The sequence below is a fragment of the Streptomyces sp. NEAU-W12 genome (assembly GCF_026242095.1).
Classification (GTDB): Bacteria; Actinomycetota; Actinomycetes; order Streptomycetales; family Streptomycetaceae; genus Streptomyces.
Map to the genome: position 1 here is coordinate 113179 of NZ_JAPJDM010000011.1, position 57030 is coordinate 170208.

The following is a 57030-nucleotide window of genomic DNA, read 5'->3' on the forward strand; positions in this document are numbered from 1 at the left end:
CTCGTCGGACGCCGGCACACCCGCGTCCTTCCGGTCGCGGTGCTGCTCGGTGCCGTACTGGTCTGCACCGCCGACCTGTTGGGCCGCACCGTGATCGCACCGGCCCAACTGGGCGCCGGCCTCATGACGGCCGTCATCGGCACGCCGTACTTCCTGTACGTGCTCGTGCGCAGCCGGCGGTAGCGGAAGAGGAAGCGGGGGTGTCGCCGGGCCCATGGGCGACCGGCGGCACCCGGCCGGCAGACCGGCAGAACGGGTCAGCCGAAGGCCCTGACCGCCTGGTAGTAGGTCCAAGCGGTGCTGTTGCAGGCGGTCTTCGTGCCGCCGGTGTAGCGGGCGCAGACGCGCTTGAGGTCCTCGTGGAAGGCGCTGTCGAGGCGTGCCTTGTTGGCGTCGAAGGAGCCGGCCGCCTTGTAGTTGCGGTAACCGAAGTCGTGGCGTGCGCAGGACGTCGAGAAGGGGAAGCCGAACGGGTTGTCGGGGGAGGTGGAGCAGTAGTCGGTGCTCCAGTCGAACCCGTAGGCGGTCCAAGCGGCCTGGTTGGACCGGGCGGCGGCCCACTGGTTGTAGCTCGACGCGCTGGTCTGCGTCCAGCCGGAGAGGACCTGCGGCTTGTCGGAGGGAGCGGCCTCGGCGGCGGTGGCGGTGCCCAGGACCCCGACGGCGGCGAGAGCCGAGGTGGCCAGAGCGGTGGCGAGCTTACGGTGCATCCCACACCTCCAGGGACTGTGACCCGACCACCGGGTCACAGGTGCATGACAAGAAGATGCCCGTAGTGTCCGCGCCTTCACACCACGGCCGTCTTAACAGTCCGTCAACGTTCGGGCCGGCCGGGCGTCGTGACCGCACCGTACGGATGAACTCCACGCTTGCCGAACGGGAGTTCGGTGTGCGGGGTTCCTGCTTCGGGGTCGCCGAGGCCGGCAGGTGGGAGCGGGGAACAACCACTGGGCCGCGTAGGGGCAGGGCCGTTGTGCTCCTGGCGAGGGTGACTCACTTCGTTCGGAGAACGGGGGTTCCGTCCGCGCAGGGTGAGCGCTGATGCTCACACCGACCGCGAACGGGGACACCGGCCTTTCCCTCTGGCTGCGCGTGCGGAAGTTCGCCGTGCCGCCCTCCATGACCGAGACCGCGACCGCCCGCCGACGTGTCGGCGACCGGGCGGGGGCCTGTGCCGCCGCGGGCATCGACGTCGACCTCGAGCTGCGCTCCCTGGCCCGCACCCACGACCGGCATCTCACGGCAGAAGTCCGTTCCGATCTGCGCCACTTGACACCAGAGCTGTTGCGCTGGCAGTTGCCGCGGACCGCCCCCGACGGACTGTTGCGTCCGGGGCTGACCATCGCCCCGGCCCGGTACGGCGGTGACGGCAGCGACCGCCCCGGGCCCGGCTCCGGGGCCGGGACGGTGTACCTCGTGGTCCGGACTCCGCCTGCCTGGGCGGACGGTGGCCGGCGGTTCGACCCGGACCTGCGGGACGGCCGGCAGCTCCGGCGCGCCGCCCGTCATCATCCGCACCCGCGTCCGGGCCCGCGGCGCACACCGCCCCGCGTCGCGGTGGTCGTCGACACCTCCGGCTCGGTCAGCGACGCCGAACTGGGCAGCGCGCCCCGGGTGGTCGCGGCGATCTCCCAGGGGCGGGCGGCCGCCGCGACACGGTGTCGGTGGTGTCGTGCGACGCGGCGGCCGCAGCCGTGCGGTCCCTGTGCCGTGCCGAGGAGATACCGCTGGTGGGCGGCGGCGGTACGGATCCGCGCACGGGCTTCGCCACGGCCCTCCGGTCGCGTCCCCGGCCGGACGCCCTCGCGGTGCTGACCGACGGTCGGACCCCCGGGCCGGACAGGCGGCCCTCGTGCAGGACGGTGGTATGCCTGTTCCCGCGCCGCCCCGCGGATGCCTCCTCGTACGACGAGGACAACCCCGAGCACCGGCCGGACGCGCCACCCGGCTGGGCCCGGGTGGTGACCGTCGCCGGGGCTCCCGGCCGCCGGTGAACCGAGGCCGGACGTCGGCGGATCGAGGTGGAGCCCCACGGGGCCGGCCCGGTCGGTCGCGGCTCAGACGAACTGCCGCAGCACCAGCACCGAGGCGCCGGCCACGGCGAGCACCATGGCGACCGCCCGGGTCCGGCGCACCTCCAACCGGCGGGCCAGCGGGCGGGCGAGCAGTACACCTGCCGCGGCGGCGGGCGCGAGCAGCACGGTGCTGCGCAGGGCGCCGGCCCCGACCGCCCCGGCCGAGCCCAGCGCGGCGAGGCTCATCAGGGAGCCGACGAGGAAGAACGCGCTCATCGTGGCCCGCAGCTCCGGCCCGGACAGCCGCTGCCACACCATGGCCATGGGCGGTCCGCCGATGGACGTCGCCGTGCCCATCAGACCGGACGCCATCCCGGCCACCAGCACCGTGCCGCGCCGTTGCCGCGGCACGAAGCCGGCCAGACTCACCGCGACACCGGCGAGGACCATCCCGGCGACGAGGAGGGCGAGGTGACGGGCGGGGAGCACGGCCACGAGCAGCGCGCCCGCCAGCACTCCCGGCACCCGCCCGGCGAGCGCCCAGCCGCAGCCGCGCAGGTCCGCCCGGCCGCGCTCGCGCACCAGCACCGCCGCCGTCACCCCGGCGGCCAGTACCAGGACCACCGACGGGGTGAGCGACGGGTCTACGAGAGAGAAGACCGGTGCGGCGATCATGCCCAGGCCGAAACCCACGGAGACCTGGAGCAAGGCGCCGACGACCACCGTCGCCGAGAGCAGCGCGAACTCCGGGCCGGTCATGCCCACGAGGACTCTGCCTCCAGGGGGAAGTGGCACAGGGCCGTGTGGCGGTCGGCACCACCGTCCGCCGTGCTGTCGGTCTCCCGGCGTACGAGCGGGGGCACCTGCGTCGCGCACACGTCCTCGGCGTGCCGGCAGCGGGTGCGGAAACGGCACCCGGAAGGAATGTCGAAGGGCGAGGGGACCTCTCCCCGGAGCTGGATCTCGGGACGGCCAGGGGCACGGGACGTGTCCAGGACCGGTGCCGCCGACATCAGAGCGGCGGTGTACGGGTGCTGGGGCCGGTCGAAGACGTCGTCGGTGTCCCCGTGCTCGACCACCTTGCCCAGGTACATCACCGTCACCTGGTCGGAGACGTGGCGCACCACGGACAGGTCGTGGGAGATGAACACGTATGTGACCCCGAGACGGGCCCGCAGTTCCGAGAGCACGTTCAGCACCTGTGCCTGCACCGACAGGTCGAGGGCGGAGACCGGCTCGTCGCACACGATGAGGTCGGGATCCAGGGCCAGCGCGCGGGCGATGCCGATGCGCTGACGCTGGCCGCCCGAGAACTCGCCGGGGAAGCGGTGGGCGTCACTGTCCCGCAGCCCGACCATCGCCAGCAGCTCACGGATCCGCTTCTCGCGAGCCTTCGCCCCCGGCACCACGTCGCGGTGGGTGCGCCAGGGCTCGCCGATCAGATCGGCGGCCGACATGCGTGCGTTGAGCGAGGCGAACGGGTCCTGGAAGACCATCTGCACCCGGCGGCGCCAGGCCAACAGCTCCTTGCCGCGCAGCGCGAAGGGATCGGTGCCGTCGAACCGCACCGTGCCCGAGTCCGGCCGTTCCAGCCCGAGCAGGATCCGGGCCAGAGTGGACTTCCCGCAGCCCGACTCGCCGACGAGCCCGAGCGTCCGCCCCCGGCCGACCCGTAGGTCCACCCCGTCCACGGCGGTCAGCCGGCGACGGCCGTGGCCGAAGGACTTGGCGACACCGCGGACTTCGAGCAGCGGCACGTCCTCCTGCGGGTCTCCTGCCCGGGCCCCGGGAGCGGCGGTGGTGGAAGGGGACTCAGTCACGGTCGAGCTCCTCGGAGAAGTGACAGGCGGCGAAGCGGCCGTCGCCCGCCACGCGCAGGGAGGGCCGCTCCTGGACGCAGCGTTCCCGGACCAGCGGGCAGCGGGCCTGGAACACGCAGCCGGAGGGAACCGCGCTCAGCTCGGGCGGGCTGCCGGGAACCGCGGGCAGCGGACGCCCTCGCTCGGCGCCCTCCGGAACCGAGTCGAGCAGCCCTCGGGTATAGGGGTGGCGGGGAGCGGAGAAGACGTCGCGCACCGGGCCGTTCTCCACGACCGTGCCCGCGTACATCACGGTCACGTCGTCCGCGCGCTGGGCGACCACGGCCAGGTCGTGGGTGATCAGGACGACGGCCATGTCCCCCTCGTCCTGGAGGTCCCGCAGCAGCCGCATGATCTGTGCCTGCACGGTCACGTCCAGGGCGGTGGTGGGCTCGTCGGCGATGAGCACGTCAGGGGCGAGCGCGACGGCCATGGCGATCAGCAGGCGCTGCCGCATACCGCCGGAGAACTGGTGCGGATAGGAACGGGCCCGCTGCCGCGGCTCCGGGATGCCCACGCGGGTCATCAGCTCGATCGCCTTCTCCTCCGCCCGGCGCCTGGACAGGCCGCGGTGGATGCGGAACGGCTCGCCGATCTGCCGGCCCACCGGCTGCACCGGATTGAGGGCGGTCAGGGCGTCCTGGAAGACGATCGACAGGACGGGGCCGGCCAGCTTGCGGCGCTCGGCCGGGCTCAAGCGCAGGATGTCGTCGCCCCTGACCCGGACGGCACCGCCGGTCACATCGGCCGCGGGGTCCAGCAGGCCGACCGTCGCCAGCGCGGTCATCGACTTGCCGCAGCCGGACTCGCCCAGAAGCGCGAGGGTGCGGCCGTGGCGGACGCTGAAGCTGACGCCGTCGACGGCGCGTACCGTTCCCGAGGGGGTCTCCAGGTCCACGCACAGCCCTTCGACCTCGAGGGCGGGCGTGGCGTCCGCGGCCGGCGGGGAAGGAGTGGTGGCGGTCGTCACGAGATCATCTCCGGGGGGACGGCGGCCGGGGCGTTCCGGCGCTTCGTGCGCAGCGTCAGGCGCCAGCGCTGGGCGGGGTCGGTGGCGATGCGGGCCCAGGCGGCGAGCACGGTGGCGGACACGGTGGTGAGCACGATCGCGAGCCCCGGCAGCACCGTGATCCACCAGGCGGTCTGGAGATACTGGCGTCCCTGCGCGACCATCAGGCCCCAGCTCACGTCCGGCGGCTGGATCCCGATGCCGAGGAAGCTGAGCGAGGACTCGGTGAGCATCACGAAGCAGAAGTCGAGCGTGGCGACGGTCAGCAGTGTCGGCAGGGCGATCGGCAGGACGTGCCGGTGGACGATCATGTGGCTGGGCGTGCCGAACGTCCGTGCCGCGTCGACGAACAGCCGGCTCCGCAGCTCGGCCGCCTCCGCCCGCGCGGTCCGCAGGTACACCGGGATCCGGGCCACGGCCAGGATCAGCACGATGTTCAGCGCGCTGGGGGAGAACACGTACAGCACGACCACCGCGATCAGCAGCGAGGGGAAGCTGAGGATGACGTCGGCGATCCGCATGGCCACGCTCTCGCGGCGTCCGCCGTGGTAGCCGGCCCACAGCCCGACGGCGGAACCGATCAGCAGGGAGCACAGCACCGCCGGGACGGCCACCGACAGGGTCGTCGCCGCCGCCTCGATCATCCGGGCCAGCATGCTGCGCCCCAGTACGTCGGTGCCGAGTACCCCGAACCATCCGTGGTCCAGGGAGGGCGGGCGCAGGGACGCGTCCAGGTCCTGGCGCCGCGCGTGGTCGCCGATGAACAGCCGGCCGAAGACCGCCACGAGGGCGACCAGGGCGAGGACGACGGCCCCGACGGCGGCGGCCCGGTCCCGGCCCAGCAGCTGCCACCAGCGCGGCGTCCGCTCGTGGGCCGGGGCGGCACCGTCGGGGACGGAGGACTTCTCCGGTGTCATGGTGCTTCCTTCGCTCATGCCGGCACCGCCTGACGTACACGGGGGTCGGTCAGCGCGTGGCAGACGTCGACGAGGATGTTCAGCGCGAAGATCGTCACGGCGGTCAGCAGTACCGCTGCCTGGAGAACCGCGAAGTCCCGCTGGAGGATGGAATCGATCATGAGCTTGCCGATGCCGGGCCAGCCGAAGATCGTCTCGACGATCACCGCGCCGTTGACCAGGCCCACCGCCAGGTCTCCCGCCACGGTCAGGACCGGCGTCACCGCGTTGCGCAGGGCGTGCCCGAAGATCACCCGCCGGGGCGTGGCCCCCTTGCTCCGGGCGACCTTGACGTACGGCGCGGACAGCGCGGAGACCATGCTGCCGCGGACCACCTGTACCAGCACACCGAACGGGCGGATCAGCAGGGTCGCGATGGGCAGGATCCAGATCTCGGGCCCACCCAGCGTGCCCGAGGTCGGCAGCAGGTCGAGACTCACGCCGAAGACCAGTACGCCCATCACCGCGAACCAGAAGTCGGGGATGCTCGCGGCGGTCATAGACGTCAGGCTGGCGATCCGGTCCATCAGGGAGTTGGGACGGTAGGCGGCCAGACTGCCCACCAGCACCGCTCCGGTGATCGCGAGGAGCATGGTCACGCCGGCGAGCTGAAGGGTGACGGGAAAGGCGTCGAGCACCATGGACGTCGCCGACTGCCCGGTCCGCAGCGAGGTGCCGAAGTCCATCTGCGTGGCGTCGACGAGATAGTTCCACAGCTGCGCCGGGACCGAAAGGTCGAAGCCCTGTGCCTCGGAGAAGTCCGCGCGCTGCTCGGCGGTGGCGCTCAGGGGCAGATAGAGGTCGACCGGGCTGCCGGTCATGCGTGCCAGGAAGAACACACCCAGGACCACGCAGACCAGGGGGATGGCACTGGAGATGATGCGTTTGCGCAGGAAGGGGAACATGTCAGTGCTTCTCCGCCTCGGCCCGGCCGACCTCGGCCAGCCGTAGTTCGTCCCCGGTGGCGGAGTTCGGCTGGTACCGGATCGACGGTGACAGACCGAGCAGCCCGCTCATGTGGGCGATGTGGGTGTACTGGACGACGGACTCGTTCTGCACGGCGAGCAGATCGGCGAACTCCTTCTGGCGTTCCTCGTCGGACAGCAGGCTCGCCCCGGCGATGCGCCGGTCGAGGTTCTTCGTACCGAACGTGGACTGGGGTCCGTCGCTCAGCAGGTACTGGCTGGTGGTGAAGGCCGCGTCACCGGCCTGGTTGCCGTGCATGATCAGCAGGGCGATGGGTCCGACGTTCTCGGGCAGCGGCCGCAGCTGGTACTGGAGGTGGGTCGCGGTGTCGGCCATCCGAACCCGCACGTTCAGCCCGATCCGCTCCATCTGGTACTGCAGCGACTCCGCCGTCTCCGACACTCCGGCGAACATGCCGTTGCGGGCGACCAGGGTGATGGCCCGGTCCGTGGGCACCCCGTCGGCCGCCGCCTCCTCGACCAGCTTTTGGGCCGCGGCCACGTCCTGCCGGGGCGGCTCGATCTCCTCGCCGTGCCCCACCACCCCCGGCGGGACCAGCTGTCCGGCCGGTTCGGCGAGACCGCCGAGCAGGGCGTCGATGATGCCCTCGCGGTCCACGGCCAGATCGATCGCCCGGCGCACCCGCAGGTCGTCGAGCGGCGCCTCGCGGCCGTCGAGGCGCAGCGCGGTGGTCTCGTTGTTGGGATAGGTGGCCGTGGTGTCCTTCTCCGCCGCCGTGGGGTCCAGGGCCACGGCGATCTCCGCCTCACCCTTGTCGATCATGGCGGCACGCACACTGGCGTCGCTGCGCCAGATGTAGCGGGCCCGTACGAAGGACGGGGCCTCGCTCCAGTAGCCGTCGTGGCGCTCGAGCGAGATCGCGGCCCCGGGCTGCCAGGAGCGGACGGCGTAGGGGCCGGTGCCGACCGGGATGCGCACCTTGGCCTCGGTGCTGGTGGTGCGCGGCACGATCTCCACGAAGCTCAGGCGCAACGGCAGGATGGGATCCGGTTTCCCGGTGGTGACGGTCAGCGTGTCGCCGGCCGCCTTCACCTCGAGGTCGTCGTTGCCGAAGACGTAGCCCTCGACGTTGCAGGCGAGGTCGGAGTTGACCGCCCGGTCGATGGAGAAGGCGGCGTCCTCGGCGGTGAAGGGTTCGCCGTTCTGGAAGGTCACCCCGTCCCGGATGCCGAAGGACCAGGTGCGCTCGCCGGTCTGCTGCCAGCCGGTGGACAGCAGGGGGTGCAGCTCACCGGACTCGGGGTCGCGTTCGACCAGCGGCTCGGTGATGTTGGACCGGACGACCACTCCGGTGCCGGTCAGCGAGGCCTCGCACGGTTCCAGCGTCGGCGGTTCCTGGGTGAGCACCACCCGCAGGGTGCTGCCGTCGGCGCGGCCGGCGTCGCCGCCCGCGCTGTTGGCCACGGCGCACCCGCTGGACAGCAGCACGGTGCCTGCCAGCAGCATCGCGGACGCCGGCCGGGGCCGCCCGCGGGGGGCCCGACGGGTGGACGAAACGGAGGGGGACTTCATCGTCGGCGTCTCCGGGGGAAGTGCTGATGTGTGGGCTCCGAGTACGGGGTCATGGGCCGGCTGCGGCAAGCTGTCTACACTTACGTACTCGGTCTGCATCTGTGAACGCCGAAGCTAAACCGGTGCCGTGGCAGCGTCAAGACATACGCGGCATCGGATGTTCCCGCGCAACTCCCCGCCCGTCCCCTGACGCCCCTGGTCGGCATCCTTTGGCGACGGGAGATCGCCATGTCCCGTTCCGTTACCGCCGTCGCCGAGGACGCCCGGCCCGGCCCGGGCCCTGGCGCGGGGCGTCGACGTCGGCAGCCCCCGGACGTGCTCACCGACCGTGTGGCCGACCTCGCCGTCGGGGCCCTGATCGACGTCATGCGCCGGATGCCGGCCGCCGACCGGCAGGTGCGCACCGGCGGATGGGCCCGCGCGCCCTTCCCGCCGGCCACCCGGGTGAGCGGCAAGCGGGTCGGCGTCCTGGGACTCGGCCGCATCGGCCGGGCCGTCGCGCGCCGGATCGAGGGCGTCGGTGCGGAGATCGCCTACTGCTCGCGCGTCCCGGTCCCCGGCGTCCCCAGCGGCATCTGTCCACCGCCGGGACGCCGGCCGAGGCCTGCGACGTGCTCGTCGTCACCGTGGCGGACGGTGCGGGCACCGAGGGGCTCGTCTCGGCCGCGGTGCTTGACGCGCTGGGTCCGAGGGCTACCTGGCCAACGTGGCCAGGGGGGCGTCGTCGACGGATCCGCCCTGGTCGCGGTGGTGGGGGAGGGGCGGATCGCGGGAGCGGCGCTCGAGGTCCTCGCCGACGAGCCGCGGGTGCCGCAGGGGTTGCCGGAATCGGACCGGGTGGTGCTCCCGTACATCGCGAGCGCCACCCGGGAGACGCGGGAGCCCATGGGGGACCTGGCCCTGCGCAACCTCGAGCGGCCCGGTCATCCGCCCGCCCACCGCCTCCCCGACCCTTCGATGTCAGGCCCTCCGATTGACAGCGCCGCATGAGCTGTCTACAAATGAGAACGCCGACTACATATGAGGATGGCTTGGATGGCAGGCAGCAGCTACGAACGCATCGCTGACCTCACCGTGACCCTCGTGGCCTTCCGGGACCACGCCCTGCTCAACACGGTCGGGGTGCACGAGCCCTGCGCGTTGCGCACGATCGTGGAGATCACCACCGACCACGGCGTCCACGGCATCGGCGAGACCTACGGTGGCACGACGCACCTGGAGCGGCTGCGCCGGACCGCCGCCGAACTGGTCGGCATGAACGTCTGGAGCCTCAGCGACCTGACCGCACGGACCGCGCGGGTTCTGGGCGCCGACACCGCGGGCGGCGACGGCAGGTCCGGGATGGTCACCGGCAGCAGCACCGTGGACCGTGTCATGTCACCGTTCGACGCCGCCTGCCTGGACACCCAGGGCGAACCCGTCGGCCGGCCGGTGTCCGACCTGCTCGGCGGAGGCGTGCGTCCCCGGCTCGCTGCTCGTCAACGTGGCCCGGGGGCCGGTGGTCCAGGAGGAGGCCCTCCACGAGGCACTCCGCACCGGCACCATCGGCGGCGCGGCGCTGGACCTGTGGTGGTCCGGCCCGCCGCACGCACCGAGCCGGCTGTCCTTCCACGACCTGCCCCACGTGCTGGTGACCCCGCACCACTCGGGCCACACGAGCGACACCTTCGCCGTCCGCGCGGCAGAGATCGCCGACAGCATCAGCCGCCTGGAGCGCGGTGACCCGCTCGTCAACACCGTGCGCCCCGACGGCTCCCCGGCCGCTTCCGCCCCCGGCGCCACTCCTTTCGACCAGCCCGCCCCAGATTCCCGGAAGTAGGAAATCACTCATGCTCACAGGCGTTCTCTTCTTCCCCGTCACCCCGTTCACGGACTCCGGTGACGTCGACCTCGACGCCCTGCGCCAGCACATCACCGCGGGCGTGGACGCCGGTCCCGGCGGCGTCTTCGTCGCCTGCGGCACCGGCGAGTTCCACGCCCTGGACCGCGAGGAGTTCGCCGCGGTCGTCCGTGCCGCCGTCGACGCGGTGGGCGGCCGCGTCCCGGTGTACGCAGGGGCCGGCGGCGCGCTCGGCCTGGCCCGCCAGTTCGCCCGGACCGCGGCCGAGTCCGGTGCGGACGGCCTGCTGCTGATGCCTCCCTACCTGGTCCAGCCGCCCGCCGCGGGTCTCGTCGCCTACACCCGCGCCGTCGCCCAGGAGACCGAACTGCCCGTGATCGTCTACAACCGGGCCAACGCCCGGTTCGACGAGGCCACGGCGGCGGAGGTCGCCCAACTGCCCACCGTGTCCGGCTTCAAGGACGGCACCGGCGACCTCGACCTCGTCGCGCGGATCATTCCCGCCGTACGCGAGGCGCTGGGTACGTCCGGCAAGCCCTTCCAGTTCTTCAACGGCATGCCCACCGCGGAGGCCAGCCAGCTCGCCTACCGGGCCCTGGGCGTGGAGCTGTACTCCTCGGCCGCCTTCGCGTTCGCCCCGGACGTCTCCCTCGCCTTCCACCGCGCGATCGAGGAGGGGGACCAGGAGCGGATCGACGCGCTCCAGCGGTCCTTCTTCCACCCCCTGGTCCGTCTGCGCCAGCGCGTTCCGGGGTACGCGGTGGCCCTGGTGAAGGCAGGGGTGACCCTGACGGGCATCAAGGCCGGGCCGGTCCGCCCGCCGCTGACCTCCCTCACGTCGCGGGAGGCCGGGGAACTGGAGGCCATCCTCACCGCGGGCCGGGCCGTACTCGCCTCGTGACGGCGCCCGGGCCCCGGAACCACCGGCCGGTGGTTCCGGGGCCCGGGACCAGGACGGGCGCGTCAGCTCCCGGTCACGTCCGTGACCGTCCAGCGCTGGTTGGCACCGGAGTTGGGCTCCCAGGTCGTCACCGCGGCCCCTTCGTGGGTGGCCTGGCCGCCGACCTCCAGGAGGCGTCCGGTGGCCGCGTTGACCAGCGTCCAGGTGCCGTCGCCGGTGCCCGACACGATCCACTCGGCGGCCCTGTCCCGAACGCCGGTGTGGGGCTCGGCGACCGGGACGTCGTCGCGCACGGTCAGACGCCTGCGCTCACCGTCTTGCGTACTGGTGAACTCGTAGCGCTGCCGGACCCCGTCGCCGGGGCGCACCGCGCTCAGCCGCCACCGCTGGGCCGCCGAGCCGGTGCCGGTGCCGATGACGAGGCCGCTGCCGTCCTCACCGACGGTCACGGCCCTGCCGCTCTGCACGCCGGTCAGGGTGTAGGTGTGACCCTTGCGCAGCAGCGGTGCATCCGCGGCGACGCCGGAGACACCCTTCACGACGAAGGACGTCACCGACTGGGCGGGCACGGTGAAGGTGGCGGACCGGTCGCCGATCCTGATGGCCCGGTGCCGCTCCAGCTTGCCGTCGGCGCTCGTCACGACGGGCGTGACGGTCGCGTTTTGGCTGATGGTGCGGAACTTCGACAGGTCCACGGTGACGTCGCGCGCCTCGCCGGTGCTGTTGACGTGGACGACCGAGGCGCCCCTGCCGTTCTTCGACACCGCCGCCGCGCTGGAGGTGTCGTTCACCTGGATCAGCCGGTCACCGGGCTTGATGAAATGGGTGAAGTTGCGGGCGGTGTCGAACTTGGTGTTGGTGTGGACGGGGCAGGTCTCGAGGGTGTCGGCCGCCGTGCAGCTGAACGGGAGCTGGATCTCACCCCAGTTGCCGCCCTTCGCGGACTCCCCGCCGGGCCTCATGTTGTCGTGGTCCTCGACGGGTTGCCAGAACACCCAAGCGCGCGGCTCGAGTTCGCGCAGATCGTCCACGATGCGCTGGGCCAGACCCAGACCGGGACGCATGTCCGTGAAGCTCTGGCCGTCACCCCAGTCGCCCTCGACCTCGCTCATCCACAGTCGCTTGTCCGCCGCCTTGGAGAGGTCGCGCACGGTGGTGCGCTGCCCGGTTCCGTAGGTGTGGACGTTCATCTGGTCCACCAGATCGCGGGCCGCGGGGGAGTAGGAGTTCCAGTTCCGCGCGAACGTGGACGGGTTGGTCTCGTCCATGGCGGAGATACCGGCCCCGGTCCGCGCCTTCCTCAGTGCCGGGGCGAGGGCGTGGAGCACCTTCTCCTGGAGCTCGGGGCCGATGTGGGCGCCCTCCTGCCGGCCGCCGACGGGCTCGCCGTCCGGACCGAGACGGGTGCTCCAGTACGTGGTGTTCGGCTCGTTGAAGGGGTCGACGGTGTCGACCTCGATGCGGTGCGCCTTCTCCAGCCGCTTGGTCGCGCCCGCCAGATAGGCGGCGAAGTCGTCGACCGACTCGGCCTTGAGCTGGTCCTCGCCGGCATCGAACCCGCCGGAGACATAGCCGCTGACGGTCATGAACCAGGGCGGGGAGTTGCTGAAGGTCTCCCAGTGGGTGACGTCCTTCTTGATGCGGTCCACCCACCAGCGCTGGGTGGCGTCGGCGTTCTCGTTCCAGTCCGCCGGGTCCTCGGCGTCCCACCAGTCGGTGTCCTCGCGGGTGGTCCCCTCCGGCGCCCTCCACCAGCCCTCGACGGCGCCGCCCGCGCGCAGATAGTCCTTGACGTCGGGAGCGTTGCCGCCGCCCACGTTGTAGCGGGCGATGTTCAGGGCGAGTCCCTCGTCGCCGAAGAGGAGCTCGGCGAGCTTCTCGCGTATCTCCGGAGGGTAGTCGCCGGTGGCGTTGGCGAACCAGACCAGACTGGTGCCCCAACCCTCGAACTCCTCCTGCTGGTAGGACGGATCGGGCCGGACGGTGACGGAGGGGACGACGTCCTCTGCCTGAGCGGTGGAGGCAGGGGCGGGGATCAGGGCGGCCCCGGTGGCCAGGGCGGTGAGGCCGGCGGCTGACAGGAGCCGTCTTCTGCGGGTGCGGCGTGCCATCGGTGTGCTCCCAACATTGAGGTGTGGTCGCGCTCTGGTGGAACCCTTCGGCCCGCGCCCACCGCGCGGGCCGAAGGAGAAGAAGGCCCGGAACGGCCCCGCCGTTCCGGGAGGTGGAGCAGGCGGACCCCGGAACGACCCTGCCGCTCCAGGGGTGTTGCGCGCAGTCGCCGCGACTCAGCCGGCCGGCTGCCGCAGTACGGCGACGGCGCGCGGCCCGAGGACGAGGGCGCCGTCGTCACCTTCCGCGGCGCCGAGCAGTACGTCCCCGGTGAGGCCGGGCACAGGGACGGCCGTGTCGGTCCGGTTCACCAGGAACAGGAACCGGCCGCCGGGACCGCTGCGTACCGTCGTTTCAACCAACCCGATTGCCTCGGACGGCAGTTCGCTCTCCACGCCGGCCGGCGCGAGCAGCCGGGGCAGCAGTGAGGTGAGCCCTTCGACACCGAGCCGGGTGGAGACGTAGGCGGCCGACCCGGTGCCAGAGGCCTTCCGGGTGACCGCTGCCCGGCCGGCGTGCGCGCCCGTGCGGTAGCGGGCCAGGACGTCCGTCCCGGCCGCGACGTCGATCCGGTCGCTCCACAGACTGCCGGCCGTCCCGTCGTCGAGCTCCACCGTGTCACCGTCGAGCAGCGGGCCGAACTCCTCGATGCGGATGCCGAGCAGATCGCGCAGCGCCCCCGGGTAACCGCCGAGCCAGACGTGGTCGTGCTCGTCGACGACACCCGAGAAGTACGTGGTGATCAGGTGCCCGCCCTGCTCGGTGTACCGGGTCAGCGTCTTGGCCAGGTCGGCGGGGACCACGTGCAGCACCGGTGCCACCAGCACCTGGTGGCGGTGCAGGTCGGAGCGGGTGGTGACGAGATCGGCGCGGACACCGAGGGCCAGCAGTGCCGAGTACCAGTCGAGCGCCTCCTGCCGGTAGTCGAGCAGGGCGGAAGGGTGCGAGTCCTGCTCGCTCGCCCACCACGAATCCCAGTCGTAGAGGATGCCGACCCGGGCGGCCTCCCGCTCACTGCCCGCGACCGGGGCAAGTGCCTTGAGAGTGGAGCCGAGTTCGGCCACCGAGCGGAACAGCTCGCTGTCCTCACCGGCGTGCGGGACCATCGCCGAGTGGTACTTCTCGGCACCGGCCGCCGACTGCCGCCACTGGAAGTAGCACACCGCGTCGGCCCCGTGCGCCACGTGCAGCAGCGAGTCACGGGCCAGGTCGCCCGGACGCTTGGCCACGTTGACCGGCTGCCAGTTGACGGCACTGGTGGAGTGCTCCATCAGGAACCAGGGCCGGCCGCCGGCGATGCCGCTGGTGAGGTTCGCGGAGAAGGACAGCTCGTCGCGGTCCTGCGGACCCGGGTGGACGTAGTGGTCGTTGGAGACGAAATCGATCTCCTGCGCCCAGTCGGGGTAGTCCATCCCCTTGGTGTTGCCCATCACCATGAAGTTGGTGGTGACCGGGACGTCCGGGGTGATCTCCCGCAGGATTTCCCGCTCGGCCCGCAGATGCTCCTTGAGCGCGTCCGACGAGAAGCGCTTGAAGTCCAGCTGCTGGGTGGGGTTGGGATGGGACGCGGCCTGCCGCGGCGGCAGGATCTGCTCCCAGTCGGTGTAGTGCTGGGACCAGAAGGCCGTGCCCCAGGCGGAGTTGAGCGCTTCCAGCGTGGTGTAACGGGCCCGCAGCCAGTGCCGGAACGCGCGCGCCGCGTCGTCGGAGAAGTCGTAGACGTTGTGGCATCCCAGCTCGTTGCTGACGTGCCAGGCGACCAGCGCCGGGTGGTCCGCGTAGCGGGTTGCCAACTCCCTTACCAGGCGCAGCGCATGGGCGCGGAACACCGGGGAGGTGGGCCGCCAGTGCTGACGCGCCCCCGGCCACAGCGTCCCGCCGTCCGCGGTGACCGGCAGGATCTCCGGGTGGGCCGTGGTCAGCCACGGCGGCGGGGACGCGGTGGCGGTCGCCAGGTCGACACCGATGCCGCCGGCGTGCAGCAGGTCCAGCACCTCGTCGAGCCAGCCGAAGTCCCAGGTTTCCTCGGCCGGTTGCAGCCGAGCCCAGGAGAAGATCCCCACGGACACGATGTTCACTCCGGCCTCCCGCATCAGCCGGACGTCCTCCTCCCAGACGCTGCGGGGCCACTGCTCGGGGTTGTAGTCGGCGCCGTACAGGAGACGGGGGGCACGGTCACCGTCCGCCCTGCTGGAACGGGACAGGAGGGTGGAGATCATGGCGGTCCTTCCGGGTGTCTCGCACCGGGGCGGCACGGCGTGCGTGCCGCCCCGGTGGGCTACTTCGCTACGGTGAAGCCCTGCTTGTTGCCGTACTCGACCGACGCGTCCTGCCAGGCCTTCAGGCCGTCCGCCAGCGTGGTGCCGGAGACGTAGGCCTTGCCGACGGTGTCGTTGAAGATCGAGTTGGCGTACACCTGGTACGGCAGGTACGCCCAGTCGTCGGCGACGTTCGCGGCCGACTCGGCGAACACCTTGTTGGCCTGCTGCCCGCCGAAGTACGGGAACTCGGTCTTCTGGAACTTCTCGGAGTCGAGCTGCGCCGTGGTCGCCGGGAAGGCGCCGCTCTTCACGCGGGTGTCGACACCCTTGCCGGCGTTGGCGTACTCCACGAACGCGTAGGCGAGCGCCTCGTTCTTGCCGAGCTCGGGCAGGGTGAGGGCGCTGCCGCCGTTCTCCGCGCTGGCGTCGGCGCCCGCCGTCCACTGCGGCAGCGGGGCGACACGCCAGTCACCGGCGGCCTCCTTCACGCCGGAGGCGAGGTTGGCCGGCATCCAGGCCCCGATGGCCAGGGTCGCGATGGTGCCGTCGCCGAGGCCCTTGTACCACTCGTCGGACCAGCTGGTGACCGGGGCGACCAGCTTCTCGTCGAGCAGCTTCTGCCAGGTGCCGGTGAAGTCCTTGGCCCCCTCGTCGGTGAAGCCGATCTTCACCTCGGTGCCGTCCACCTCGTAGGGGCGCGAACCGGCCTGCCACAGCATGCTGGTGGTGAAGCCCGCGTCGCCGGCGTCGTTGGTGATGTACGCCTTCGGGTCCGCCTTGCGCAGGGCGCGGGCCGCGTCCACGTACTCGTCCCACGTGGCCGGCACCTCGATCCCGTGCTTGTCGAAGACCTTCTTGTTGTAGAACAGCGCCATCGGGCCGGAGTCCATCGGCAGGCCGTAGATCCCCTCGCCGCCGGCCTTCACGCCGTTCCACGGCCCGGGGGAGTACTGGTCGGCGAGCTGGTCGGCGCCGAAGCCGCTGAGATCGGTGAGTCCGTCGGTCAACGCGTACTGGCCCATGGCGTAGTACTCGACCTGGGCGACGTCGGGGACGCCCTTCTTCGCGGAGATGGCGTTCTGCAACGCCTTGTACTGCTCGTTTCCGGTGCCCGCGTTGACGAGGTTCACCTCGACACCGGGGTGCTCCTTCTCGAAGTCGGCGGCCACCTGCTCGAGCGTGGGTTCCCACGCCCAGACGGTGACGGCACCGCCCTTCTCCAGGGCCGCCTCGACGTCCGACTCGGAGACCGCTTTCGGAGCGGCGTCCCCGTCGCCGGAACCGCCGCAGGCGGTGACGCCCAGGGCCAGGGCGCAGACTGTGCCGATGCCGCGCAGCAGGCGGCGGGATTGCTTGTGCATGGGAGTGCTTCCACTTCTTCGTGGCTTGGATTCCAAAGCCTTGGGGTGGTGTGCCGTGGGGGAGGTGCTTGCGGGGGGTGGGGCTGGTGGAGGCAGGGACGCGTGCCGAAGAGAGGGCGGCGCCCGGCGCTTATTCCTTGACGCTTCCGGCGGCGAGCCCCGACTGCCAGTACTTCTGCAGCAGCAGGAACGCGGCGATCAGCGGAACGATGGTGATCAGTGAGCCGGTGACGACCAGGTGGAAGACGGGCTGCCCGCCGGCCGTCTCGGCCTGGGCGCTCCAGCTGTGCAGGCCCAGGGTGAGGGGGTACCAGTCGGGGTCCTTGAGCATGATCAGCGGCAGGAAGTAGTTGTTCCAGGTCGCGACCATGGTGAACAGCGAGACGGTGACGATGCCCGGCGCCAGCAGCGGAAGCACCACCAGGACGAAGGTGCGCAGCTCGCCCGCGCCGTCGATCCGGGCCGCTTCGAGGAGTTCGTCCGGGACGGCCTCACTGGCGAACACCCACATCAGATACAGGCCGAACGGCGAGATCAGCGACGGGATGACGACCGCCCACGGGGTGTTGGTCAGTCCCATATTGCTGAACATCAGGAAGGTCGGTACCGCCAGAGCCGTACCCGGTACGGCCACGGCGCCGATGACGACGGCGAAGACGGCCCGGCGTCCGGGGAACTCGAACTTGGCCAGGGCGTAACCGCCGAGCACGGCGAGGAGGGTCGCGCCTCCCGCGCCGAGCCCCACGTACAGCATGGTGTTCAGCAGCCAGCGGGTGAAGACGCCGTCGTCGTAGGTGAACGTCCCGGCGATGTTGTCCCAGAGGGCGAAGTCGCTGTCGAACCAGAGGCCGAACGAACGGGACAGTCCCTCCTGGGTCTTGGTGGCACTGATGACCAGCCACACCAGCGGTACCAGGCTGTAGAGCAGCACCAGGCCGGTGAGGACGGTCAGCAGCACACTGCGGCGGGGCCGCCCCGGCGTGGAACCGCGCCGGCGCGTACGCAGCCGGGGCACGGCGCCGGAAGCACCGGACGCGGAGCCGGTGTGGCCCGCGGAGGCGGAGGAGACGGTAGTGGTCATCGCTGCTTCACACTCCCTTGCGCATGCCGCGCAGCTGGACGACATAGGCGATGACCATGGTGATCAGACCCATGATGATGGCGACCGTCGCGGAGTAGTTGTGCTGCTGGCCGGAGAAGGACAGCGAGTACGTGTAGTAGTTCGGCGTGTAGTCCGTGGTGATGGCGTTGGGCGCCAGCTTCTGCAGGACGCTGGGCTCGTTGAAGAGCTGGAAGCTGCCGATGATGGAGAAGATCGTCGCGATGACCAGGGCGCCGCGGATCGCGGGCAGCTTGATGGCGGTGATGACGCGGAGCTGCCCGGCGCCGTCGATCTCGGCCGCCTCGTAGAGGGAGTGCGGGATCACCCGCAGCGCCGCGTAGAAGATCAGCATGTTGTAGCCGACGAACTCCCAGGTGACGATGTTGCCGATCGACGCCAGTACCAGGTCGGGGGAGAGCGGGTTGGGCAGCGACAGCCCGAAGGCCTCGTTGACGTCGCCGACCAGGCCGAAGCGGGTGCCGTAGATGAAGCCCCACATCAGCGTGGCGACGACGGCGGGCACCGCGTACGGCAGGAAGATCGAGATGCGGAAGAAGCTCTTGCCGTAGAGCCGTCCGCTGTCCAGCGCCAGGGCCACCAGCAGGGCGATGCCGAGCATGATCGGCACCTGGACGCACAGGAAGAGCGAGACCCGGCCGAGCGCGGCCCAGAACCGTTCGTCCTGCAGGGCCTGCTGGTAGTTGTCGAACCCGACGAAGCTGGTGCCGCCGATGAGCTGGTCGCGGAAGAGGCTCAGGTAGATCGAATACACGATCGGTGCCAGGAAGACCAGGGCGAACACGACCACGAAGGGGCCGATGAACCCCCACCCCGTCCAGGAGCGGCGGTCCCGTCCCACCGGAGGCGGTGCCGGCCGCGGCTCGGCGGCCGCCGGCGGTTGCAGCGTCGTCATGTCGTTCCTCGCTCATCCACGTTCGGGCCGGGTGGCCACGGCGCCCTCTCCCGGGCGGGGAGCCGTGCCCCCGCAATCGATGGTTGCGTAAACATCGAGCGCAGCAGAAATGCGGCGGAGTGTTATGTTTACGTAAACATTCGGTGGCGGCATGTCTACACTGCCTCGATGGCGACGGTCAAGGGTCCTCCGGGAAACCCTGACGCGGCGGGTGGCGACGGGAAGGCGGCTGGAAAGCCAGTGGAGACGGTGCACAGCACGCCGGGACGGGCCCTCGTTCCCCAGGCGACCGCAGCCGGCGGGGATCCGGCCGACGTGGACCGGGCGGGCGGGGAGCCCGCGGGCGCGGACCCGGCCGACGGTGCCGCCCCGCGTCCCCGTCCGCGGGGCGGCAGCCGCCCCGCCCGGGCCTCCATGGCGGACGTGGCGCGCCTCGCCGGCGTCTCGTCCCAGACGGTCTCCCGTGTGTCCAACGGCTACGCCGGAGTGAACGAGGCGACCCGCCGGCAGGTGCTCGCCGCGATGCAGGAGCTCGGCTACCGGCCCAACAGTGCGGCCCGCGCGCTCAAACGCGGCGAGTTCCGCACCATCGGCGTCATCACCTTCTCGCTGGCCACGACCGGAAACGTACGCACCCTGGAGGCGATCGCCACCTCCGCCGCGCACGAGGGCTACGCGGTGACCCTGTTGCCCGTCGCGATACCGACCCAGGACGAGGTGCGCGGCGCGTTCTCCCGGCTGGAGGAACTCGCCGTCGACGCGGTGATCGTCATCATGGAGGTCCATCTGCTGGACGCGGCAACGATCCAACTGCCCCCGCACGTCCAGGTCGTGGTCGTCGACTCCGACGCCGGTGACCACTACACGGTCGTCGACACCGACCAGGCCGGCGGCACCCGTACCGCGGTGCGCCACCTGCTCGACCTCGGTCACCGCACGGTGTGGCACCTGGCCGGCCCCGAGGACTCCTTCGCCGCCCAGCGCCGCACCGACGCCTGGCGCGCCGCCCTCACCGACGCGGGACGCGTCCCGCCGGAGCTGGTCCGCGGCGACTGGTCCGCGGAGTCCGGCTACCGCGCGGGCCTCGCACTCGCCGCCCGCGACGAGTGCACCGCCGTCTTCGCGGCCAACGACCAGATGGCCCTCGGCCTGCTGCGGGCCTTCCACGAACGCGGCCGGCGCGTTCCCGGGGACGTCAGCGTCATCGGCTTCGACGACATCCGCGAGGCGTCCTCGTTCCTGCCTCCGCTGACCACCGTCCACCAGGACTTCGCCGAGGTGGGACGGCGCTGCGTGGCGGCCGTCCTGGGCAAGGTGCGCCATGGCGGCCCCGAGCGGGGGACCACCCTCGTCCCGACCCGCCTGGTGACGCGCGCCAGTACGGCACCGCCGCCGGCGGAGAAGGCGTGGACGAGTGGGTGATGCGGCCCGCTCTGGCTCCACTCGCCCTGTCTGCTCGCGTGTTGATGTGCAAGACCCGCTGCTCATCAGTGGTGACCCACCGCGGGACGGAGTTCGTCGTGCCGGCCGGCAGGTCCAGCCCTCCGCAGATCGACACCAGCAAGGCGCACCCCGCGCGGGTCCACGACTGGTTGCTCGGCGGTAAGGACAACCACCCCGTGGACGAGGCCGTCGGCGAGAAGCCGCCACCCCGGTCTCGGGACGCCGCCCGGCAGAACCGCCGGTTCATGCACCGGGCCGCGGCCCGGCTCGCCGGACAGGGCGTCGACCAGTTCCTCGACGTCGGCACCGGCATCCCCACCGAGCCGAACCCGCACCAGCTCGTGCAGGCCGTCGCCCCGGCCGCGAAGGTCGTCCACACCGACAACGACCCGATCGTCCTGCGGCACGCAAAGGCCCTGCTGATCAGCAGTCCCGAGGGCGCCACGGACTACTTCCAGGCCGATGTGCGCAATCCCGGGGAGATCATCGACCGCGCCCGGACCGTCCTCGACCTCGGCCGTCCCGTCGCGTTGTCCCTGATCGCCCTCCTGCACTTCGTCCCCGACGGCCAGGAACCCCGCGCCGTTGTCGGAGAGCTGCTCTCCGCACTCCCACCGGGCAGCTGCCTGGCGCGGTCGCACGCGGCGTCCGACCGCCACGCGGAACCGGCCGCCCAGGCCACCGCCGGGTACGCCCGGGCCGGCATCCGCCTCGGCTTTCGCACCCGCTCCGAAGTCGCCCGCTTCTTCGACGGCCTGGACCTGGTGGCGCCGGGCCTGGTCACGGCCACGGAGTGGTTCCGAAAGCCCCCGGTCCCGGCAGCCGAGGACAGCGGTACCCACGCGGGCGTCGCCCGGCTCCGCCGGCTTCCGCGGCGCCCTTCCCGCCGGCGCCGTCCGGTGCCGCGTCCGGCCCGCGGACACGGGGGCGGCCGGACGCGGACTGAACGCGTGCCCCCCCGGCGCGGGACGCGGCGAGGACCGGCGTCCTGCCCCGCACCCGCCCGCCGGGTCACACGGCGCTCGCCGCCCCACGCGGCCGGCCGGACGTCACTCCGGCGCGGGGCCGCCGTGGCCGTCCCGCCCGCCCGGGGTCCCCCTCGGGCGGGCAGCGGCCGCCCGCAGCCTTCCCGCAGGCCGTCACCCCGGCCCGGTCACCCCAGCGGTACCGTCACCTCGCCCGCCCCCCGGGCCTGGGCCCCGCCCGCGACCCGCACCGTGAACGGCCGCTCGGTGCCCGACGCGGTGACCCGCAGCACGTCGCCGTCCCGCACCACCCGGAAGCCCGCCGCCCGCGCACCCGTCGTGTCGGGCACGGTGACCTCGGCCTCGTAGCCGGGCGAGGCAGGAGGGTGGACGAGAAGCACCGGCGCGTCCAGCCAGTCGCCGTCGGGCCGCGTGTCGTCCCCGGCCAGCGGCAGCACGGCGCCCTCCCGGACATACAGCGGCAGGCTGTCGTAGCCGTGCCGCTCGGTGCGCCAGCACGGGCCGGTGACCCTCTCGCCGCTCAGCAGGTGGGTCCAGGTGCCCTTCGGCAGGTAGACCTCCACCTCCCCGTCCGTGTCGAACACGGGGGCGACCAGCAGATCGGGGCCCAGCATGTACTGACGGTCCAGCTGACGGCACGACGGGTCGTCCCAGAACTCCAGCACCATCGGCCGCATCATCGGCACCCCGGTGTCGTGCGCCTCGACGGCGGCGCCGTACAGGTAGGGCATCAGCCGGTGCTTGAGCAGGGTGAACCGCCGGGCGACGTCCACCGCCTCGTCGCCGAACTCCCACGGCACGCGGTACGACGTGGAACCGTGCAGCCGGCTGTGCGAGGACAGCAGGCCGAAGGCGAGCCAGCGCTTGAACACCGAGGGGTCCGGCGTGCCCTCGAAACCGCCGATGTCATGGCTCCAGAAACCGAACCCGCTCAGCGACAGCGACAGCCCGCCCCTCAGCGACTCGGCCATCGCCTCGAAGGACGACCAGCAGTCGCCGCCCCAGTGCACCGGGAACTGCTGCCCGCCCGCGGTCGCGGACCGTGCGAAGAGCACGGCCTCACCCTGCCCGCGCTCCTTCTCCAGAAGCTCGAACACCGTCCGGTTGTAGAGCTGGGTGTAGTAGTTGTGCATCCGCTCGGGATCCGAGCCGTCGTGCCAGAGAACGTCGGTGGGGATGCGCTCGCCGAAGTCCGTCTTGAAACAGTCCACTCCCTGGTCGAGCAGGGGCTTCAGCTTCGACTGGAACCAGGCCCGCGCCTCGGGACTGGTGAAGTCGACCAGCCCCATGCCGGCCTGCCACAGGTCCCACTGCCACACGTCGCCGTCGGCCCGGCGCACCAGGTGTCCGAGGGCGGCGGCCTCGTCGAAGAGCGGCGACTTCTGGGCGATGTACGGGTTGATCCAGGCACTGATCCGCAGACCCTTCTCCTTGAGCCGGGCCAGCATGCCGTCCGGGTCGGGGAACACGTCGGGATCCCACTGGAAGTCGCACCACTGGTACTCGCGCATCCAGAAGCAGTCGAAGTGGAACACCGTGAGAGGGATACCGCGCTCGGCCATGCCGTCCACGAACGACGTCACCGTCGCCTCGTCGTACGACGTGGTGAACGAGGTGCTGAGCCACAGGCCGAACGACCAGGCGGGCGGCAGGGCGGGGCGGCCGGTGAGGGCCGTGTAACGGGTGAGGACGTCCTTCGGGGTGGGACCGGCGACGACGTAGTACTCCAGCGACTGGTCCTCGACGCTGAACTGCACCTGGCCGACCGACTCCGAGCCGACCTCGAAGGACACCGCACCGGGATGGTTGACGAAGACGCCGTAACCGCGGGACGACAGGTAGAACGGGATGTTCTTGTAGGACTGCTCGCTGCTCGTGCCGCCGTCGGCCTGCCACACGTCGACCGTCTGACCGTTCTTGACGAACGGGGTGAAGCGCTCGCCGAGGCCGTAGACCTGCTCCCCGACACCCAGCGCCAGCCGGGTCAGCATGTGGTGCCGTTCCCCGTGCCCGGTGGTGACGAAGGCCGTGTTCCTGGCGTCCGCACGGGTCAGCTCGCGCCCGTCCGCGTCCCGGAAGGCGAGTGCGAAGGGGCCCGACCCGTCGAGGCGGAGCGTCAGCGGACCGCTGGTCAGCTCGGTGACCGGACCGTCCTGGCGTACCGTCCCGGCGCCGTCGGCGTCGCCGCCCAGGGCGAAGTCGGGCCCCGGCCGCCGCTTGCCCGCGTGATGCGTGACGCGGACACCGATGACACCCTCGGCGGGGGAGAAGCACTCTACCGTGACGAGCGGCGCGTTCAGGGTGTCGCCCCTCCGCGCCACCTTCCGTATGGAGGCGTACGTGGTGAAGCGCTTCGATTCGGGGCGCACCTCGCGCACCTCGGTGGCGTACGAGATCTGGACGCCGTCGCGGATGCGCCAGAAGCCGTCGGTGAACTTCATGATCTTCCTCGGAGGGGGAGAGGGCGATGGCGGGGAGGGAAGCGGTATTTGACCAGGAACTATGACAGGTTCGGGGGTTCCTGTCACGCCCCGGTGCACACGGATCGCCTTGCTGGGGGGCTAGCGCGACCGGCTTCCGCTGACGTATTAGTAATCAGGCAAAACAAATTACACCCGACCTCGGAGCCGAGTTTCCCATGAGCGGGACCACCTAATCGTCGAAGCGCTTCACCAGTTGCTTCGCCGCCCAGGAACCCCTCTCTGTCCTCTCCTCCCACGAGCCGCCGGGTCGGCGAACGCCGAGCCGGTCCCACCCAAGGGCACCCACCGTGACAGCACATCCCCCGGTCGCCGCACAGCGCGGGCCCCGCCGCCCGCGCAGAGCCGTCACGTCCCTCGCCGCCGTCGCCGTCCTGGTCACCGGGGCGGCACTCACCGGCTGCGCACAGCAACGGGACAGCGACGTGTACACCGTGATGAACTCCTCGACCGACGAGACCTACCACCGCTGGGACGCCGAGGCGATGGCCCGCTGCGGCAAGCAGCTCGGCATCCGCATCGAGCAGCAGAGCGTCCCCGCCGCGCAGGTGATGACGAAGGCGCTGCGCATGGCCTCGTCGAAGTCGCTGCCCGACATCGTGCAGTTCGACGCCTCCGAGATGCCGACCTTCGCCGAGGCGGGCGGACTCGTCGACCTGCGCACCCTCGGCCTCGAAACCGACGAGATCCCCGAGGGCATCGTCGAGTTCGGCTCCTACCGGGGCACGTACTACGGCGCGGCCCGCTCCGTGAACACCCTGGCCCTCTTCTACAACAAGGACATCCTGGACCGGGCCGGCCTCGAGGTGCCCACCACCTGGGACGAGCTGCGCGACACGGCCGAGCAGCTCACCGAGGGCAGGCGCTACGGCCTGGCGCTCAGCGCGGGCGGCGCCGAGGACGGCGTCTTCCAGTTCACCCCGTTCATGTGGTCCAACGGAGGCGACGAGACCGAGCTGGACAGCCCGCAGGTCGTCGAGGCACTCGACTACTGGAAGGCGCTGCTCGAGGACGGTTCGCTGTCCAGGTCCACCGTCAACTGGACCCAGGCCGACGTCAACGACCAGTTCATGGCCGGCAACGCCGCCATGATGATCAACGGTCCGTGGCAGGTCGAGACCCTCAACACCGACGAGTCCCTCGACTGGGGCATCGCCCAGATCCCCGTTCCGCAGGCCGGCGACGCCTCGGTGGGACCGCTCGGCGGCGCGGTGCTCACCGTGCCGAAAACCGGTGACGAGGACCGCGAGAGGACGGCCGGCCGCATCGTCGCCTGCCTCGCCGGTGAGAAGGAACAGCTCACCTACGCCCTGAACAGCTGGATGGTCCCGGCCAACGAGAAGGCCGCCGCCGTCTGGCGCGAGCGCGTGCCCGAACTCGACGCACTGGCCGACCAGGTCGCCGAGGCCCGCTCCCGCACCGGCAAGCTCGGCGCCGGCTGGTCCTCGGCCTCCCTCGCGCTGCAGAGCGCCTTCCAGTCCGCCCTGACCGGCCAGTCCAGCGAGGCCGCCCTGAAGCGCGCCCAGCAGCGCGCCACGAGCGGGAACTGAGGTACGCGCCCATGACCACGTCCACCGTCACCGCCGCGGCCCCGGCGAAGGCGCCCGGGAAGGCCGCCCCGGACCCGGCCCGGCTGCGCCGCCGGCGCCGGCTCGCCCAGTGGGGCTTCGTCGCCCCCGCCGTCCTCTTCATGCTGCTCTTCTTCGGCTACCCGCTCGTCCGCAACGTCGTGATGAGCTTCCAGCACTACACGCCGAAGACGTTCTTCACCTCGGAGGCGCCGTTCAACGGCACCGACAACTGGTCGGCCGTCCTCCAGGACGCCCTCTTCGGCAAGGCCCTGTGGCACACCCTCGTCTTCACCGCCGGATCCCTGCTCGGCCAGTTCTGCATCGGGCTCGCACTCGCCGTCTTCTTCAGCCGCAGGTTCCCCCTGAACGGTGTCCTGCGGTCGCTGATCCTGCTGCCCTGGCTGGTTCCCATGGTGGTGTCCGGCGTCGTCTGGCGCCGCATCCTCGACCAGGACACCGGTGTACTCAACACCTTCCTGGGCGCCATCGGCCTCGGCAGCGACACCCCGTGGCTGACCAGCCCCGACATGGCCCTGCTGTCGGTGGTCCTGGTCAACATCTGGATCGGCATCCCGTTCAACATGGTCATCCTGTACGGCGGCCTCCAGGAGATACCGAGAGAGCTGTACGAGGCGGCCTCCCTGGACGGTGCCTCGGCCTGGCGCACCTTCCGCTCCGTCACCCTGCCCATGCTCAAGCCGGTGATCACGGTCGTCCTCGTCCTCGGCTTCATGTCGACGGTGAAGATCCTCGACCTCATCCTCGCCCTCACCGACGGCGGCCCCGCCGACGCCACCCAGACCCTGGGCACGCTCACCTACCAGAACTCCTTCGTCCAGCTCGACTTCGGAGCAGGCGCGGTCGTCGGCAACGTCCTCATCCTCATCTCCGCGGCGTTCGCCGTGTTCTACCTGCGGGCCAACCGCACCGACGGGAAGTGACCGACATGGCCGCTCACACACCCGCCCCCGCCGCACCACGCGTACGGGGACGCCACCTGGGCTCCACCGTGGCGGGCCTGCTCGTCCTGGGCGTCATGCTCTTCCCGCTCTACTGGATGCTCAACACGGCACTCCAGCCCGAGTCCGGACTGCTCCAGGTCGACCCGGTTCCCGGCAGCCTGGACCTGTCCGGGTTCTCGAAGGCCATCAGTGACCAGGGCGGACACCTGCTCACCTCACTGGTCGTCTCCCTCGGCGCCGTCGCCATCTGCCTCGCCGTCTCCGCCCCCGCCGCCTACGGGCTGGCCCGCTTCGGGCTGCGCGGCACCCGCACCATCGTGTTCGGCACCCTCATCACCCAGATGGTCCCGGGCATCGTCATCGCCAACGCGCTCTACAGCTCCTACGTCGACCTCGGCCTGGTCAACTCCTACTTCGGTCTCATGCTCGCCGACGCCTCGCTCGGCATCCCCTTCTCCATCGTGCTGATGCGCGCCTTCATGGTGTCCATCCCCGGCGAGGTCGTCGAGGCCGCGCAGATCGACGGCGCCGGACCGGTGCGCACCTTCGTCCGCGTGGTGCTGCCGATGAGCCGCAACGCCCTGATCACCTCCGGCCTGTTCGCCTTCCTGTTCTCGTGGAGCGACTTCATGTTCGCGCTCACCCTGAACACCACCGACGACGTCAAACCGATCACCCTGGGCATCTATCAGTACATCGGCGCCCACGTCGGCGACTGGGGCTCGGTGATGGCCGCGTCCGTGCTCTCCGCCGTGCCCGCGGCGATCCTGCTCGTCCTCGCCCAGAAGTACATCGCCGCCGGCATCACCGGAGGCTCCGTCAAGTGACCACCGCACGAACCGAGGAGAGCCCCCAGCACATGTCCGACTTCCCGAGCTTCCCGCCCGGATTCGTCCTCGGGGCCGCGACCGCGTCCTACCAGATAGAGGGGGCGGTCCGGGAGGACGGCCGCGGCCCGTCGATCTGGGACACCTACAGCCACACCCCCGGCCTGGTGGAGGGCGGCGACACCGGGGACACCGCCTGCGACCACTACCACCGTTACCCCGAGGACGTCGCCCTGCTGCGCGACCTCGGCGTCGGCTCCTACCGCTTCTCCGTCGCCTGGCCGCGCGTCGTGCCCGACGGCAGTGGACCGGTGAACCCCAAGGGCCTGGATTTCTACGAGCGGCTGGTCGACGAACTCCTGGCCGCCGGCATCGAACCCGCCGCCACCCTCTACCACTGGGACCTCCCACAGGCCCTCGAGGACCGGGGCGGCTGGCGCGTGCGCGACACCGCCGAGCGGTTCGCCGAGTACACCGCCGCCGTCGCCGACCGGCTGGGCGACCGCGTACCGCGCTGGATCACCCTCAACGAACCGTGGTGCAGCGCCTTCCTCGGCTACTCCGTCGGCCGCCACGCACCCGGCGCCCGTGAGGGCCGAGGCGCCCTGGCCGCCGCCCACCACCTGCTGGTCGCCCACGGACTCGCCGTACAGGCACTGAGGGCGGCCGGTGTGCGCGAGGCCGGCATCACCCTCAACCTCGACCACCATCTGCCCGCCACCGACTCCGCCGCCGACCGGGCCGCCGTCGTCCGCGCCGACACCCTGCACAACCTGGCGTGGACCGACCCCCTCCTGGCCGGCCGCTACCCCGGCACCGAACAGGACACCTGGGGCGAGCTGATCACCGGCCAGGAGTTCCGCCGCGACGGCGACCTGGACCTGATCTCGCAGCCGCTGGACTTCCTCGGCATCAACTACTACCGTCCCATCACCGTCGCCGACGCCCCGTACCGCGAGAGCGACCCCGCCCGGCGCGTGGCCACCGACAACCGGTACGAGGAGGCACCGACACCCGGTGTCCGCCACACCGCGATGGGCTGGCCGGTGGTGCCCCACACCCTCACCGACCTGCTGGTGGACCTCAAGGAGCAGTACGGGGCCGCCCTGCCGCCCGTCCACATCACCGAGAACGGCTCCGCCGAGGACGACCGGGTCACCGACGGCGCCGTCCACGACCACGACCGCGTGGCCTATCTGCGTGACCACCTCGCCGCCCTGCGCGCCGCCATCGACCGGGGCGTCGACGTACGCGGCTACTACGTCTGGTCCCTGCTGGACAACTTCGAGTGGGCCTACGGCTACGGCAAGCGCTTCGGCATCGTCCGCGTCGACTACGACACCCAGCGGCGCATCCCGAAGGACAGCTATCACTGGTACCGGCGGATGATCGCCGCACAGCACCCCTGAACCGCCCCGCACGACGGGCACAGGGGCCGTCCCGTCAGGTGACGGCCCCTCCCCGGGCTCCCGGCGCCGCGGCCGGTCCGCCCGTGCCCGGCCCTCCGGTGCTCAGACCGCCTGCGCCGGGCCGTCGGCGCCGGCCTCGGGCACCGTACGGAACTCCACGTCGACGACGCCGTCGACATTGCGGCACAGCTCCTCGAGCTCCTCGGCCATGGCCTGGGACGACAGCTGCCCGATGAGCCTGACGTGACCGTGCGTCACATTCACCTCGACCGCCGAGGGAGCCTCGCCGAGCGCCCGCACCAGCACGTCCTCGACGATCTCCGTACGGATCGCCCGGTCCTCGCGCACGAAGACGCGCAGCAGGTCGCTCCTGCTCACCACACCCCTCAGCCGGCCCGCCGCATCGACCACCAGCAGCCGCTTGATCCCGTGCAGCGCCATCACCCGGGCGGCGTCCACCACGCTCCAGTCCTCGGCGGCACACAGAGCGGGTGACGTCATCAGTCCGGTGGCGTCGGTGGCCCACGCCTTCTCCGGCCGGGGCGCCCCACCGGACCCACCGGCGTCGCCCTCCTGACGGCCCCACATCTTGTGCAGCAGATCCGCCTCCGACACCACACCCACCGGACGGTCCTCGGCGTCGACCACGGGGACGGCGGTGATGTCGTACTCGAGCAGCAGGTGCGCGATCTCCTTGAACGGCGTTCCGCCCTGGATACGGACGACGGCGTCACTCATCACATCGCGCACCTTCTGGTGGCTCATGGTGGCGGTTCCTCTCTGCTCCTGGCACAGGTCCGACGGACGGACGACCGCTGTGCGCACGCGGCCGTCACCGACATCATCGCCGGTCGGGAGTATCGAACCGGCCCCTGTACAGTGCGGTGATCCGGGCCGACGCGGAGCCCGGAGGGTATCGGCAGGGGGAACTCATGGCCAAGGTCACCGTCACGCTCGACGCCGAGCTGGTCGTGGAAGTCATGGTGCTGGCCGGAGTCGGGTCGCCCCAGGACGCCGTCGAGGTCGTGGTGCGGGACTACATCGCCCGCGGCCACCGCACGGAGACCCGCACCGAACGCAAGGACCAGCACCTGCGTGAGGTGGACCTCCGGCCGCAGGAACCGCAGGGCTGAGCGCGCGGGCGGGGCCCACGGGGCCCGGGCCGTCACGGGGTCCGGATGCCCCCCGGGCGGGCGGGGCGGCCGAAGCGGGCGGGGACGCCCGGCGAGTAGAGGACGCTCACGGGACCGCCCGCCGGCTTCGGCAGGCCCGCCGCCGTCACCAGGTCCTCCTCGCACTCGACCACCTCGGCGCGGTGCAGGGACCAGCGCGGATGGGTGTTGGGCAGGTACATCGACCGGCCGAAGAAGGCGCCGTGCAGACCCCAGCGGGCCGTCAGGAAGTGTTCCAGCTCGGTGGGTTCCCCGATCCGCTCACCGACTCGCACGGTGACCCGGCTGTGGGCACCGCGAGGGCCGGGCCAGCGCCGCGAGCTGGTGTACGTGACGGTGTCGCCGCTGTGCCGGACGGCCATACGGGACCACAGGTAGGGCATCCGGAAGCCGATCCGGGCAACCGTCACGGGAAGCAGCCGGGAGGCGTCCAGGGAGAGGAACACCACGCCCCGGCGCCCGTGTTCGTCCACCGAGTAGAGGCGGACGTTGGTCTCCGGGAAGGATCCGAGGTACGGAATGCCGGGGAGGCGCAGCCAGCCGACCCGGTGCATCCGGAAGGCGACCAGCCCCACGTAGGTGACGCCGTCCAGGGTGTCGGGCACGGTGCCGGGCGGCAGCAGAGGCGCCACGTCGGCCGGGTCCGCGGCCCAGTGGAGGAAGGTCAGATCCAGCCACGACTGGGTGAGCAGCGGACGAGCGATCGCTTGCGGAGGGTCGGCGGTTATGGGTTCCGGAGGCACCGGGGGCGGGGTCGGCGACATCACAGCAGTATCCCAAAAACCCCGGAAGAGCACGGTGCCAGGGGCTGCCACTCCGGGTGACGGGTGACTCAGGACGGACGACCGACTCGCGAGTGCCGGCGGTTCACCGGTGCCGGCCCCGCCCGGCGCAGCCGGAACACCTCGTCGGCCACGGGCCTTGCCCGCCTGTTCCCCGACCTCCGCGCGGGGGTGGCCGGATCGGCCGAGGTCGCACGGGCGACGCGCAGCCGGCGCGCACGGTCCGGCTCTGTCCGGCCGGATTCCTGGACGGGGCCGGACGGGGCGGCGCGGGCACGTGGTGCGATACCTCGGGGCGGGCGGGGTGCGCCGTCCGGCTGTCAGGCGGTGCTCCTCCGTTCGCGGGCGCCGTCGAGCGCGCCGCCGCCGAGGCCTCCTGCCGGGGCAGCCGCCGGAGCCGGGGCGCAGGGCCCGATGACGGCCGGACCTGGCTCCGCCGTCCCGGTGGCTGCCGTCCCGCACACGGGGGAGTCGGGGGCGGCGGGCTCGGGGGCGGCGGGCTTGCGCAGCAGGAGGAGCGCCGCGTCGTCGTGCAGCCTGCCGCCCACATGCGCCAGCAGTTCCTCGTGCAGAGCCGCGACGGTGCGCGCCGGATCGTCGTACAGATGCCGGGCAAACCCTTCGGCGAGCGGGTAGAACGCGCGGTCGGCGTCGCGGGCCTCGGTGACCCCGTCGGTGTAGAGCAGCAGCTGGTCCCCGTCGCCGAAGGACAGCACCTGGAGGCCGGGGGCCTCACCGGCCAGGGCGCGCAGCCCCAGCGGGGGCGCCGGCTGCGCGGGCTCCACCGCCGTCACGCCGGCTCCCCGGACCAGCAGCGGAGGCGCGTGCCCGCAGTTCACCAGTTCCAGGCGTCCGGGCTCCGGGCATCCGGCGACCACGGCGGTGACGAAGTCGTCGTTGCCGAGGTTGCGGGCCAGACTCCGCTCGATCCTGCCGACGACGTCCAGCAGATCGGGCTCGTCGCAGGCCGCCTCGCGGAAGACGCCGAGGACGAGAGCCGCGGTCCCCACGGCCGGCAGACCCTTGCCTCGGACGTCGCCGACGATCAGCCGCACCCCGTAGGGGGTGGGAAGCAGGGCGTAGAGGTCTCCGCCGATCCGGGCCTCCGCAGCGGCGGCACTGTAGTGGACGGCCACCTGGAAGGGGCCGACGGTGGCCGGCGGCGGTCGGAGAAGGGCGTGCTGCGCGGTCTCGGCGACGGAGCGGACGGCCGCGAGGACGCGCTCGCGGCGTGCGCGCACCGCCCCGGCCAGGCTGCTGGCCAGGGTGACGCTCGCCAGTACGGCCGGCACGGCGACCAGGTTTCCGCCGGTCGCCCCGTCCATGACCCCGAGCACGAGGCTCAGCAGCGTGGCGAGCAGACCTACCCCGGCGACTCCGCGCCATCCGCAGGTGGCGGCCGCCAGCGCCGGCCCGGCGGCGAGCAGGGGCAGCCAGATCAGGCCGGTACCCCCCACCAGGTCGATGACCGTGATGACACAGACCAGCAGTAAGGGCAGTACGGGCGTACCGACGGCCCAGTGCGCGAGCACCCGGGTCCGGCGGTCGCCACGATGCTGTCGGGCGTGACTCATGTGTCGTCCGCGATCCTCACTGCGCACGGCGCGCGTTCCTGGACGTCTTGCCCGTTCAGGAAAATCGATGCGTGTCGGGCACCGCAAGGGAATGATTTTCAGATAGTGAGAGAGAGGTTCCGGGTGATGCGGTCGGCGGTGGCGATGAGCCGCGCCCGGATCCCCTCGAGCCGGGAGAGCCGGTCCACCCGCAGGGACACACCGAGCGAGCCGAGGGTCTCCCCGCTGTAGACGGGGACCGCGGCGCAGACCGTGCCCAGTGCGTACTCCTCCAGGTCCGTGACGACGGGAGCCGCCGGGCTGGAGTCGAGCCGGCGGAGCAGTTCCGGCGCTGTGGTGACCGTGCGGGGCGTGAGATCGTTCAGGGGGTGCCGGGAGAGGTACTCACGGCGGGCCGCGTCGTCCAGCTCCCGCAGGACGGACTTGCCCAGCGCGGTGGCGTGCCCGGCGTCCTCGAAGCCGACCCAGAGATCCACCCGGGGAGCGCGGGGACCGTCGGCGATCTCGGCGACCCGGATCTCGCCGTCCTCGTAGAAGGTGAGGTACGCGGCGGTCGAGAGTTCGTCCCGCAGGGCGGCGAGTGTCGGCCGGACGCGGCTGAGCAGGGCCTGACCGCTGCCGGCGGTGTGCAGCGTGTGCAGCTGCTCGCCGAGGACGAAGCCACCGTCGTCCAGCTTGCGCAGGTACCCGTCGTGGACCAGTGTGCGCAGCAGGTGATAGGCGGTGGCCAGGGGAAGCCCCGCCTCCCGCGCCAGTTGCTTCGCCGGCGCGCCGTTCTCGTGTGCGCTCACCGCCTCCAGCAGACGAAAGGCGCGCTGCACGGAGGTGATGAGTGTGGGGCCCGCGCTCATGGCACCAGCGTGCGCCGGGCCCGCACCGCGGGCAAGGTGACCGGACGGCCTTCCCTCCCCCAGGGGAAAACGGCACGTGTGGGGTGCCACGACATGGATACGCGGTGGGGACGGCATCACCGGTCACCACCACCGCACCACGGCCGTCCGGAAGGTACTTCGACGCCATGGACAGCTCCCGGCAGGACCACGACGCCGACGGCACGGACAGTGCCCCGTCGGCCGCGTACCGCTCCGAAGTGACACTCGACGTCAACGGAAGGCCGCACACCCTCCTGATCGACCACCGGCGGACCCTGCTGGACCTTCTGCGGGAGGACCTGGACCTCGTCGGGGCCAAGAAGGGCTGCGACCACGGCCAGTGCGGCGCCTGCACGGTGCTGGTCGACGGCCGCCGTGTCAACAGCTGTCTGCAACTGGCCGTCGCGCTGGACGGCCGCGACGTGCTGACGGTGGAAGGACTCACCGAGGGGGACCGGTTGCACCCCCTGCAACGGGCCTTCCTCGACCGGGACGCCTTCCAGTGCGGGTACTGCACGCCCGGACAGATCTGCTCGGCCGTCGGTGTCCTCGCCGAGGCCGCGGCCGGCCATCCCTCCCACGCCACCGACCCCGCCGCACCGCCAAAGCAGCCGGCCGTGCTGGACGCCGCCGAGATCCGCGAGCGGCTCAGCGGCAACCTGTGCCGCTGCGGTGCCTATCCACGCATCGTCGAGGCCGTGCGGGACGTGGTCCCGTGAAACCCTTCGGATACCTGCGGGCCACGACCGTGGAGGAGGCAGCCCGAGCTCTCGCCGCGCACCCGGGCGCCCGCTGCCTGGGCGGCGGCACCAACCTCGTCGACCTGATGAAACTGGGTGTGGAGCGGCCCGACCTCCTCGTCGAGGTGAGCCGCCTGCCGCTGGACACCGTCGAGGAGCTGACGGACGGTTCCCTGCGCGTCGGCGCGACCGTCCGCAACAGTGACCTCGCGGCCCACCCCCTGGTCCGCAACCGGTATCCCGCGCTGTCCCAGGCGCTCCTCGCGGGTGCTTCCGGCCAGCTGCGCAACGCCGCCACCACCGGCGGCAACCTGCTGCAGCGGACCCGCTGCCCCTTCTTCCAGGACGTGTCCAAACCCTGCAACAAGCGGGCACCGGGCAGCGGCTGCGGCGCCCTCGACGGCACACACCGCGACCACGCGGTCCTCGGGCACTCCGACCACTGCATCGCCACCCATCCCTCGGACATGGCCGTCGCGCTCGCCGCCCTGGACGCGCGCGTCGAGCTGTACGGCTCCGAGGGCGCCCGGAGCGTCCCGGTCGCCGCGTTCCACCGGCTGCCCGGCGACCATCCCGAGCGGGACACCGAGATCCGCCCCGGTGAACTCCTCACCGGTGTGGTGCTCCCCGCCGCCACGGCCCTGCTGCCCTCGGCCTACCGAAAGGCCCGCGACCGGGCCTCGTACGCCTTCGCCCTGGCGTCCGTCGCCGCCGTCCTGCACCTGTCGGACGACAAAACCGTCGCACACGTGGGCCTCGCCTTCGGCGCGCTGGCCCACCGGCCGTGGCGGGCGACCCGCGCCGAGGACGCGCTGCTGGGCGGGCCGGCGACCCCGGACGCGCTCGCGCACGGCATCGACCTGGAACTCCGGGCGGCCCGGCCCCTGCGGGACAACGGGTACAAGGTGGGCCTCGCCCGCGGTCTCGCCCTGGACGTCCTGACCCGGCTCGCCGCGCCCGCCAGGACCTGAACCGGCACGTCACAGGAGGCCACCATGACCGGCACCGGTCCCACAACGGGTGCTCCGGCCGAGCGCCGGGAAGGACACCGGAAGGTCACCGGCAGCGCCCGCTACGCCGCCGAACACCCGCTGCCGGGCCGCGCCCACGCCTGGCCCGTGACCGCCACGATCGCCCGCGGCCGGGTGACGGCCGTCGACACGTCGGCGGCCCTGGACCTGCCCGGAGTCCTGACCGTGCTCACCCACGAGGACGCGCCCAGGACCGCCGAACCCGACGACCCTACGCTGGCCGTGCTGCGGGATCCCCGCGTGCCGCACCGGGGCTGGTACGTCGCACTCGTCGTGGCGCGCTCCCCGGAGGAGGCCCGTGCGGCCGCGGACGCGGTCCGTGTCGAGTACGCCGTGGAGGAGCACGACGTGGCCCTGCGGGCGGACCACCCCGACGCGTACGAGCCGGACACCGCCAACGGCGGCTTCCCGGCCCGCCGGGAACAGGGGGATCCCGAGGGGGCCTTCGCCTCCGCGCCCGTCCGGGTCGACGTCGCCTACCGGGTGCCGCCCCTGCACAACCACCCCATGGAACCCCACACGAGCACGGCGCACTGGGAGAGCGACCGGCTCGTCGTCCACACCTCCAGCCAGGGGACCACCACGGTGCGCGCCACACTCGCCGCGCTCTTCGGCATCCCCGAGGACCGGATCACCGTCACCGCCGACCACGTCGGAGGCGGCTTCGGCTCCAAGGGCACCCCTCGTCCCGACGTCGTGCTCGCCGTCATGGCCGCCCGCCGGACGGCCGGGCCCGTGACCGTCGCCCTGCCCCGCCGGCAGCTTCCCGCCGTCGTGGGCCACCGGGCGCCGACCCTGCACCGGATCCGTCTGGGCGCGGGGACCGACGGCCGGTTGACCAGCCTGACCCACGAGGTCCTCACCCACAGTTCCCGCATCAAGGAGTTCGTGGAGCAGGCGGCGGTCCCCGCCCGCGTGATGTACGCCGTACCCCATTGCCGCACGCTCCACCGGCTGGTGCGGCTCGACGTGCCCAGTCCCTCGTGGATGCGTGCCCCGGGCGAGGCGCCCGGGATGTACGCCCTGGAGTCCGCGGTGGACGAGCTGGCGGGTGAACTGGGCACGGACCCGATACAGCTGCGCCTCGCCAACGAACCGCAGCGTGAACCGGACAGCGGCAAGCCGTTCAGCAGCAGGCACCTCACGGAGTGCCTGCGGGAGGGCGCGCGGCGGTTCGACTGGGCAGGGCGCGACCCACGGCCCCGCTCCCGCACCGAAGGGCCCCTGCTCGTCGGCACGGGCGTCGCGGCAGCCACCTACCCCGTTCTCGTGGCACCCTCCACCGCCGAGGCACGCGCGCTGCCGGACGGAACGTTCGTCGTACGGACCAACGCCACCGACATCGGCACGGGAGCCCGCACGGTGCTCGCCCAGGTGGCGGCAGACGCCCTCGGCGTGCCCCTCGACCGGGTGCGCACCGAGGTCGGCAACAGCGACCTGCCCTCCGCACCGCTGGCCGGCGGCTCCTCCGGGACCGCCTCCTGGGGCTGGTCCGTCCACGAGGCGTGCACCCGGCTGGCGGACGCCCTCGCCGCCCGCACGGGACAGCTGCCCGACGAGGGGATCACCGTCCACGCGGACACCACGGGACAGGCCGACGCCGACAGCCCCTACGCGCGCCACGCCTTCGGTGCGCACTTCGCGGAGACCGCCGTGGACCGTGTCACCGGCGAGGTCCGGGTGCGCCGGCTGCTGAGTGTCTATGCGGCGGGGCGGATCCTCAACGCCCGCACCGCGCGGTCCCAGTTCGTCGGCGGCATGATCATGGGCCTGGGCATGGCGCTGACCGAGGGCAGCGTGATGGACACCGCCTTCGGCGACTTCAGCGAATCGGACCTGGCGGCCTACCACGTGCCCGTGCACGCCGACGTGCCCCGAGTCGAGGCGCACTGGATCGACGAGGAGGACGCCCACCTCAACCCCATGGGGAGCAAGGGGATCGGCGAGATCGGCATCGTCGGCACGGCGGCGGCCATCGGCAACGCCGTGCACCACGCCACCGGCATCCGTTTCCGTGACCTCCCGCTGACGCCGGACAAGGTGCTGACCGCACTGGCGGGCTGAACGGCCCTGCCGCACGCCCCGCAGGGTCAGGGTCCAGGCCCGGGGCGGATCGCGAGGACCGCGATGTCGTCGTCGCTGCCGGCGGCCAGTCCGATGAGCAGCTCGTCGCAGAAGACGTCGAGGGGTTCGTGGGCCAGCCCGGCGGCGTGTGCGCGGAGCCGGTCCAGGGCGTGGTCCAGGGACTCGGCGCGACGTTCGATGAGGCCGTCGGTGTACAGCAGCACGGTCGAACCGACCGGGACCGCGTCACTGGCCTGGGGACGGACCACTGAGGGGTCGACGCCGAGCAGCAGCCCCGCCCCCTCCTCCAGGTAGCGGGTGCGGCCGTCCGGGCTGACGAGCAGCGGTGGCAGATGGCCCGCGGACGAGTGGACGAACTGCCAGAGGCCGGTCCCGGATTCCTTGATCAGACCGTAGACGCAGGTCGCGACGGCCTCTTGGCGCAGGGTGTGGTTCGCCAGGTCCAGGCGGTGCAGGACCTCCCCCGGTGGCTCCTGCCGGTCCACGGCGATACCGCGCAGCATGCTGCGCAGCTGGCTCATGGCGATGGCGGCGTCGAGGTCGTGCCCGGCGACGTCACCGATGACCAGCGCCGTGCCCCCGTCGGGCAGGGCGAAGCAGTCGTACCAGTCGCCGCCGACCTCGGCCGTGGCGGAGGAGGCAGCGTAGCGGGCGGCCAGCTGGAGACGAGGGATCTCGGGCAGTGCCGACAGGAGCGAGCGCTGGAGGCGTTCGGCGATCGTCCGCGTCTCCTGGTGGAGACGGGCGTTCTCCACCCGCAGGGCGATCGCGTGCGCCAGCTCGTCGACCAGCGGCAGATCCTCCTCGGTGAACGGCTTCCCCTGTCCCCTCCGGGCGAACGTGAGCGCGCCGATGATCTTCCGGGGCGACCGGAGGGGGACGACCACCGCGCTGTTCGCACCCAGCCTCCGGAACATCTCCGCGTAGTGGGCGTCCAGCGGGCTCGCGGCCCGGCCCGGGGCCGGGGGCTCGGTGAACAGCAGGGGGCCCGCCCCGCGCAGCGCACGGGCCAGCGGCCCCTGGGCGGTCTCGGACAGCGGCGGAAGCCGGCCCTCGTACTCCTCGGGCCACGCCCCCTGGGCGACACCGTGCATGACGCAGACCCGCTCCACCTCGTCCTGTGCCGTGAACAGGTCCACCAGGCACCAGTCGGCCAGCCAACGGGTCAGGACCCGGCCCACCCTCCGCAGGCCCTCGTGCAGATCCGCGAGGGAGCTCAGGGCGGCCCCCGTGTCGGCCAGCAGCGAGAGCCGCTCCAGCTCGGATACGCCGCCGGCCCGGCCCACGCCCGTTCTCCGGTCCTGCCCGGGGGAGACGGGCCAGGGGACGCCGCCCGCCTCCCACCGGGCTCCGGTCCGCATCCGGCCGGGCGGACGGGCCGGGGCCGACGGCACCGATCCCCTCGGGGAGAACTGGGCCACGAACACGGTGCGGCCGTCGGCGGTCTCCTGGCTCTCGACGGACAGCCGGACGGGCACCAGCCCACCGTCGCGGTGCAGGGCGGGGAGCGGCAGCGACCGGCCCAGGATCCTGGGCTGCCCGCTGAGCAGCAGGGACGCGAATGCCACGGTGTGACGCCTGCGGAGATGTTCCGGGATGAGCGTGGTGAGCGGCTTCCCGACGAGATCGTCCGCGGACCAGCCGAACAGGTCCGCCGCCGGTCCGCTGACCGCGATGATCCGGTTCGACTCGTCGGCGGCGATCGTCGCGACCCTGCTAGCCCGTACCCGGCCGGCGTCCCACAGCACCGGATCCGAGGCGCCGGCGCCCGGTAGCCGGGGCATCACCGTCCACGCCGTGGGGCGTTCCCCGGCGAGTTGGTCGCCGATCTGATCGAACAGCCATTCCTGGAAGCCCCGCCCGCGCGGAAGCGCCGGCAACGTCAGGAGAAGCCCGTCACGGGCAGCCTCCTCGGCCACGTCGAGAACCGCGAGCAGGGTCTCCATCGGCGGTCCGGCGTCCGAGGGCACCGACAGGGGCAGGGACCCGAACGCAGCCTCGCCGCGTTGCTGCCGCAGCGCGGCCGTCACCCCCGCGCTGATCACGTCGTTCATGTCGAGGGCCACCGCGAGATCCTCCGCGGTCACACCCGGGACGTCTCCGGCGGCCAGGGCCAGAGCGGCCTCGTTCAGCAGTGTGTGCCGGTGCTGCGTCCAGGTCAGGCAGAGCGCCGCCGGCACATCGAGGAGCGTGACCGTCTCGCCCGGCCCGAAACGGGGTGCGGCGGCCGCCCACCCGTCCGAGGGCGACGGCGATCCCCCGGGCCCCAGCTCGAACCACACCGTCTTGACCGCCTCGCCCGTGTCGACGCCGTGCCGGGACGCCAGCCGCTCGACCAGGGCCAGCCCCTGCCCCGTACCGGTGTACGCGGAACCCCCGTAGGGCACGAGCCCGCGCTCCGGCCGCCGATCGCTCACCCGTACCAGGACCCCGTCGTCACCCGTCCGGGCCGTCACCTCGATCTCGGTGCGTGCGTGCAGCACCGCATTCGTCACCAGTTCGCTGACCAGGAGCTGCGCGGTGTCCAACGTCTCCGGGGCGGCGTCGCCGAGCGTGGCCCGCACGAACCGCCGAGCCTCCGCCACGCTCCCCGGCTCCGGGGGGAACCGCCGTGACGGTGCCCCGGGGGCCTTGAGGTCGCCCATGGGTTCAGTCTGCCCCACGGCACCCGCCCCCGCGTGCACACCCGCCCGCCCGCCGCACGCGACCGGTGGGTCCGTCCGCAGCGGCCTCGTCCCGTGCAGACCCCAGAACCCGGCACGCGCAACCCGGCACCCTCTCCGGAGGACGTCACGGCACGACTCGTGTGGCGCATGTCCATGTCTCTCGACGGCTTCATCGCCGCATCGCCGCATCGCCGAGCTCGTGGCTCGCCGGCTCCCGGGGCGGCGGCCCCCCCCCACGACGGCGTACCGGGCGCCGGCCGGTGTGACCAGGAGTGGTGGCCACGGTGATCGGACGACGCCTGCCCGGCGTGGCCAACGGCCGGGAAACGTACCGCGGCCGCGGTGGGCACGGCGCCGCCGGTCAGGCCTTCGCGCTCGGCCTGGTCGAGGAGGCGGCCAGGGACGCCCTCTTCCGGACCCGCGTCAGGCCTGCCGTTCCGGCCGGGCGCTTCGGTCGAGGGTGATCCGCGCGGCAACCGGCAGATGGTCGCTGCCGGTCTCGGGCAGGGTGCGGAGGTGACGGACGGCGGCCGAGCGGGCCATCACCTGGTCGATGCGGGCCAGGGGCAGCGCGGCGGGGAAACTGAGGGCGAAGCCGCGTTCCGCCACGTCCATCGAAGAGGTCAGCGGGGCCAGACCGCGGTCGTCGACGGTGCCGTTGAGGTCACCCAGAAGGATCACCGGATCCAGCTCCTCGGCGTCGAGGGCCCGGCCCAGCAGGCGGGCACTCTCGTCCCGGTTGGCCGAGGCGAGGCCGCCCGGCCCGACCCGGACCGAGGGCAGGTGCGCGACGTAGGCCGCGATGTCCCCGTGCGGGCTGCGGACCACGGCCCGCAGCCCGCGGCTCCACGGCTCGGTGATCCCCCGGGGCTTGATGTCCAGCAGCCGGGCGCCGGTGAGCGGATGTCTCGACCAGAGGCCGACGGTGCCCCGGACCTCGTGGTACGGGTAGCGCCGGGTGAGCATCCGCTCGTAGACCGGCAGCGCCGCCGGCACCAGTTCCTCCAGCGCGATGAGGTCGGCGCCGGCATCGGCCAGGGCGCGGGCGGTGCCCGCCGGGTCGGTGTTCTCGTCACTGACGTTGTGCTGCACCACCACCAGGTCCCGCGCGCCGGCTCGCGGTTCGGGCAGGAACAACCCGCCGAAGAGACACGTCCAGGCGGTCACCGGCAGCAGCAGGGCAGACAGCGCGGTCGCCGAACGCCGCAGCAGCGCCGCTGCGAACAGCACCACGACCACCACCCCCAGCCAGGGCAGGAACGACTCCAGCAGACTGCCCGCCCGGCCCACGGAGTTGGGCACCGCGCGGTGGAACACCAGCAGCCCCGCCGTCAGCACCGCGGCCGCCGCGATCACCCGCCCCCGCGTCCAGACCGACCCGCCGCGCGCGCCCCACCGTATGCCGCCCACCCGTTCCTCCCCACTGCCCGGACGCCTGCCCACATGATCTTTTTCTTCAGGACGCGCTCCCGCGTGGCGCGGGTTCCGTGTGGGGTCACCTTCTGGTTCCTCAGTCACCAGAAAGTGCGTTCTTCCATGTCAGCGGCCACTCTCTTACGGTTTCCGAGTAACCACAGGTGACCAGGACCGCCCGCCGGGGCTGTCACGGGCCTGGCAGCAGAGAGCCCGCGGGCTCACAGCACAAGGAGGCAAACAGCATGGCCATCACCCTGATCGACCCCGAGGGACTTCCGGAGATCGACGTCTACCGGCAGGTGGCGATCGCGTCCGGTTCCAGGACGGTCTTCGTCGCCGGGCAGGTCTCCTGGGACGCCGACGGCGTCACTGTCGGCGCGGGCGACCTCGCTGCCCAGGTGGAACAGTGCTACCTCAACGTCGCCACCGCCCTGGCCGCGGCCGGCGCCACGTTCGCCGACGCCGCGAAACTGACCGCCTACGTCGTCGACTGGACACCCGACAAGATGGCGCAGTTCATGGAGGGCGCCACCCGCGCGGCACGGAGGCTGGGAACCACCCCGGCGGCGCCGGCCACGCTGGTGGGCGTACAGGCACTGGACATCCCCGACCACCTGGTCGAGATCGAGGCCGTCGCGGTCCTTGACTGAGGCCCGTCGCGGTCCGTGACCGCGGCCCGGGACGTCAAGAACGGTTACGGCCCACGGGCACGTCGAGCCGGATGAGCGTCCTGGTCCTCCCGCGGGCGGCCGGGGCCTCCCGGCGTTCCCGGTCGGCCTGGTGCTGCCACCGGGCGGGGCCGGGGAGGAGCGGGTACTTGCCACGTGGCTCCGAGCGGAGGGGAAGAGGGCCACCCGCCCTCACCGACACCAGCCGACGGAGGAGGGGACGAGGACCCGACGGCCGGTGGCCGTGGCGCCGGAGATGCCGGCCGGCGCCCCGTATGCCGCCCGCGGCGGTGACGCGGAGCCCCTTTGGCCGGGCGCTGCCGGTCCCGCCGGAACCTCCCTCCCCCCTCCTCCGTCATGCGCTCCAGAGTGCTGCCGCTGTCACGTGCCGTGCGTCAGACACGGAAGACATCGAGGAAACTGCTCCAGAACCCCTTCTTCCGTCCCGACTCCTGCCGGGCCGGGGCGGACGGCGCCACGGCCCGGGGCTGCTCCGCACCGGGCGTCGAGGCACGGCTCTGCAGAGCCGCCGCCATGCGTGTGGCCGGCGACGGGCTGAAGGTCGCGGGCAGTGCCACCAGCGCCCGGTGGAACGGCCCCGGCCGCCACTGCAGTTCCTCCTGCGGCACGGCCAGCGCCAGGTCGGGCAGCGCGTTGAGCAGCCGCTCGATCGCGGTGGTCGCGATCACCGTCGCCGGGTCCTTGGCGGGGCAGGCATGCGGTCCCGCCCCCCACGCCAGGTGCGCACCCTTGCTGCGCGTGCGGCGGGCCTCGGCGAGCGCGGGGTCGCTGTTGGCACCGGCGAAGGAGATGACGACCGGGGTGTTGGCCTCCACCACATGGCCGCCCAGGTCGACGTCCTGGACCGGGTAGTGCGTCGCGTAATTGGCGATCGGCGTCTCGTTCCACAGCACGTGGTCGAGGGCTTCCTCGATCATCATGCCGCTCTGCCGGCCGCCCGCGCCGGACAGCAGCAGCAACAGGGCGTTGCTGATCAGATTGCGCTCGGGTTCCACTCCGGCGCCCATCAGGACGACCAGCTGGTCCTTGAGCTCCTCGTCGGTCAGCCCGGCCGGGTGCTGGATCAGCCACGAGGTGACGTCGTCGCCCGGCTGGCGCCGCTTGCGGGCGATCAGCTCCATGAGGCAGGCGGTGAGGTCCTCGTTGGCGCGCAGGGCGTCCTTGCCGTCGAAGATCGCCGACATCGCGGTGGTGAGGGTGTCACCGATGTCCGCGGGGCAGCCGAACAGCTTGTTGAACAGCAGCAGTGGCAGCAGCTTGGCGTAGTCGTTGAGCAGGTCGGCACGGCCCCGCTCGCTGAACTGGTCGAGCAGGTAGTCGGCGATCGGTTCCACGTCGCGGCGGACCCGGGTGATGTTGAGTCGGGCCAGGCTGTCGGTGACCGCCTTGCGCAGCCGCAGGTGCACCGCACCGTCGGTGAACAGGCAGTTCGGCCGGTACGCCATCATCGGCAGCACCGGGTTGTCCATCCCGATGCGTCCCTCGTTCAGCGCCTTCCATCGGCGGGCGTCACGGGCGAAGAGCTCGGTGTTCTGCAGGACGCGCAGCGCCATCTCGTGCCCCACGACCAAAGTGGCGTCCGCGCCCGGGGCGAGCTCGACCGGACCGGCCGGAGCATGGGCCCGCAACCGGTCGTAGAGCGCCTGCGGATCGGCGGCGAACGAGGCGTCGTGCATGGGGCATCTGCTGCCCGTGGGCGCAGATGTCTGCTGAAGATCCATGAAGTCTTCCTTGGTGAACCGGGAACGGCCGCTCCCGGGCGGGGTGGGCGCGGCCGTCAGGCCGTGCGCTCGAGCAGATGCCGGACGAGCGCGATCAGTGCCTGCGCGGAGGACCGCTGGTCGCGGGCGTCGCAGTAGACGACGGGGGTGTCCGGGAGCAGGTCGAGCGCCTCACGCACCTCCGCCTCGCCGTAGGTCTCGGACGGGTTGAAGGTGTTGACGGCGATGGCGTACTCCAGGCCGTACCCCTCGACGAGGTCGATGACGGGGAACGTCTCCTCCAGTCGCGCGGGGTCGACCAGCAGCAGCGCTCCCAGCGCACCGCGGGCCATGTCCTCCCACAGCTGCATGAAGCGCTGCTGTCCCGGTGTGCCGAAGAGGTACAGCACCAGGTCTTCGCTCAGCGTGAGACGGCCGAAGTCCAGGGCGACCGTGGTGGTGGTCTTGTCCGTCACGCCCCGCAGGTCGTCGACGTGCACCGAGGCCTGGGTCATCTTCTCCTCGGTGCGCAGCGGAGTGATCTCCGACAGCGAACCGATGAGTGTCGTCTTGCCCACGGCGAAATGCCCGACGACGAGGATCTTGGCAGCGTTGGTCACCGCGCTGGAGACGTAGATGGAGCCCTGGGCCGTCTCAGCTGATGAGGGATTGGAGTCCATGCAGAACCTTCTCGAGGGTCGCTCTGTCAACGTTCTGGGCCCGGGGCGGCTCGGCACGGTGGAGCAGGTGCCCCTGCTCGAACAGGTCGGTCAGCAGCAGGCGGGCCACCCCGACCGGCAGTCCGAGGTGACCGGCCACCTCGGCCACCGACAGGTAGCCCCCCGCGCACAGGTCCCAGATCGCCGTCACTTCGGGCCCGGCCCCGAGCGGAGGAGTCCGCTCGGGAGCCAGCGTGACGAGGGTGTGCAGTGCAAGATCGTCCGAGGACGGCAGGCTCCGGCCCCCGGTGATGACGTAGGAGCGGACGAAGTCGCTGGAGACGGACTCCTCCTCGCCGGGAGCCGTCATGAGCCGCCACCGTGGTCCGAGCGTGGTGCGACGCTCATCGCCTTGCTGAGCGCCACCACCGTCTTCTGCATACGGAACGACACGGCTTCCATGTCGACGTCGGGAGCCGCCGAGACGGCCAGGTAGGCGCCCTGCCCGGCGGCGCTCAGGAAGATCCAGCCACCGTCGTACTCGAGCAGTGTCTGCTTCCAGACGCCGTTGCCCGAGCCGACGAAGCCGGAGACCGCGCGGCTGAGGGACTGCATGGAACTCATCGCCGCAGCGTTCGTCTCCGCGTCGTCGCGCGAGATGTCGTCCGAACGCTGCAGCAGCAGGCCGTCACCCGAGACGAGGACGGCGTGACGGGCACCGCGCACCTCGAGCACGTCGTTCAGCACCCACGACAGGTCGGTGTTCACCGCTGATCAGGTCCTTCCATGGTGTTCGTGATCCGGCCGAGCTGGGTGCCGCGGGCGAACGCGCCGAGGCGCGACGCGGTCACCTCGCTGGCCTGCTCGGACGTGGGCTCGCCGGCCGTGGCGTCCGGCGAGGGCACCACCGAGATGGGGCCCTGCCGTCGGCGCCGCTTGGGAAGTCCTCCGTTGGTCTTGCCCACCACATGGGAGGGCCCCACCGGCACGGGAGCGAGCCGCTGCGGGGCGGCCTCCTCCCCGGAGGTCTCCTGGACGGGCTCGGCAGGTGCGGGCGCCTCGGCGGCAAGGAGACTTTCCGGTACACGGATCACTGCACGCACTCCGCCGTAGGGGGACACCGAGCCCACGGAGACGGCGAAGCCGTACCGCGCCGCGAGCATGCCGCACACCGCGAACCCGAACCGGGGCGGGTCGCCCAGGCTCGTGATGTCGACCGCGCCCTCGGGGGACAGCAACGCCGCCGCCCGGTCCTTGGTCTCCTGGTCCATGCCCAGTCCGGCATCGTCGACGATGAAGCACACACCCGTCGGGACGGCCTGGATGTTGACCTCGACCGGTGTGCCCGGAGCGCTGTAGGTGGTCGCGTTGTCCAGCAGCTCGGCCAGCACGACGGCCACCGGTTCGACGGCCTTCGTGGAGACGGAGACACTGACCTGGGCGTGGATGCCGACCCGGTTGAAGTCCTTGATGCGCCCCTGGGCGCTGCGCGCCACGTCGTACACGGTCGCCGCGCCGTCGCGCCGGCCCAGCCATCCGCCGCACAGCACGGAGATGCCCTTGGCCCGTCGGCTGAACTGGCTGCCGGTGTGGTCCACCGACATGAGGTCGGCGAGCACCTCGGTGTCGTTGCCGTACTTCTTCAGCAGCTCGTCGAGCAGCAGCTGCTGCTCCTCGGCGAGGGACTGCAGCGTTCCCATCGCCGACTTCAGTACGGCCTTGGTCGACGACTCGGCATCCGCACGGACGTCGGCGAGGTCGCCCTGGTGCCGCGCGTTGAGCGCGGTGATCTGCCCCTGCTGCTGGGCGAGCTGACCTTGGGTCTGCCCCAGGCTTGCTTCCAGGTCCTTCCTCGTTCTGCGGAGAGCCAGATTGGTTCTCCGCGCCCTCATCACTGCGAACGACGCAGCGATGAGCACTACCAGCAAGATCCACAACAGTGGATCCCGGATCAATGACGTCATGAGACTCTCTTCAAGTCGCATCGCGCCGGGAATGCGGGAGGTCCGCCGATCCGCACTGAACGACCCGGCCGTCGAACGGCTCGGGCCCGCGGGCGGACCACACCTCAATCCTTGGCGATGGGGCCTTAGAGACTGTCCCCCGTACGCGTTCATGACGCGCCGTCAGTCTACTGAAAGTCCGATGATCTTATCAGCTGCATATGCACAAAACGCATGCCCCGTGCCTCACTCGGCGACCCTCACCAGACCCTCACACGCCTGCCCTCCGTACACCACCGACGCGGAACGCATACCACCGGATCCCGAGTGAACCGGGCCGAAACCCCGGCGGGACCGCTGGTGGAAACGCGGGCCGACAAGTCGTCCGGCACGTGCCGATCAGAGCGTACCGACCCGCACGCGGTCACTGTCCCGGTCGGAGAGGAACGACGCGAGCGCGCTCCCCTCCTCGGCGACCGCGGCCCGGTCCACCCGGGACAAGCAGTGCAGCGGGGTGACCACCACGGTCCCCTCCCCGAACTCCCATGTCGCGGCGGCCCGCCCGTCGACCAGTACCACCCGGGCACCGGAGACCGACAGGCCGCGGTGCGCGTCGTCGATGACGCGCCCCCGGTCGTGGTAGCCGAGGATCGCGTTGTCGAACGCCGGCAGGAACCGCACCGGAACCGGCGTCGCGGCGTCAGGGCGCGGCAGGCCGGGCAGGTCCAGCAGCTCCCGCCCCCGCTCGTCGCGGAACGAGACCAGTTCCCCGCGCATCGCGGCGACCGCGGCCGGCAGCCCGGCCAGACCCGACCAGGCGCGCAGATCGGCCGTGGCCGCCGGGCCGTACGCCGTCAGATAACGCCGTACAAGCGATCGGCCCACGGGGTCCGACGCGTCCGCGGGGAGCGGGTCGACCTCACGGCCCAGCCACGAGGAGACCAGGAAGTTGCGCACCCCGCCCTTGGTCCGCCACAGCCCGCGCGGAGGTGACTGCACCACCGGGATCAGGGCGGCGAGCAGCATCTCTCCCAGCGCACGCGGCCCCGGTTCCGGCCAGCGCCCCGCGAGCTCCCGTGCCAGGCCGCCCATCGAACGCGGCTCCCCGTCGGACATCAGCTCCCGGCCGGCCGACTCGAGCTCACCGAGATCGACTCCGGCGAGCTCACGGCGGTAGACGCCGAGTACCCGCTGGCGCAGCATGGCGCCGTGCCGGGCCCGCCACGCCAGCAGGTCGCCGGCCGTGACGAGATGTACCGTCCGCCGCATCAGATGGGCCCGCACCACGTCCCGTCCGGTCAGCAGGTCCGACAGCGCGGACGCCTCGAACCCCCGCAACCGCGACCAGAGCCCGACGAACGGCTCCTGCGGTTCCTGCGCCTGCAGACCCCCGAGGTGCGCCACCGCGTCCAGCGCCGGCATGGCGGCGCGGTCGAGCAGCAGCTGCCGGGCGAGCAGTGCGCGGTTGAGCGCCCGGGCGTCCAGCACGGTCACCGGATCACCCGGCGGTGCGCCTGTTCGCGTGTCGTCATGGTGACACCGTTCCCTTCGATTCCGTACAACGTGGTGGGGCCGGGGCGGGGCCGTCGGTCCGGCGTCCGCCCGTCCAGCGTCCCGCGCAGGATGCCCGGCGTGCCGGGACGTCTCCGCGGCGAGGTGCGTCAGTACCCGGCGCGCACTGCGCACCGCTCCCGGCTCGTGCCACGGCGCCCGGGCAGCGGGTGCGCCGTCGGCGGACCGGGCGGGGTGACGCCCTCGGGCAGATCGTGGCGCAGCCCCGAGGGCCTTTCGGGCACGAAGCGCATCCACCCTTCCCCGACGGGCACGAGGTGCTTGAACAGTCCTCCCGGGCACAGCGCGCGGATGCGAGCGTGGCGAGCGGACCGGCCCGCTCCGCGTCGGTGGCGGACCGGTAAGCGGCCGCGGCCGTGGCGGCGCTGCCGGTACCGGCCGTGGTGTCCGGCACGGGGGTGGTGGTCACGGCGAGGAAGCCTTTCGGGTCATGCTCGTCGTCCTGCGGTACGGGACCACCGTGACAGCCGTAGAGGTCAGGAGGTGACCTCTACTCGGGGCACCATGGGTGCCATGCCAAAGACATCGGCGCGACTGCTGGCCCTGCTCTCCCTGCTCCAGGCGCGCCGGGACTGGCCGGGGGCACTGCTGGCCGACCGGCTGGACGTCAGCCCGCGCACCGTGCGCCGTGACGTCGACCGGCTGCGCGAGCTCGGCTATCCCGTCGAGGCGGTCAAGGGCCCCGACGGCGGCTACCGGCTCGGCGCCGGCACGGACCTCCCGCCGCTGCTGTTCGACGACGAGCAGGCCGTCGCCCTTGCGGTCGCCCTCCGGGTCGCCGCCACCACCGGCGCCGGCATGGAGGAGGCCGCGACGCGCGCGCTGAACACCGTCCGCCAGGTGATGCCGGCCAGGCTCCGCCACCGCGTCGACACCCTCCAGGTCACCGCCGTCGAGCGAGCCGGCTCTGCCCCCCAGGCCGACAGCGGCGTGCTCATGACGCTCAACGCCGCCGTCCACGCCCGGGAGGTACTGCGCTTCGACTACACCCCCGCCTTCCCGTCCGAACACGGCGGACAGGACCCTGCGGGACCCCCGCCGCGCCGGGTGGAACCGCACCGCCTCGTCACCCGGGGCGGCCGCTGGTACCTCGTCGCCTGGGACCTCGACCGCGAGGACTGGCGCATCTTCCGCGCGGACCGGATCACCCCACGCACCCCCACGGGCCCCCGCTTCACACCGCGCGAACTGCCCGGAGGCGAGGTCTCCCGTTTCATCACCGCCAGGTTCCGCGGCTCCGACGGCTCGGGGGAGTGGCCCTGCCGCGGCGAGGTGATCCTCGACCTGCCCGCCGCCGAGGTGTCCCGTCACGCCCGTGACGGAGTCGTCGAGGAACTCGGCCCGGACCGCTGCCGGCTCATTCTGGGCGCATGGTCGTGGGCAGCCCTCGCCGCCACCGTCGGCCTCTTCGACGCCGACATCGAGGTCGTCGGCCCGCCCGAACTCAAGGCAGCCTTCGCCCACCTGGGCCGCCGTTATACGACCGCCGGTGCGGCCCTCCCGCCCGACCCCGTGCCCCCCGCACCGCACAGCGGCTCCGCCCCGCCCCGAAACTCGTTGGACGACTCCCCGACTTCAGAAGAGCGTTGACCGGATGCATCAGGAGGTCCTCTGGGGCGCCGACGCCGCCCAGCGCTACGACACACCCGGTACCGGCATGTTCGCGCCCGAAACCCTGCGGCCGATCGTGGACCGGCTCGCCCGGCTCGCCCGGCTCGCCCGGCTCGCCCGGCTCGCCCGGCTCGCCCGGCTCGCCCGGCTCGCCCGGCTCGCCGAGGGCGGAGCGGCGCTCGAGTTCGCCGTCGGGACCGGCAGGGTGGCGGTGCCCCTCGCCGGACGAGGCGTCCCCGTCACCGGTATCGAGCGGTCGCGCCCGATGGTGGAGCGGCTGCGCACCAAGGCGGACGAGGCGACGATCCCGGTGGTCATCGGCGACATGGCGACCACCGCCGCGCCGGGGGAGTACGGCCCCGTCCACCTGGTCTACAACACGATTGCCGACCTGCTCACCCAGGCCGAGCAGGTCGAGTGCTTCCGCAACGCGGCCCGCCACCTCGTCCCCGGCGGCCGGTTCGTGGTCGAGCTCTGGGTGCCGGAACTGCGCAGGCTCCCACCGGGCCAGGCGGCCACGGTCATGCGGTCCGAATCCGGCTACATCCTCCTGGACACGTACGACGTCCTGCACCAGCGGGTGGTGTCGCACCACTTCCGGTTCGACGGGACCCGGCAGGCGCGGCTGGACCGCACCCCGCACCGCTACATCTGGCCGGCCGAACTCGACCTCATGGCCCGGCTCGCCGGCTTCGACCTGGAGACCGGACACGCGGACCGGACCGGCACCCCCTTCACCGCCGAGTCGCGCTCCCACGTGTCGGTCCACCGCACGCCGCTCGCTCCCGCGCACCCGGCCGAGCCCGGGAGGTAGCCCCGCGCGAAGGGTTTCCGGCCGTGCCGTGGTGCTCGCCGCGTGACATCGTGGTGCCATGAGCATCGATGTGCGCCCGGCCTTTGACTTCGACGGCGTCCATGCCGTGCTCGGCCCCAAGTCCCCTACGGCCAGCGTCTGCTGGTGTCTGAGCTACCGCATCCCGTCCAAGCTCAACCGTGAGCTTCGGGGGCCGGCCCGCGGGGAGTACGTCGCCGGGCTGTGCCGTACGTCGCCCCCGCCCGGGGTGCTGGCCCACGCCGGTGACGTACCGGTCGGCTGGGCCGCGGTGGCGCCGCGCTCGGCCACGTCCTTCGCCCGCAACCGCAAGATCCCGCACGTCGACGACCTGCCGGTGTGGTCGCTGTGGTGCATCCGGGTACGCCCCGGTCACCGCACACAGGGGATCTCGCACGCCCTCATCGCCGGTGCGGTCGAGTTCGCCCGCACCCGGGGGGCACCCGCGATCGAGGCGTACCCCCTCGACAACGGTGACGCCAAGGTCGACCTCACGATGGCGTACGCCGGTCTCCGGAAGAACTTCGAGCGTGCCGGGTTCACCCATGCCGCCGACACCACCTCGGTACTGGCCGGACACCCCAGGGTCCTGATGCGTCTCGACCTGCGCCCGGGCGGACCCGGAGCGGCCGCGAAGGGGCCGGCCCGGCGGCCGGTCCGGCCGGGTGACCCCGGCCGGACGTGACGGCCGGGTCTCAGACCCCGACGCCGAAGTCGGCGGCGATTCCGGCGAGCCCGGAGGCGTACCCCTGGCCGACGGCGCGGAACTTCCACTCGGCGCCGTTGCGATAGAGCTCGCCGAAGACCATGGCGGTCTCGGTGGAGGCGTCCTCGGAGAGGTCGTAGCGGGCGATCTCCTGGTTGTTCGCCTGGTTGACGACCCGGATGAAGGCGTTGCGGACCTGGCCGAAGCTCTGGCCTCGGTTCTCCGCGTCATGGATCGAGACCGGGAACACGATCTTGTCGACCTCGGCGGGGACACCGGCGAGGTCCACCTTGACGGACTCGTCGTCGCCCTCGCCCTCACCGGTGAGGTTGTCCCCGGTGTGCTCCACCGAACCGTCCGGGCTCTTCAGGTTGTTGTAGAAGACGAAGTGCTGGTCGGACGGCACCCTGCCGGAGGTGTTGAGCAGCAGCGCGGAGGCGTCGAGGTCGTAGTCGGTGCCGGTGGTGGTGCGGACGTCCCAGCCGAGGCCGATCACGACCGCGGTCAGGCCCGGGGCCTCCTTGCTGAGAGAGACGTTGCCGCCCTTGGAAAGGGAAACTCCCACTGGGTACTCCTTCTCGGTCGTTCTCGGTGATATCGAGTATTCGCGGTCGTCCGCGATCGATGGGCCGTTCCCGGCCGAGGCTCAGCTGCGTGAGTTGCCGAAGAGGACGCGGTAGCCGATGAGCAGGACGAGCGCGCCCACGATGGCCGAGCCCCAGGTGGCGGCGTCGAAGAACTCCCGCTGCACGGGCCGGTCCAGGAACTGCGACGACAGCCAGCCGCCCAGGAAGGCCCCCGCGACGCCGATGACCGTCGTCCCGACGAGTCCGCCCGGGTCGCGTCCGGGCAGGATGGCCTTGGCTGTCGCCCCTGCGAGCAGTCCCAGCACCAGCCATGCGATGACGCCCATGGCGCCCCTCCTTGTCGTGTCGTCGCGCCTGCCGGCCGACAACGCGGCCGGCAGGCGTCCGTACACGGGCAAGCCTAACCTCTACAATTATGTAGAAGCTGTGGGGTGTCGTCCGGCGAGAGGTCCCGGTGGCCCTCGGGCCGCTTCCGTGGTCCCGGGCGCGGAACACGCCGGGGCGGGCCGGGGCCCGGCCCGCCCCGATGGAGGTCAGCCCTCGTCCTCCGCCTCCTCCTCGTCACCCTCGAAGAAGTCCCCGACCTCGTCGACGACCTCGGCCGCGACCATGCCGCCGACGACCCCCACGGCCAGCCCGGCCGCGCCCGCCGCGACGACCGTCCCCATGCCGGGGCCGGAGCGGTGGCCGTCGTGGTGGTGCTCGTCGTGCCCGTGGTACCCGGTGTGCCCATGCGTGCCGTGCGAAGCCCGGTGCTCCACGAGCCGGCGCATCCACTCGTCCACGATCGCGGTCCAGTCCTGGTGCTCGACCCCCTCGTGGGAGACCGTGAACCGGTTCACCGCGTCGTGGCCGGAGGAGAAGGGCCCACCGCGCCTGTCCGCCTCCAGCACGACCTCCATACCGCCGGGGCCGGCGAGGAACGTCACCTCGATCTCGGTGACCTGGTGGGCGTACCGCGCCCCCGGGGTCAGCTCGATCTCCTGGTAGAAGGGCAGCTGCTGGCCGGTGCCGCCGATGCGGCCGTACTCGAGATCGGCGGACCGGAAGCCGAACCCCAGCCCGCCGAACGCCTCGAGGATCGCTTCCTGCGCGGGCAGCGGCCCGACGCTCAGCTGGTCCAGGTCGCCCTTGTCCTTGGCGCCCGCCACGGCGAGCTCGGTCCGCACACCCAGGACGATACCGAGGCCCTGGCCGTGGAGCTCGGTGACGGGGGTCTCCCAGGGCAGCGCCACGGTGAACGGGACGTTCCGCAGTTCGCCCGCGCCGAGCCGGAAGCCGCCGCCCACGGTGAACCGCTCGAAGACGACGACGCCCTCGCTCTCCCCCTCCTCGTGCTCGGCCTCGACCCGGGCCACCAGCTCCAGCGTGATGTGCTCGATGTCGAAGTCGGCGTCACCGCCCTTGAGATGGACCTGTCCGGTCAGTGCGGCTCCGGGCCGGGGTGCACCGGGGTCGAGGACCGTGTCGACCGTGGGGCCGCCCACGCCGAGCGAGCCGAGCAGTCGTTTGAACACCATCGGGGCGTCCACTCCTTCACGTGCGGGTGTTCCGTGAACACGGTGCCGCGCGCCCTCACGGACGCACGGCGCAAACTTTCTACAAGCACGTAGAAGCATAGGGCGGCGATGTCCGGGCAGACGTGCACTCGCTGCCGGCGCGGCGGGAATGGCCGAAAGTGGGCACCCGCGTCTGCGGTGCGGACGGGATCCCCCTCCGCCACCGCACGCGAGGGGGACGGTCGGTTGTCCATGCGGTCGGGTTTACCCGGACGTCGGCCACAGCTACGGTTTTCCGGGTCGTTACTCCCGTGCTACTTCCACAACTCCTGTAAGAGGTGTTCTGCTCTGTCTGGGTTCCCGAAGGAAGGAATCGTGAACGAAACGCTGCCCTCGCGCAGCCCCGGGGAGACGGACGGGCCTCCGACGAGACCGGACAAGCGCAGGAGCCGCGCCGACTCCACGCCGGCCGACGGTGGGACGGACGGGGAGAGGCGGTCGGCGAAACCGCGGGACGCGCTCTTCGACAACGCCAAGTACCTGGCCATCGTGCTGGTGGCGGTCGGTCACGCGTGGGAACCGCTGCGCAGCGAGAGCCGTACCGTCACGGCGCTCTACACCCTGGTCTACGCCTTCCACATGCCGGCGTTCATCATCATCTCCGGCTACTTCTCGCGCGGCTTCGACTGGAGTCCGGCGAAGATCAGGCGTCTGGTCACCGGCGTCGCCGTGCCGTATGTCGTCTTCGAGGTGGCGTACACCTTCTTCACTCGATGGAGCGACAGCGAACCGGACCGTTCGATCAGCCTGCTGGACCCCCTGTACCTGACATGGTTCCTCGCCGCGCTGTTCATCTGGCGGATGACCACCCCGATCTGGCAGACCCTGCGGCAGCCGCTGCCCGTCGCCCTCACCATCGCGGCACTGGCCACCCTCGCCCCGTCCATCGGCAAGGACCTCGACCTCCACCGCACCCTGCAGTTCCTGCCGTACTTCGTGCTCGGCCTCTCGCTGAAGAAGGAGCACTTCGAGACGGTGCGGCGCCGTGAGGTGCGCGTCCTGGCCGTACCGGTGTTCGCGATGGCGCTGGCCGTGGCCTACTGGGCCGTGACCCGGATGGACTACGCCTGGTTCTTCCACAACTCCAGCGCCGAGGATCTGGGGTCGCCCGCCTGGCACGGGCCGCTCATGACCCTGGCGGTCTTCGGCTGCTCGGCGGTCCTCGTCGCCTGCTTCGTCGCCCTCGTCCCCCGGCGCCGCACGTGGTTCACCGCGCTGGGAGCCGGCACGCTGTACGGGTACCTGCTGCACGGCTTCTTCATCCAGGCCGCCAACCACTGGCACTGGTCCCGCAACGACTGGTTCCACACCCCGCTCGGCGGGATCACCGTCACCGCGATCGCCGCCGTGGTCGTGACCGCCCTGTGCACCGCGCCGGTGCGGAAGGCCTTCCGCGTCGCGCTCGAGCCGAAGATGGAGTGGGCCTTCCGGCAGCAGGCCCCCGCGCCCGTGGCGGCGTCGGCACCGGTGCGGAAGCCGGTTCCGGAACCGGCAGGGGCATCACGGCGGTCCAGTTAGCACCGAGGGGCGTACGAGTCCTGCCCCGTGGGCTCGTACACGGCTTCCCGCGGGGGTCGCGGACAGCGCAGAACCCGCGAGGCGCGCGTGTCACGGGGCGGCCCGGCCGGCGATGAGGCCTTCGAGACCGTTGATGGCGAGGTCCGGACCGGGGGCGAACCCGTCGGAGTAGGCGTAGCCCGGTCTCCGGGCGTGCCCCGTGAGCATCTCCGTGAGCCGGGGGTACCGGTCGGCGGGCAACTGCCGCAGGACACCGCCGACGACGTCCTCCGGTTCGGGGGCGTGCCGAACGACAGGCTGGACTCCTGCAGGACGAATCCGCAGAGGCAGCTGTCCGGGGCCGAGAACGCACGCCGACGCAGGGCGGACTTCCAGTCGGCCGTGTCCTGCGGCAACTCGGTCCGGGCACGGACCAGATCGACGATCCCGTCCAGGATCTCGTCCTTGTGGGCCACGTGGTGGTACAGCGGCATCGCCTCGACCCCGAACTGCTCGGCGACCTTCCGCATGCTCACGGCGGGGGCTCCCCGTTCGTCGGCCACGCGCCCGGCGGCCTCGAAGGGGCGCTCGCACGCCCGGCGGCCGTGACACCGTGGAGAGGCCGTCGGCCCCCGGTGACCGTGGGGACGCAGAAGGCGGAGCGGGGCGGACGGGCCGGCCCGCTCCGCCTGTCGAGCCTGGCCCCCCGCCCGCTCTGCCCGCCCGGTCCGTGCGCACGGCGCACCGGACGCACCGCCGTCATGCCGCCTGCCGGGACGTCGGCTGCTGCGAACCGGTGCCGCGCGTGCCGCGAGCACGCGCACGCAATACGGCCTTGAGCACCTCGCCGGTCCACAGGATCGCCGAGCCGACGGCAGTGCACACCAGCCACTGACCGGGAGTGAGGTCGGTGGTGGTGAAGAAGCCGTGCAGGGCGTCGGTTTCGACGATGGCGATGAGCAGGGCGATCACGGCACCCGTGGCGACGAACGCGGAGGTGTTCTGCAGCGTTTCCCGGCTGAACACGCTGCGGGTGTCGTGCCGCACGTTGAGCAGGTTGAAGACCTGGAAGAACACGAAGGTCACGAAGGCCATCGTGCCCGCGACGGTCGCCCCTCCCAGCTCCGCCTCCGGGCCCGGGGCCCAGATCAGCACCGCCAGCGTGCCGGCCGCCATCACCGTGCTCGCCAGCAGGATGCGGGCGAGGCGCTGCTTGCTGAGGATCCGTTCGCCGGCCGCGCGGGGCGCGCGCTTCATCGCGTCCGGACTGACCGGGTCGACGCCCAGGGACATGGCCGGCGGCCCGTCCATGACCAGGTTGACGAACAGGATCTGCAGGGCGGTGAAGGGCGCCCCGCCCGCCAGGCCGGTCAGTGAGGCGATCAGGAAAACGGCCACGAAACCCAGGGCGGTGGAGACCTGGAACCGGGTGAACTTCACGATGTTGTCGTAGATGCCGCGGCCTTCGCGGACCGCGGACACGATGGTGGCGAAGTTGTCGTCGGTCAGCACCATCGTGCCGGCCTCCTTGGTGACCTCCGTCCCCGTGACACCCATCGCCACCCCGATGTCGGCCTTGCGCAGCGCGGGGGCGTCATTGACACCGTCACCGGTCATCGCGACCACGTCACCGCGGTCCTGCAGTGCCCGGACGATACGGATCTTGTGCTCGGGGGACACCCGGGCGACGACACCCACCTCGTCCAGCCGGTCGGCCAGGGCGGTTTCGTCGTCGATACGGTCCAGCTCGGCTCCCGTCACGGCGGTTCCGGGGATACCGAGTTCGCGGGCGATGGCGCCCGCGGTCACCGCATGGTCACCGGTGATCATGCGGACCCGGATTCCCGCGTCGATGCACTCGGCGATCGCCGCGCGGGCCTCGGGGCGGGGCGGGTCGACGATGCCCACCATGGCTGTCAGCACGATCCGGTCGAGGAGGTCCTTGGGGTCCTCGGGAGCCCGGAAGCCGTCGGCGGGGAAATCCTCCATGCCCAGCGCCATGACCCGCATGCCCTGCTCGGCGAGTGAGGCGTTGCCCTCGTCGAACCGGCGGCGGGCCGCGTCGTCGAACGGCAGGATCCCCTCCTCGCCGACGAGGCGGTCCGCGCGGTCGGCGAGGACGTCAGGAGCACCCTTGACGAAGCACCGGACCACCGCGCGCCCGGAATCGTCCGTCCAGTCGTGGAAGGTCGCCATGAACTTGTAGTCGGAGTCGAAGGGGACCTCCAGCCGCCGCGGCCGCTCCTGCCGCAGCCCGGCCACGTCGACGCCGCCCTTCTCGGCCAGGACCACCAGGGCGCCCTCGGTCGGGTCACCCACGACGTCACCGTCGCGGATCACGGCGTCGGTGCACAGGGCCATCGCGGTCAGCGCGTGATCCAGCGTCTGCGGCAGGGGCTGTCCGTCGGTGGTGCGGATCCGTCCCTCGAAGGAGTAGCCCTCGCCGGAGAGGGTGAGCCGGCGGCCGGCCAGCAGCACCTCCCGCGCCGTCATCTGGTTCAGCGTCAGCGTGCCGGTCTTGTCCGTGCAGATCTGGGTGGTGCCGCCGAGGGTTTCGACCGACGCCAGCTTCTTGACGATCGCCCCCTTCTTGGCCATCCGGCCCGTGCCCATCGCGAGGGTGAACGCGACCACCGCGGGCAGGCCCTCGGGGATGGCCGCGACCGCCAGCGACACGGCACTGATGAACAGGTCGCCGAAGTCCTGCCCCCGTACCAGGCCGAGGACGAACACAAGCGCGATGACCAGCCCGGCGATCAGGGCGAGGGTGCGGCTGAGCGCGTCGATCTGACGCTGCAGCGGCGTCGGGCCGGGCTTGGCCGAGTGCAGCA

Annotated in this window: 48 protein-coding genes and 2 pseudogenes (2 of these 50 cut by a window edge); 20 read left to right on the forward strand and 30 right to left on the reverse strand. The window is 71.8% G+C overall.

What is annotated here, in order from left to right; genetic code table 11:
- Positions 1 to 183, forward strand: partial view of an iron ABC transporter permease gene (locus ORI94_RS15910; RefSeq protein WP_266075782.1) — the final stretch only. Its footprint begins 1905 nt before the window's first position; 183 of the gene's 2088 nt are visible here — the last part of the coding sequence; its start codon lies beyond the left edge, outside the window; the stop codon is at positions 181 to 183.
- 74 nt (positions 184 to 257) lie between these two features.
- Here ORI94_RS15910 and ORI94_RS15915 read toward each other — a convergent pair whose 3' ends face one another.
- A complete protein-coding gene (locus ORI94_RS15915; protein ID WP_266075784.1) occupies positions 258 to 710 on the reverse strand; it encodes a phospholipase in 453 nt (150 codons plus the stop codon).
- Positions 711 to 1041: 331 nt separating this feature from the next.
- Between ORI94_RS15915 and ORI94_RS35535 the strand changes: the two are divergent.
- Positions 1042 to 1994: pseudogene (locus ORI94_RS35535) on the forward strand (VWA-like domain-containing protein).
- Positions 1995 to 2057: 63 nt separating this feature from the next.
- Here the strand turns inward: ORI94_RS35535 and ORI94_RS15930 are convergent.
- The 6 genes from ORI94_RS15930 to ORI94_RS15955 are packed head-to-tail and all read right to left on the reverse strand — an operon-like array spanning position 2058 to position 8272.
- Positions 2058 to 2774, reverse strand: a complete 717-nt coding sequence (locus ORI94_RS15930; protein WP_266075788.1) for a sulfite exporter TauE/SafE family protein — start codon at positions 2772 to 2774, stop codon at positions 2058 to 2060.
- Positions 2771 to 3835, reverse strand: coding sequence for an ABC transporter ATP-binding protein (locus ORI94_RS15935; RefSeq protein WP_266075790.1), 1065 nt, complete (start codon positions 3833 to 3835; stop codon positions 2771 to 2773). The genes ORI94_RS15930 and ORI94_RS15935 overlap by 4 nt, the downstream gene beginning before the upstream one ends.
- Positions 3828 to 4844 (reverse strand): ABC transporter ATP-binding protein, encoded by a 1017-nt coding sequence (locus tag ORI94_RS15940; protein ID WP_266075792.1) that lies wholly within the window; start codon positions 4842 to 4844, stop codon positions 3828 to 3830. Before ORI94_RS15940 ends, ORI94_RS15935 begins: the two co-directional genes overlap by 8 nt.
- Positions 4841 to 5800, reverse strand: coding sequence for an ABC transporter permease (locus ORI94_RS15945; protein ID WP_266075794.1), 960 nt, complete (start codon positions 5798 to 5800; stop codon positions 4841 to 4843). Before ORI94_RS15945 ends, ORI94_RS15940 begins: the two co-directional genes overlap by 4 nt.
- Positions 5801 to 5814: 14 nt before the next feature.
- On the reverse strand, positions 5815 to 6744 hold the full coding sequence (locus ORI94_RS15950) for an ABC transporter permease (protein WP_266075796.1): 930 nt from the start codon (positions 6742 to 6744) through the stop codon (positions 5815 to 5817).
- 1 nt (position 6745) lies between these two features.
- Positions 6746 to 8272: an ABC transporter substrate-binding protein gene (locus tag ORI94_RS15955; protein WP_266075798.1), complete on the reverse strand. Its 1527-nt coding sequence runs from the start codon at positions 8270 to 8272 to the stop codon at positions 6746 to 6748.
- Positions 8273 to 8566: 294 nt separating this feature from the next.
- On the opposite strand from ORI94_RS15955, the gene ORI94_RS15960 reads away from it, so the two are divergent.
- The 3 genes from ORI94_RS15960 (at position 8567) to ORI94_RS15970 (ending at position 11079) form a co-directional block, all read left to right on the forward strand.
- Positions 8567 to 9328, forward strand: coding sequence for an NAD(P)-dependent oxidoreductase (locus tag ORI94_RS15960; RefSeq protein ID WP_266075801.1), 762 nt, complete (start codon positions 8567 to 8569; stop codon positions 9326 to 9328).
- Positions 9329 to 9821: 493 nt separating this feature from the next.
- Positions 9822 to 10157 (forward strand): NAD(P)-dependent oxidoreductase, encoded by a 336-nt coding sequence (locus ORI94_RS15965; RefSeq protein WP_266075803.1) that lies wholly within the window; start codon positions 9822 to 9824, stop codon positions 10155 to 10157.
- Positions 10158 to 10167: 10 nt separating this feature from the next.
- Positions 10168 to 11079 (forward strand): 5-dehydro-4-deoxyglucarate dehydratase, encoded by a 912-nt coding sequence (locus ORI94_RS15970; RefSeq protein ID WP_266075805.1) that lies wholly within the window; start codon positions 10168 to 10170, stop codon positions 11077 to 11079.
- A gap of 62 nt (positions 11080 to 11141) precedes the next feature.
- On the opposite strand, the gene ORI94_RS15975 is transcribed toward ORI94_RS15970, so the two are convergent.
- The 5 genes from ORI94_RS15975 to ORI94_RS15995 all read right to left on the reverse strand — a co-directional run bounded on the left by ORI94_RS15975 (position 11142) and on the right by ORI94_RS15995 (position 18828).
- Positions 11142 to 13190, reverse strand: a complete 2049-nt coding sequence (locus ORI94_RS15975; protein ID WP_266075807.1) for an RICIN domain-containing protein — start codon at positions 13188 to 13190, stop codon at positions 11142 to 11144.
- A gap of 177 nt (positions 13191 to 13367) precedes the next feature.
- Positions 13368 to 15410 carry a beta-galactosidase gene (locus tag ORI94_RS15980; protein ID WP_266075809.1) on the reverse strand — a complete coding sequence of 681 codons (2043 nt, stop codon included), beginning with the start codon at positions 15408 to 15410 and terminating at the stop codon, positions 13368 to 13370.
- 59 nt (positions 15411 to 15469) lie between these two features.
- The gene (locus tag ORI94_RS15985) at positions 15470 to 16813 is read right to left on the reverse strand and encodes an ABC transporter substrate-binding protein (RefSeq protein ID WP_266075811.1); all 1344 of its coding nucleotides are present in this window, start codon (positions 16811 to 16813) and stop codon (positions 15470 to 15472) included.
- Positions 16814 to 16943: 130 nt separating this feature from the next.
- On the reverse strand, positions 16944 to 17894 hold the full coding sequence (locus tag ORI94_RS15990; protein ID WP_266075813.1) for a carbohydrate ABC transporter permease: 951 nt from the start codon (positions 17892 to 17894) through the stop codon (positions 16944 to 16946).
- 7 nt (positions 17895 to 17901) lie between these two features.
- On the reverse strand, positions 17902 to 18828 hold the full coding sequence (locus tag ORI94_RS15995; RefSeq protein ID WP_266075815.1) for a carbohydrate ABC transporter permease: 927 nt from the start codon (positions 18826 to 18828) through the stop codon (positions 17902 to 17904).
- Between the two features lie 414 nt (positions 18829 to 19242).
- Between ORI94_RS15995 and ORI94_RS16000 the strand changes: the two genes are divergently transcribed.
- On the forward strand, positions 19243 to 20250 hold the full coding sequence (locus ORI94_RS16000; RefSeq protein WP_266076006.1) for a LacI family DNA-binding transcriptional regulator: 1008 nt from the start codon (positions 19243 to 19245) through the stop codon (positions 20248 to 20250).
- A 98-nt stretch (positions 20251 to 20348) separates the two neighbouring features.
- Positions 20349 to 21131: pseudogene (locus tag ORI94_RS16005) on the forward strand (SAM-dependent methyltransferase); the annotation flags it as partial.
- 293 nt (positions 21132 to 21424) lie between these two features.
- On the opposite strand, the gene yicI reads toward ORI94_RS16005, so the two are convergent.
- Positions 21425 to 23698: an alpha-xylosidase gene (gene yicI, locus ORI94_RS16010; RefSeq protein ID WP_266075817.1), complete on the reverse strand. Its 2274-nt coding sequence runs from the start codon at positions 23696 to 23698 to the stop codon at positions 21425 to 21427.
- Positions 23699 to 24027: 329 nt separating this feature from the next.
- Between yicI and ORI94_RS16015 the strand changes: the two genes are divergently transcribed.
- The 4 genes from ORI94_RS16015 to ORI94_RS16030 are packed head-to-tail and all read left to right on the forward strand — an operon-like array spanning position 24028 to position 28506.
- A complete protein-coding gene (locus ORI94_RS16015) occupies positions 24028 to 25287 on the forward strand; it encodes an ABC transporter substrate-binding protein (RefSeq protein WP_266075819.1) in 1260 nt (419 codons plus the stop codon).
- Positions 25288 to 25298: 11 nt separating this feature from the next.
- Entirely contained in the window at positions 25299 to 26249 is a 951-nt protein-coding gene (locus ORI94_RS16020) for a carbohydrate ABC transporter permease (protein ID WP_266075821.1), read from the forward strand.
- Between the two features lie 5 nt (positions 26250 to 26254).
- Positions 26255 to 27097, forward strand: coding sequence for a carbohydrate ABC transporter permease (locus ORI94_RS16025; protein WP_266075823.1), 843 nt, complete (start codon positions 26255 to 26257; stop codon positions 27095 to 27097).
- Between the two features lie 32 nt (positions 27098 to 27129).
- Positions 27130 to 28506 carry a GH1 family beta-glucosidase gene (locus ORI94_RS16030; protein WP_266076008.1) on the forward strand — a complete coding sequence of 459 codons (1377 nt, stop codon included), beginning with the start codon at positions 27130 to 27132 and terminating at the stop codon, positions 28504 to 28506.
- A 102-nt stretch (positions 28507 to 28608) separates the two neighbouring features.
- On the opposite strand, the gene ORI94_RS16035 is transcribed toward ORI94_RS16030, so the two are convergent.
- On the reverse strand, positions 28609 to 29271 hold the full coding sequence (locus tag ORI94_RS16035; protein ID WP_266075825.1) for a CBS domain-containing protein: 663 nt from the start codon (positions 29269 to 29271) through the stop codon (positions 28609 to 28611).
- Positions 29272 to 29438: 167 nt separating this feature from the next.
- On the opposite strand from ORI94_RS16035, the gene ORI94_RS16040 reads away from it, so the two are divergent.
- Positions 29439 to 29639 carry a type II toxin-antitoxin system VapB family antitoxin gene (locus ORI94_RS16040; RefSeq protein WP_266075827.1) on the forward strand — a complete coding sequence of 67 codons (201 nt, stop codon included), beginning with the start codon at positions 29439 to 29441 and terminating at the stop codon, positions 29637 to 29639.
- Positions 29640 to 29671: 32 nt separating this feature from the next.
- On the opposite strand, the gene ORI94_RS16045 is transcribed toward ORI94_RS16040, so the two are convergent.
- The 3 genes from ORI94_RS16045 to ORI94_RS16055 all read right to left on the reverse strand — a co-directional run bounded on the left by ORI94_RS16045 (position 29672) and on the right by ORI94_RS16055 (position 32885).
- Positions 29672 to 30442, reverse strand: a complete 771-nt coding sequence (locus tag ORI94_RS16045; RefSeq protein WP_266075829.1) for a YqjF family protein — start codon at positions 30440 to 30442, stop codon at positions 29672 to 29674.
- A 338-nt stretch (positions 30443 to 30780) separates the two neighbouring features.
- Positions 30781 to 32034 (reverse strand): PP2C family protein-serine/threonine phosphatase, encoded by a 1254-nt coding sequence (locus ORI94_RS16050; protein ID WP_266075831.1) that lies wholly within the window; start codon positions 32032 to 32034, stop codon positions 30781 to 30783.
- A 98-nt stretch (positions 32035 to 32132) separates the two neighbouring features.
- A complete protein-coding gene (locus ORI94_RS16055) occupies positions 32133 to 32885 on the reverse strand; it encodes an IclR family transcriptional regulator (protein WP_266075833.1) in 753 nt (250 codons plus the stop codon).
- Between the two features lie 167 nt (positions 32886 to 33052).
- Between ORI94_RS16055 and ORI94_RS16060 the strand changes: the two genes are divergently transcribed.
- From ORI94_RS16060 to ORI94_RS16070, 3 genes are read left to right on the forward strand one after another with little or no spacing between them, the layout of a single operon-like run.
- Positions 33053 to 33625, forward strand: a complete 573-nt coding sequence (locus tag ORI94_RS16060; protein WP_266075835.1) for a 2Fe-2S iron-sulfur cluster-binding protein — start codon at positions 33053 to 33055, stop codon at positions 33623 to 33625.
- On the forward strand, positions 33622 to 34617 hold the full coding sequence (locus tag ORI94_RS16065) for an FAD binding domain-containing protein (protein WP_266075837.1): 996 nt from the start codon (positions 33622 to 33624) through the stop codon (positions 34615 to 34617). The genes ORI94_RS16060 and ORI94_RS16065 overlap by 4 nt, the downstream gene beginning before the upstream one ends.
- Positions 34618 to 34641: 24 nt before the next feature.
- Positions 34642 to 36741: a xanthine dehydrogenase family protein molybdopterin-binding subunit gene (locus tag ORI94_RS16070; RefSeq protein ID WP_266075839.1), complete on the forward strand. Its 2100-nt coding sequence runs from the start codon at positions 34642 to 34644 to the stop codon at positions 36739 to 36741.
- Between the two features lie 26 nt (positions 36742 to 36767).
- Here the strand turns inward: ORI94_RS16070 and ORI94_RS16075 are convergent, their stop codons facing one another.
- Both ORI94_RS16075 and ORI94_RS16080 read right to left on the reverse strand, forming a co-directional pair.
- Positions 36768 to 39407 carry a SpoIIE family protein phosphatase gene (locus ORI94_RS16075; protein WP_266075841.1) on the reverse strand — a complete coding sequence of 880 codons (2640 nt, stop codon included), beginning with the start codon at positions 39405 to 39407 and terminating at the stop codon, positions 36768 to 36770.
- 444 nt (positions 39408 to 39851) lie between these two features.
- Complete coding sequence (locus tag ORI94_RS16080; protein ID WP_266076010.1) at positions 39852 to 40829, reverse strand: endonuclease/exonuclease/phosphatase family protein; 978 nt, start codon at positions 40827 to 40829, stop codon at positions 39852 to 39854.
- Positions 40830 to 41086: 257 nt separating this feature from the next.
- On the opposite strand from ORI94_RS16080, the gene ORI94_RS16085 reads away from it, so the two are divergent.
- Positions 41087 to 41494 (forward strand): RidA family protein, encoded by a 408-nt coding sequence (locus ORI94_RS16085; protein ID WP_266075843.1) that lies wholly within the window; start codon positions 41087 to 41089, stop codon positions 41492 to 41494.
- Between the two features lie 413 nt (positions 41495 to 41907).
- On the opposite strand, the gene ORI94_RS16090 is transcribed toward ORI94_RS16085, so the two are convergent.
- From ORI94_RS16090 to ORI94_RS16115, 6 genes are all read right to left on the reverse strand, one after another.
- Positions 41908 to 43209 (reverse strand): cytochrome P450, encoded by a 1302-nt coding sequence (locus ORI94_RS16090; RefSeq protein WP_266076012.1) that lies wholly within the window; start codon positions 43207 to 43209, stop codon positions 41908 to 41910.
- A 101-nt stretch (positions 43210 to 43310) separates the two neighbouring features.
- Positions 43311 to 43913, reverse strand: a complete 603-nt coding sequence (locus ORI94_RS16095; protein WP_266075845.1) for a GTP-binding protein — start codon at positions 43911 to 43913, stop codon at positions 43311 to 43313.
- Entirely contained in the window at positions 43888 to 44262 is a 375-nt protein-coding gene (locus tag ORI94_RS16100; protein WP_266075846.1) for a DUF742 domain-containing protein, read from the reverse strand. The genes ORI94_RS16095 and ORI94_RS16100 overlap by 26 nt, the downstream gene beginning before the upstream one ends.
- Positions 44259 to 44660, reverse strand: a complete 402-nt coding sequence (locus tag ORI94_RS16105) for a roadblock/LC7 domain-containing protein (protein ID WP_042170662.1) — start codon at positions 44658 to 44660, stop codon at positions 44259 to 44261. The genes ORI94_RS16100 and ORI94_RS16105 overlap by 4 nt, the downstream gene beginning before the upstream one ends.
- Positions 44657 to 45856: an ATP-binding protein gene (locus ORI94_RS16110; RefSeq protein WP_266075849.1), complete on the reverse strand. Its 1200-nt coding sequence runs from the start codon at positions 45854 to 45856 to the stop codon at positions 44657 to 44659. The genes ORI94_RS16105 and ORI94_RS16110 overlap by 4 nt, the downstream gene beginning before the upstream one ends.
- Positions 45857 to 46234: 378 nt before the next feature.
- Entirely contained in the window at positions 46235 to 47329 is a 1095-nt protein-coding gene (locus tag ORI94_RS16115; RefSeq protein ID WP_266075851.1) for a winged helix DNA-binding domain-containing protein, read from the reverse strand.
- 591 nt (positions 47330 to 47920) lie between these two features.
- On the opposite strand from ORI94_RS16115, the gene ORI94_RS16120 reads away from it, so the two are divergent.
- Genes ORI94_RS16120 through ORI94_RS16130 form a run of 3 tightly spaced genes read left to right on the forward strand, consistent with a single transcriptional unit; the run spans position 47921 to position 50535 of the window.
- A complete protein-coding gene (locus ORI94_RS16120; RefSeq protein ID WP_266075853.1) occupies positions 47921 to 48997 on the forward strand; it encodes a helix-turn-helix transcriptional regulator in 1077 nt (358 codons plus the stop codon).
- A gap of 4 nt (positions 48998 to 49001) precedes the next feature.
- Positions 49002 to 49832, forward strand: a complete 831-nt coding sequence (locus ORI94_RS16125) for a class I SAM-dependent methyltransferase (protein WP_266075855.1) — start codon at positions 49002 to 49004, stop codon at positions 49830 to 49832.
- A gap of 58 nt (positions 49833 to 49890) precedes the next feature.
- Positions 49891 to 50535, forward strand: a complete 645-nt coding sequence (locus ORI94_RS16130) for a GNAT family N-acetyltransferase (protein ID WP_266075857.1) — start codon at positions 49891 to 49893, stop codon at positions 50533 to 50535.
- A 10-nt stretch (positions 50536 to 50545) separates the two neighbouring features.
- On the opposite strand, the gene ORI94_RS16135 is transcribed toward ORI94_RS16130, so the two are convergent.
- The 3 genes from ORI94_RS16135 to ORI94_RS16145 form a co-directional block, all read right to left on the reverse strand.
- Entirely contained in the window at positions 50546 to 51121 is a 576-nt protein-coding gene (locus ORI94_RS16135) for a TerD family protein (protein WP_266075859.1), read from the reverse strand.
- Positions 51122 to 51202: 81 nt separating this feature from the next.
- Positions 51203 to 51469, reverse strand: coding sequence for a GlsB/YeaQ/YmgE family stress response membrane protein (locus tag ORI94_RS16140; RefSeq protein ID WP_266075861.1), 267 nt, complete (start codon positions 51467 to 51469; stop codon positions 51203 to 51205).
- Between the two features lie 207 nt (positions 51470 to 51676).
- Positions 51677 to 52663 carry a sporulation protein gene (locus tag ORI94_RS16145; RefSeq protein WP_266075863.1) on the reverse strand — a complete coding sequence of 329 codons (987 nt, stop codon included), beginning with the start codon at positions 52661 to 52663 and terminating at the stop codon, positions 51677 to 51679.
- A 354-nt stretch (positions 52664 to 53017) separates the two neighbouring features.
- Between ORI94_RS16145 and ORI94_RS16150 the strand changes: the two genes are divergently transcribed.
- A complete protein-coding gene (locus ORI94_RS16150; RefSeq protein ID WP_266075865.1) occupies positions 53018 to 54220 on the forward strand; it encodes an acyltransferase family protein in 1203 nt (400 codons plus the stop codon).
- Positions 54221 to 54310: 90 nt separating this feature from the next.
- Here ORI94_RS16150 and ORI94_RS16155 read toward each other — a convergent pair whose 3' ends face one another.
- Together ORI94_RS16155 and ORI94_RS16160 are read right to left on the reverse strand one after the other, a co-directional pair.
- The gene (locus tag ORI94_RS16155; RefSeq protein ID WP_266076023.1) at positions 54311 to 54460 is read right to left on the reverse strand and encodes a hypothetical protein; all 150 of its coding nucleotides are present in this window, start codon (positions 54458 to 54460) and stop codon (positions 54311 to 54313) included.
- 498 nt (positions 54461 to 54958) lie between these two features.
- Positions 54959 to 57030, reverse strand: partial view of a cation-translocating P-type ATPase gene (locus tag ORI94_RS16160; RefSeq protein ID WP_266075867.1) — the 3' portion only. It continues 655 nt past the right edge of the window; 2072 of the gene's 2727 nt are visible here — the last part of the coding sequence; its start codon lies beyond the right edge, outside the window; it ends in the stop codon at positions 54959 to 54961.

Coding starts and splice junctions, on each gene's coding strand:
- ORI94_RS16025 (WP_266075823.1), top strand. CDS start 26,255: ATGGCCGCTCACACACCCGCCCCCGCCGCACCACGCGTACGGGGACGC.
- yicI (WP_266075817.1), bottom strand. CDS start 23,698: ATGAAGTTCACCGACGGCTTCTGGCGCATCCGCGACGGCGTCCAGATC.
- ORI94_RS16020 (WP_266075821.1), top strand. CDS start 25,299: ATGACCACGTCCACCGTCACCGCCGCGGCCCCGGCGAAGGCGCCCGGG.
- ORI94_RS16075 (WP_266075841.1), bottom strand. CDS start 39,407: ATGGGCGACCTCAAGGCCCCCGGGGCACCGTCACGGCGGTTCCCCCCG.
- ORI94_RS16145 (WP_266075863.1), bottom strand. CDS start 52,663: ATGGTGTTCAAACGACTGCTCGGCTCGCTCGGCGTGGGCGGCCCCACG.
- ORI94_RS16095 (WP_266075845.1), bottom strand. CDS start 43,913: ATGGACTCCAATCCCTCATCAGCTGAGACGGCCCAGGGCTCCATCTAC.
- ORI94_RS15950 (WP_266075796.1), bottom strand. CDS start 6,744: ATGTTCCCCTTCCTGCGCAAACGCATCATCTCCAGTGCCATCCCCCTG.
- ORI94_RS15915 (WP_266075784.1), bottom strand. CDS start 710: ATGCACCGTAAGCTCGCCACCGCTCTGGCCACCTCGGCTCTCGCCGCC.
- ORI94_RS16060 (WP_266075835.1), top strand. CDS start 33,053: ATGGACAGCTCCCGGCAGGACCACGACGCCGACGGCACGGACAGTGCC.
- ORI94_RS15990 (WP_266075813.1), bottom strand. CDS start 17,894: ATGACCACTACCGTCTCCTCCGCCTCCGCGGGCCACACCGGCTCCGCG.
- ORI94_RS15995 (WP_266075815.1), bottom strand. CDS start 18,828: ATGACGACGCTGCAACCGCCGGCGGCCGCCGAGCCGCGGCCGGCACCG.
- ORI94_RS16040 (WP_266075827.1), top strand. CDS start 29,439: ATGGCCAAGGTCACCGTCACGCTCGACGCCGAGCTGGTCGTGGAAGTC.
- ORI94_RS16070 (WP_266075839.1), top strand. CDS start 34,642: ATGACCGGCACCGGTCCCACAACGGGTGCTCCGGCCGAGCGCCGGGAA.
- ORI94_RS16085 (WP_266075843.1), top strand. CDS start 41,087: ATGGCCATCACCCTGATCGACCCCGAGGGACTTCCGGAGATCGACGTC.
- ORI94_RS16050 (WP_266075831.1), bottom strand. CDS start 32,034: ATGAGTCACGCCCGACAGCATCGTGGCGACCGCCGGACCCGGGTGCTC.
- ORI94_RS16045 (WP_266075829.1), bottom strand. CDS start 30,442: ATGTCGCCGACCCCGCCCCCGGTGCCTCCGGAACCCATAACCGCCGAC.
- ORI94_RS16100 (WP_266075846.1), bottom strand. CDS start 44,262: ATGACGGCTCCCGGCGAGGAGGAGTCCGTCTCCAGCGACTTCGTCCGC.
- ORI94_RS16120 (WP_266075853.1), top strand. CDS start 47,921: ATGCCAAAGACATCGGCGCGACTGCTGGCCCTGCTCTCCCTGCTCCAG.
- ORI94_RS15970 (WP_266075805.1), top strand. CDS start 10,168: ATGCTCACAGGCGTTCTCTTCTTCCCCGTCACCCCGTTCACGGACTCC.
- ORI94_RS16000 (WP_266076006.1), top strand. CDS start 19,243: ATGGCGGACGTGGCGCGCCTCGCCGGCGTCTCGTCCCAGACGGTCTCC.
- ORI94_RS15960 (WP_266075801.1), top strand. CDS start 8,567: ATGTCCCGTTCCGTTACCGCCGTCGCCGAGGACGCCCGGCCCGGCCCG.
- ORI94_RS16030 (WP_266076008.1), top strand. CDS start 27,130: ATGTCCGACTTCCCGAGCTTCCCGCCCGGATTCGTCCTCGGGGCCGCG.
- ORI94_RS16130 (WP_266075857.1), top strand. CDS start 49,891: ATGAGCATCGATGTGCGCCCGGCCTTTGACTTCGACGGCGTCCATGCC.
- ORI94_RS15980 (WP_266075809.1), bottom strand. CDS start 15,410: ATGATCTCCACCCTCCTGTCCCGTTCCAGCAGGGCGGACGGTGACCGT.
- ORI94_RS15945 (WP_266075794.1), bottom strand. CDS start 5,800: ATGACACCGGAGAAGTCCTCCGTCCCCGACGGTGCCGCCCCGGCCCAC.
- ORI94_RS16140 (WP_266075861.1), bottom strand. CDS start 51,469: ATGGGCGTCATCGCATGGCTGGTGCTGGGACTGCTCGCAGGGGCGACA.
- ORI94_RS16110 (WP_266075849.1), bottom strand. CDS start 45,856: ATGACGTCATTGATCCGGGATCCACTGTTGTGGATCTTGCTGGTAGTG.
- ORI94_RS15955 (WP_266075798.1), bottom strand. CDS start 8,272: ATGCTGCTGGCAGGCACCGTGCTGCTGTCCAGCGGGTGCGCCGTGGCC.
- ORI94_RS16035 (WP_266075825.1), bottom strand. CDS start 29,271: ATGAGCCACCAGAAGGTGCGCGATGTGATGAGTGACGCCGTCGTCCGT.
- ORI94_RS15930 (WP_266075788.1), bottom strand. CDS start 2,774: ATGACCGGCCCGGAGTTCGCGCTGCTCTCGGCGACGGTGGTCGTCGGC.
- ORI94_RS15985 (WP_266075811.1), bottom strand. CDS start 16,813: ATGCACAAGCAATCCCGCCGCCTGCTGCGCGGCATCGGCACAGTCTGC.
- ORI94_RS16090 (WP_266076012.1), bottom strand. CDS start 43,209: ATGCACGACGCCTCGTTCGCCGCCGATCCGCAGGCGCTCTACGACCGG.
- ORI94_RS16055 (WP_266075833.1), bottom strand. CDS start 32,885: ATGAGCGCGGGCCCCACACTCATCACCTCCGTGCAGCGCGCCTTTCGT.
- ORI94_RS15975 (WP_266075807.1), bottom strand. CDS start 13,190: ATGGCACGCCGCACCCGCAGAAGACGGCTCCTGTCAGCCGCCGGCCTC.
- ORI94_RS16125 (WP_266075855.1), top strand. CDS start 49,002: ATGCATCAGGAGGTCCTCTGGGGCGCCGACGCCGCCCAGCGCTACGAC.